This is a genomic window from Polaromonas sp. CG_9.7 (genome assembly GCF_015752205.1).
Lineage (GTDB): Bacteria > Pseudomonadota > Gammaproteobacteria > Burkholderiales > Burkholderiaceae_C > Polaromonas.
This window is the reverse complement of record NZ_JADOVG010000016.1, coordinates 1-55,653: the sequence shown is the minus strand read 5'-3', so window position 1 is coordinate 55,653 and position 55,653 is coordinate 1. Positions and strand designations below refer to the sequence as shown.

Sequence of the window (55,653 nt, the reverse complement as noted above, 5' to 3'; positions counted from 1 at the left end):
CGCCTGCTATATAGGCCGGGCTGGGCAGGACAAGTCCTAACGATGCGAGCTGGTTGAGTTCATCCATCGCCCGCATCGTAAACCCGTTGTACTGCCCCGAGGGGCACCGCGGGAATTTAGCCGCTGGTGGGTTGACGGCGCGTGTCGTCTGGCAACGGCGTTTGCCCAGTCAACCGACCACGACAGCCGACCGAAGCGTTCCATGCAGGACAAATACCTTGGGGGAAAAATAACCCGTTGCCGCTACGCATTCCCCGCAGGCTGGCGGCCCGCCAGGGCTGCGAAAATAAGGCCATGAACTTTCAGAAAATCTTTATTCCTGTCGCCGGCGTGGCGGCGGTCGCGCTGGCTTATCGGCAGTACGGCTGGTTGGGTGTGGTGGCGGTTGCCACCGGCCTGGTGATGTGGATGCTGCTGCATTTCACCCGCATGATGACGGTCCTGCGGCGCGCGGCCGAACGGCCGATGGGTTATGTGGGCAGCGCCGTGATGCTCAACGCCAAGCTCAAGCCCGGCGTGACGCTGATGCATGTCATTGCCATGACGCGTGCCCTGGGCAAGCTGGAGTCTGAAAAGGACGTGCAGCCTGAAATCTTTCGCTGGACCGACGGCTCGGGCTCGCATGTCACCTGCACGTTTGTCGGCGGCAAGCTGGCGCACCACGAGTTGTTCCGGCCTGCCGAAAGCGAGTTGCCGCCTGCGTTGTAAGCATCTTTGGTGGGGTTTGTGATGCCCGGCGAAAATGCATTCATCGGTAGGCCCGGTTTGCGCTGGCTGGCTGGCTGGCTGGCTGGCTGGCGCTGTTGCCTTGGTAAAGCGGCCGCATGGCGTCAGGATGCAGCGCCAAGCGCTAGTTGTAGGTGATGGTCACGACGACAGCGTCGTTGTAAAAGCCGGGCGGCACAAAATTCTGGCCGGCCGGAATGCGGCCATAAACTGTGCTGTTCACGGTCGTCGCGCTCAATAAATTCAGCGTGGCACTGCCGGTTATGCGACTGGTGCCGCTGGTGTTGTCACCCCAGATGGACCCATATGCGGCGGAGATGTAAAGGTCGTAGTTCAGGCGGTAGCTGCCACTGGCCATTTTGCGTGGACTGAAGCTGGTGCTGTTGCTGCCTTTGTCCAGGTCAATGCTGTAATCGATCAGCAAACCCAGCGTGGTGGTGCAGCGCATGGACACGTTGCCAGTGGCCAAGCCGGGCGATCCAGACAACGGGGAATAGGCACCGAAAGCGACTGCGGCAGTGCTGACTGAGCAAGAACAACCACTGCACACAGCCGAAGCGGGCAAAGGCAAGGCCAGCAACAGCCCTGCCAGGACGGGAACGAACAGTGGTTTCATGGTGTGTTTCCTTGGCCGATCAGAGTTCACGGCGCGGGCAAAAGAGGCACCGCCATCGCCAGTGGACACGACATCAAGCAGGCTCATCAGTGATAGGTCAGGGTCGCAATGACCGTATCCGCATAAAGACCGGCCGGTAAAAGCTGCCCGGCGGTAATACGGCCATAAACGGTGTACTGGCGGGCCATGCCATTGCCGACATGCGTGACGAAACGGTCATTGTTGTTGAACTGATTGCCCCAGAGCATGCCACGAGCGCTGTCGGTAAACAGCGCATAGGGCAGGCTGTGACCGGGTTCGGCCGGCTTCATGCGGCGCGTCGCGATATTGCCGGGGACCCGGGGATGGGCGCCGGCATCCAGCGCGATGTCGCAAATTGCCCCTTGCGTGCAGGTGATCATCACCGCGCCGGCGGCCTCTGTCGCTGAGCGGGACGACGGATCGTAGGGGCCAAAATTCACGGGAGTGGTGGTGATCGCGCAGGTCAGGCTGACGCTGGCCGACACGGCCAGGGTGGCGTTTGCCGAGCCCGCTGCGGCGGCGGTGCTGCCAAGCACCAGCAGCGCTGCGGCCAGCCATTGCACTCTAAGCGTGTCCATTTGAATTCCTTTGCTGGCGTGTTGGGAGGGGCGGCACTGCCTGTCAATGGCCGCCTGCGCAAGCCAGCGGTCCAAGATGGGGTTCGCTGGGGCCGGCAGGATCGAGCGCGACGTCGAGTGCACACCCGCCTTCTTTCCAGGTCACCGCCAGGTGGTTGGCATCGCCCAGGTCCATCAGGTAGGCTTCGCCCCGTTTGCCCACCACGAAATCCCCGTTGCCCGGCTGCACGCTCACCCGGGCGCCCGCCGGCACGGGCGCGCCACGGGCCTGGTGCAGCACGACCAGTGCATTGCGTGTGCGCCGCACCGGAAAATCGACCACCACGCCGCTGCGCGCATAGGGCGTGGCCATTTTCAGGGTGCCGCCGATCTCGATGTCGAACGGCAGTTCTGCCGGGTCGATGGTGAGCTGGTTCTGCTGGTACGGCAGCAGGTCGGTGACCAGTGCCAGGCCACGGGCGTTGGTTAGCGCGGCGACCTGGTTGCTGCGGTACACCGGCACGCCCGCCAGGTCGGCAACGCGCACCACGGCAAACGCGCCATGGTCGATGCGCCGGGTGAAAAAGGGCAGGTCCGCGAGCCAGCCCAGCGAACCGTTGGCGCCCAGGCGAATGGCGTTGTTGTCGGTGCCGGTGTTGAAGTCGGCCAGAAACTGCCCGAAATGGGTGTTGAGCGTTGCACCGGCCTGGGCTTGCTGGCGGGCCTGGTCGCTCGCGTTCAGGCGCCACCCCCAGCCCGGCCCGATGGGCGGTGGCTGGCTGGCTTGCACCGTGTTGGTGAAACGGCCTTCGCTGTTGTGGTTGCTGGTGGCAATGACGCTGCGCTGCTTTTCCAGCGGCATGATCAGGCTCAGGCCCGCGTTCCAGCCCTGCTGGGTGCCGAATTGCCTGTTGGCGTAGAGGCTGAGAAACACATTGCCGAACAGCCGGGTGCCGACATTCACGGCCGCCAGGCGGAAATTGTCGCCCTCCCAGGTGGTCTGCCGGGTGTAGCTCATGCCCAGCGACAACTCGCCCAGCGGCATACCCAGGGCGGCCTGCAGGCGGCCTTTGGGTCGGGTTTCCTCGCCCAGGCTGCCAAACTGTTCGAAGCCGGCGTCGAAATGCTCCCATTGCAGCGAACCCGAAGCGCCGGCAGGTGCGCTGCGTTCAATGCCCAGCAGGTAGCGGCCCCCATTGCCGGGAAGCGCGCGGGCATCGCCCTGGCTGCATGACCATGCGGCGGCGGCGCGCGCCGACCCCAGCGATGCGAGCAGTCCTGTGACCTCGACGCCGGCCGCCTGCCGTTCTTTCTGGGTTTCGATCCGGCCTTCACCGGTAAGCGCGGACGTGATGCCGTAACGGTAAGTAGCCGCCGCAAAGCCGGGACCGTAGTCGCTGTCAGGCTGGCCGAAGTTGCGTCGCAGCGCACCGGCCTCGAAAGAAAAGTCGGACAGGCCCGCCGCCAGCAGCAGGGGCGACAGGTAATAACGTTGGGAAATGACCGTTTCCACGCCACGCAGGTCACGCACCACAAGACTCACCTCGCCGCTGCCGGTGACCACTGGCACTTGCGTCAGGTCGAACGGTCCGGCCCCTACGTTCAGGCCGCTGCTGCGCCGCTGGTTGTTGACGATCACATTGACCGCCGAAGGCAGCGCCGCCGACCCCGACAGCGTGGGCAGGGGATAGGAGATGTAGCCAGGCGTGAGGCTGAAATCGCGCGCAAAACGGATGCCGCCATAGCGCACCGGTCGGCTCCAGGCACCGCCGCTGCCCACGGCGTCACCCACCACCAGCGTTTCCCTGCGGCCCGGCAGGTCCTGGCGCCAGTAGGTTTCGGTGCGCACGGTTTCCCGGTTGAACCCGTTGTCGCGCACCACCGCTCCGCTGACGAAAGAGGCCTTGCCGCTGAAGGCCACCCCTTCGAGAAATATACCGCTGTTGTCACGGTTGCCGCCGGTCCGGGTGAGCGTCGCGTCGTAGTTGAGATAGAAGCCGGGGGATGACGGCGTGGGAAACGTTGCGCGGTCTGCGCCAATGGCCAGCGAGGTTTCTAGAAAGGCAGTGGCCGGCGCCTTGACCTGAAGCACCAGACGGCCAAGGTCAAGTTCATGCGTCAGGCCTGTCACGTCCTGAAGTGCATAACCGCGTTGGCCATCGGGCAGTACCAGCGGCTCGCCGGGCGGTGGCCGCAAGCGTGCCGCCGCCCAAGCCTCGACCGGCAGGGCAAGACGGCCATCGGCTAGACGCTCGACGCGGACAATACCGGGCAGGATTTCGCTGTTGACTTCGACTTCGAGCAGCAGGCTTTCCGCTTGACGCATGGCATCTTTCTCTCGGGGCAGTGCCAAAAATACACTGTCGCCGGCGGGTCGCGGCAAGCGCTCGGCTGGCGGGCTATTTTGTGAAGCGCTCCATGCTGGCGGCACCGCGCCTAGGCAAAGCAAGGGCATCAGGGCTTTCTGCAAGGTGCGCAAAAGCAGGCGGTTGGTACGGCCATGGTGATGCAAGTCATTCGTTAAACCGGCACGGGGCATTTGTCAGCATTGATTTGGATGCCAAAACACGTCATGGCGCTACCTCAGGGCGGTGCAACGAGGACTTCTGCGATCAGGGGACCGGCTTCGGATTGGGCGCTGATTTGCCACGGCATGCGCACGTCAGCTGCCTGGTCGAAAGTCCATTGGTGCCAGGCGCCCGCCAGTACCGTGACGCCACCCGCGAGTTCCAGGTGCCAACCCTGGGTTTGGACGTTCAGTGCCGAAAGCCGGATACGCCGGTTGCCGTCGTTGTCCAGCCGGACGCAGCCCTGACCCGCCGTTGCGGCGCACTGGCTCCAGCGCAGTGCAGGCCGCGCGGTGGCCGACGGTGCAGCAAAGAGGGGAAGGTTGAAACGCAGCAGCATGTAAACCATGGCCTGGTGTTTCTGGCGCTCATTTTCATCGGTGATGTCCTCAAGGATCAGGCGATAGGCCTTTTCAGTCTGGGCCGGTGCCGCACCGCGCAACACCACCCGAAACACCTGTGTCTGGCCCGCCCCGATTTGGGCAATCGACGGCGACACCAGCAGGTCGCCACTTTCCGCGTACTGGTCCACTCCTTCGTGCTGGCGCCAGGAAAGTGTTTGTGCCTGAAAGGTCTTGGCCTGTGCTGACGGGTTGGTCAGCGTGACAGAAGCGACACGGGCCTTGGGTGACAACTCCACCAGCACCGGTGAAATGCCCATTGCACCGGCGGCATTTGCCGCAAGCAGGGAGCCAAGCGCCCAGCCGATCAAGCGGCAGCGCCGCTTGGCACCACTCTGCAAATCAAGTGAATCAGCCATCAGGACGACTCCAGGCAGGGGCGATCAGAACTCGACGGTAAGCGCCAGTGCCTGGGTATACGTGCCAACGGGTTTGACCCCCTGAAGTGCGGCGGTCCTTCCATACAGCGTAATCGTCTTCTGGGTCCCATCGGCCGCCACAGTGACACCGCCTGCCAGGGTTGAACTGAGCGCTGTGGTTCGGCCAGCGTCCGTGTACACCTCGTAGGCCACCACATTGGCGCCGCTCGCCATGTTACGGGTCGCCGCGCCGTAGAGTACCGCCGCAACACCTGAATTGGTGCAGGTGATGTTGACTGTCGCCGGGGCAGTCTCATTCTTGCCGTTGGCCAGATCGGTCACCGTCAGCGCGCCAAATGGCAGCGTGGCATTTGTCGCCGCAAACACGCAGTTGGCGGCAATGGTTGCGCTCACGTCCAGGGTTCCCACGGCCGTGGCGGCGCCAGCCGCATTGCCCAGCACCAACGCACCAATCGCCACTGCAAGCCTGTTCATATTTTTCATACAGAACCTCATTGTTGAAAACGTCAAAAATTACAAAAAACGTTAAAAATAACAAAAATGAATTTTGTAAATGGTTTGTAACTCTGAATTATTTTTTTGTATGTTCGTTAACGAACATGGACTTGCAACGGGACGTGTGCGGTGCATGAACCCAAAATTCAAACTGCCCATCCGAGGCAAACTTTTCTTTCCAGATTTCATGCAAGTCGTCGCCAGTCGAATTTGCGTGCCTCAGACTTGGCGCTGTGTCTGGACCGTAAAATCAGCCTTCGGAGTTTTGCACTGCCTGCGCTGGCCGTCTGCAGTGGCAACAATCCGGCCAGAATCGATTCAAGTCAACACTCATTCATTTACAGGATCATCAGCATGTCCCCAGCAGCCCCCTCCATGGAAAATCGCGACGGCAAAATCTGGATGGACGGCCAGATGGTCGAGTGGCGCGAGGCCAAGATCCATGTGCTGACCCACACCCTGCACTACGGCTGTGGCGCTTTTGAAGGCGTTCGTGCCTACAAGCTGGCCGATGGCAGCACCGGGATTTTCCGGCTGGAGGAGCACACCGAGCGTCTGTTCAACAGCGCCAAGATCCTGCGCATGAAAATCCCGTTCACGCCGCAAGAGGTGATGGACGCGCAACTCGCCGTGGTGCGCGAAAACCATCTGGAAAGCGGCTACATTCGCCCATTGACCTGGATTGGTTCCGAAAAACTCGGCGTCAGTCCCAAGGGCAACACGATTCATTTGATGGTCGCTGCCTGGACCTGGGGCGCGTACCTGGGCGAGGAAGGCATGCGGCGTGGCATTCGTGTCAAGACCAGCAGCTTCACGCGCCACCACGTCAACATCACCATGATCCACGCCAAGGCGGTGAGCAACTACACCAACTCGATTTTGGCCAACATGGAAGCCACCGACGAAGGTTACGACGAAGCTCTGCTGCTGGACCCGCAGGGCTTTGCCTCCGAAGGCGCGGGCGAGAACCTGTTCATCGTGCGCAAGGGCGTGGTTTATACGCCTGACTCCAGCGCCGGCGCACTGAACGGCATCACACGCAACACGATTTTTGCCATCTGCGAGGACTTGGGCATCACCATCAAGGAAAAGCCGATCACCCGCGACGAAATCTACATTTCGGACGAGGCGTTCTTCTCGGGCACGGCGGCTGAAGTGACGCCGATCCGCGAACTCGACCGCATCGACATCGGCAGCGGCTCGCGCGGCCCGATCACCGAAAAAATCCAGGCGGCGTTCTTTGACATCGTGAATGGCCGCAACCCCAAATACGCTTCGTGGCTGACCAAGGTCTGAGTGCGTCCGTCAAAAATAGCAACGCAAGCCTGACATCATGAACAAATCATCCTCCATCGAACTGCTGGCCAGCGACCTCAATGACCAGGGCTGCATCACCTGCCCCAGCGCAAAGGCCGACATGAAGCTGTGGAACAACCACCCTCGGGTCTTTCTGGACGTGGCGCGCACCGGCGAGGCCAAGTGTTCCTACTGCGGCACCGTGTACCGATTGAAGGCGGGGGAACATGTCGGTGGCGGGCACTGACAAGCCCCCACGGTCCGCCGCTGCGCGGGTCGCTGCCCCCCGAGGGGGCGCTGCGCCTGCGGTCTGGCGCAGCATACCCGCAGCAAAGCGCGGGGCATATCTCCCTCCAGCAGGGGCCGCAGAACCGGCTTTGCCGGGCTGCAGGCGCAGCGGCCCCATCGGGGGGGCAGCGCAGCACACCAAGCGACAAGCGTGGGGGCAACATCCTCGGCGGCTTGAATCCTGAATGACCAACGCCCTCATCATTGCCCCGCAGTGGATTGGCGACGCGGTCATGACCGAGCCACTGTTGCGTCGGCTGCGCGCGCGCGGCGAGCGCCTGACGGTGGGCGCGCTGCCATGGGTGGCGCCGGTGTACCGCGCCATGCCGCAGGTGGCAGAAGTCATCGAATTCCCGTTTGCCCACGGCGGCCTGCAATTCAAGGCGCGCCGCAGCATTGCCAAACGCCTTTCGGGTCAGTTCGACAAAGCCTATGTGTTGCCTAATTCGCTGAAAAGCGCGTTGTTGCCGTTTTTGGCCAGCATTCCCCAGCGCATTGGCTACCTGGGCGAGGCGCGTGTCGGCCTGCTCACACACCGGCTGAAAAACCCGAAGAACAAGCCCCCCATGGTGGCGTTTTATTCGGCCCTGAGCGGGGAAAGCGGCCTGGAGGGTGACCGGCCCGAAATGCAGATCGATGCGGCGCAGGTCGAGGCCACGTTGTGCGAACTGGGTTTGTCGCGCAGTGCCTATGTGGTGTTTGCGCCGGGTGCCGAATTTGGTCCTGCCAAGCGCTGGCCCGCCCGCCATTTTTCAGAACTGGCCGCGAAGCTGGACGCAACGGTCGTGCTGCTCGGCTCCGGCAAGGAAGCAGCGCTGTGTGACGAGATTGCCGCGCCGGTGAATGCCGTGCAATCGGGCAAATGCCTGAACCTGGCCGGCAAGACCTCGCTGCCTCAGGCCTTGGCGCTGATTGCCGCCAGCCGCAGCACCGTCAGCAACGACTCTGGCCTGATGCATGTCGCGGCTGCGTTGGGCGTGCCGCAGGTGGCCATTTTTGGCTCGTCCAGCCCGTTGCATACACCACCCCTGAGCGACAAGGCCCATGTGCTTTGGCTGAAAGCCGACCCCGCCTACCAGCCGCCACTCGACTGTGCCCCATGCTTTGCCCGCGAGTGTCCGCTGGGGCACACGCGCTGCCTGAATGACATTGGCGCAGAGCGGGTGCTGGTGGCGCTGCAAACAAATTAATGGGTGCGGGGGTAGAACAAGAGCAGCAAGCATGGCCGTACGCAGTGAACGGTCAAAAAAAAGGCCACCTTGCGGTGGCCTTGTAAAAGTCCTCTCAGAAAATCTTGTTCGGTGAAGCGCTGAATCTTTTTTTGATGGCCAGCCTTTTCCGAATTTTTATCAACTTTATCTGGTTTCAAGTGTTGTGACAGCAACACCCTTACTGTGCTTCAGCTTGTTGGTTCTGAACATCCCCAAAAGAGGGGATTTTCACATTTTTAGTTGAAACTTCAAGTTTCGTGAACAAGTTCACGGTCTGGTTTCCCCGATGGGCAACTCGACAATGAATGAAGCACCGCCTCCCGGTCGGGCTTCGCAGCGCACGGTGCCGCCATGGCGCTCGCTGATCGACTTGACCAGTGCCAGCCCCAGGCCCACGCCGCCTTCGCGTTCGCTGGCGCCGGGCAGACGGTAAAACGGCTCGAAGATACGTTCGCGCTGCTCGGCCGGCACACCTGGCCCCCGGTCATGCACCCGAATGATGGCTTTTTGGTGCTTGGCTGCGCCGGTTTGTGCCAGCTCCAGCGTGATGTCGCCATGGGTGTAGCGCCGGGCATTTTCCAGCAGGTTGCGAATCAGCCGGCGCAGCAGTCGGGGCGAACCCTGCAGCGTCAGGCTGTGGTCGGCATCCGGCCCGGTTTGCAACTCGGCCATCAGCTCGGCATTGACGCGTGCGCATTCCTCGGCAGCCAGCCCCGTCAGGTCCAGGGTTTCGAACGGTTCGGCGTCTGCCTGTTTGGTGTCCAGCCGGCTGGCCAGCAGGATTTCATCGATCAGCTGGTCCAGCTCGGTGATGCTTCTCGCTATTTCCATTCGCTGGGGTGACGCCTTGTCAACGCCCATCAATTCCAGACCCATGCGGATGCGCGCCAGCGGCGAGCGCAACTCGTGCGAGGCATTGGCGAGCAGCGATTTGTGCGAGTCCATCAGCGTTTCGATGCGTTCGGCCGCATGGTTGAAGCGCCGCGCCAGAAAAGCCACTTCGTCGCGTCCTTCGGTGTTGATGCGCGCCGACAGGTCGCCCGCGCCCCAGCGCTCGACGCCGCGCTGCAGGGCTTCGAGCCGCAGTGTCAGGCGCCGCATCACCGGATAGGCCCCCACAGCGACAGCCAGCCCGACCAGGCCGAGCATCCAGCCAAAGCTGAAGCCAAACGGCGGCCGGTTCCAGGCACTGCCCGGTGGGCGTTGCGGGCGGGGCAGCAGCAGGTTCAGGGTCTGGCCGTCGGTTGTCACCACGTCGAATTCGATGTCTTCGCCCCGCTGGCGGTCAGGCTTGGTCTGTGCCGTGCCAATGACCTGACCATCGGCGTTGTGCACCAGTACTTCACGGATCGGGAGTTGCGGCGGGTCGGTGCTGAAATGCCACGCTGCGGCAACCAGGAAGGTCAGCACCACCACCGTGGCCACAACGGCCAGCCAGATGCGCACATACAGGTGCGAGGTGAAGCGGGACCAGATTTGCGAGCTCACCCGGCGCTCAGTCTTGCTGCTTGGCAAACACGTAGCCGACGCCGCGCACCGTGAGGATGCGCTTGGGGTCCTTGGCGTCCATCTCGATAGCGCTGCGGATGCGGCCCATGTGCACGTCGATTGAACGGTCGAAGGCTTCGAGTTCGCGGCCGCGCACCGCTTCCATGATCTGGTCGCGGCTGAGCACGCGGCCGGCGCGCTCGCTCAGGGCCACCAGCAGGTCAAACTGGTAAGAGGTCAGCTCGCACAGGTTGCCCGACACCGACACCGAGCGCGCATCGCGGTCAATCTCCAGCGAGCCGAAGCGCATCACCCTGTGGCTGCCCGCCGAAACGCTGTTGCCGCTGTTGTCGCCACCCCGGCGCAGCACGGCGCGGATGCGCGCCAGCAACTCGCGCGGCTCGAAGGGCTTGGGCAGGTAGTCGTCGGCGCCAATCTCTAGGCCGACGATACGGTCCATCGGGTCGCCCTTGGCCGTCAGCATCAGCACGGCGGTGCGCGATGCGTCGCCGCCCTGGCCCTTGATGCGGCGGCACACTTCCAGCCCATCCATGTCGGGCAGCATCAGGTCCAGGATCACCAGGTCGGGCGAACTGGCCTGCAGCGCTTCCAGGCCGCTGGCGCCGGTAGCGGCATGCGAAAAACCATAGCCTGATTGGCGTAAATATTCGCCCACCATGCTGGCCAGGCGGGTGTCGTCTTCGATCATCAAAAGTTGTTGTGTCATGGACCGTCCTCTAATTGGAATGGCGCGTCCTTTTGCAAGAACCGGCGCCACAGGCTTCATGGTGCGCCAGGCGCAACAATTGCACTTTAAGCCACCGTAAAGATACGGTAAACAAAGCGTTCAGTCTGCTATTTAATCAATAGCTATGAAGGAATGATGCTATTGCGCAGGAGCCGTTTTTGAACGTGAAGCCAAGGCAATCAGCAGCAGCACCGGCACGCCGAGCAATGCAGTGGCGGTAAAAAAGTTGCTGTAGCCAAACGCATCCACATACGCACCTGAATACCCCGCCAGCGCCTTGGGCAGCAGCAGCATCATGGAGCTGAACAGCGCGTACTGGGTGGCTGAATAGTTGATGTTGGTCAGGCTCGACAAATAGGCAATGAAGGCCGCCGAGGCAATGCCACTGGACAGGTTGTCGGCTGAAATGACAAAGATCAGCGCCGTCACATCGTGGCCGCGCGTGCCCAGCCAGGCAAACATCAGGTTGCTGCCGGCGCTCAGCACCGCGCCCAGCATCAGCACCTTCATCACGCCAAAACGCATCGCCAGCCCGCCGCCCAGAAAGGCACCGACCAGCGTCATGATGACGCCATAGATCTTGGTGACGGTGGCCACCTCGTCCTTGGTGTAGCCCATGTCGACATAAAAAGGATTGGCCATGATGCCCATCACCACATCGCTGATGCGGTACAGCGCAATCAGGCCCAGAATCAGCAGCGCCTGCTTGCCGTAACGGCGCAGGAAGTCGGCGAACGGCTCGATCAGTGCGCCCTTGAGCCAGTCGGCTGCGTTCTTGCTGGGCGGTAGTTCGCGGCGCTGGGGTTCGGGCGAGCACAGCACCGTGACCACCCCCAGCAGCATCGACGCGGCCATGACCAGGTAAGCTGCCTGCCAGGCACCGTGCTGGTAGCTGGTGACCCCGGCGACTTCGACCCGCGCGGCAATCCACAGCGCGCCTGCGCCCGACCAGATCATCGCCATGCGGTAGCCGGTCTGGTAGCTTGCTGCCAGCGCGGCCTGGCGCTGCGTGTCGGCCGACTCGATGCGGTAGGCATCCAGCGCAATGTCCTGCGTGGCCGAGCCAAAGGCCACGGCCAGCGCGCACCACACCACCGGCATCAATGCCACTTTCGGATCGGTCAGCGCCATGAAGACCAGCGCCACCATGATCGTGACCTGCGACAGCAGCAGCCAGCTGCGACGCCGACCCAGCCAGCGCGTGAGCAGCGGAATCGGCAGGCGGTCCACCAGCGGCGCCCAGGCCCACTTGAAGCCGTAGGCCAGGCCAACCCAGCTCAGATAGCCAATCGTGGTGCGGTCGATGCCGGCTTCGCGCAGCCAGAAGCTCAGCGTGCCAAACACCAGCAGCAGCGGCAGTCCGGCTGAAAAACCGAGCAGAAGCATGCGCAGCGTGGCCGCTTCTGAATAGACGCGCCAAACCTCGCGCCAGCCGGGCTTGGGCGCAGGCGAACTTTGTTCAGGGCCGGTTGCTGCAGAAGATGGCGATGTGGTGAGAGGAGAGGAAAAGGTTTTGTCTGACATAGGGGTTGAAGTTTGTGGCTATTATTCCCGCATGTGCTTTTTATGCGATGTCAAACACTCTGCATGGTCGGGTCGGCGCGGCTTTTTGCTGGCGGCTGCCGGGTCAGCCGCCACGATGGTTTCTGCGCCCCTGCTCGCCCAGGTGGACGTGGGCCGATCGTCAAGCCTGCGCAACCTGGTTCCGGCCGAAGAACTTGAAGCCGCCGCTGTCAAGCAATATGCAAAGCTCCTGGCCGAAGCCAAATCACAAGATGCACTGGCACCCTCAGGCAATGCACAACTGCAGCGCTTGAGCGCCATTTCCCAGCGGCTGATTCCGCATGCCACTCAGTGGAATGACCGTGCACGGCAGTGGCGCTGGGAAGTCAACCTGATCGGCAGCAAACAGATCAACGCGTTTTGCATGCCTGGCGGGAAGATCGCTTTTTATACCGGCATCCTGGAGCAGCTTCGACTCACCGACGACGAAGTCGCCATGATCATGGGCCACGAAATGGCCCATGCCCTGCGCGAGCACGCGCGTGCCCGCATTGCCAAAAGCCAGGGCACCGGCACGCTGCTGTCGCTGGGCGCGCAACTGCTGGGGCTGGGCGAGTTGGGCAATGTGGCCGCGAATGTCGGTACCGAACTGCTCACGCTGCGCTTCAGCCGCGACGACGAAAGTGATGCCGACCTGGTCGGGTTGGAGTTGGCCGCGCGTGGCGGTTACAACCCGCAGGCTGCCGTCAGCCTGTGGCAAAAAATGGCACAGGCCGGTGGTGGCGCCAGTGGGCCGAGTTTCTTGTCAACGCACCCTTCGGGTCCGCAGCGTATTCAGGAACTTCAGTCCAACGTGCCCAAAGTACAGGGTCTATACCAGCGGGCACGCAGTTAGCCAATAGCCAAAAGTGCTTTCTCAGTGCCTGGCTGCTGCTTGCACTGCCAACGCCAAACTGTTGATCGCCAGACGGCGCTTCCCCAGCCACGATATCTTCGCCAAGGTTTACGGCAGGCGAAGCATGCTGCTTTCAGCAAAATTTCCTCGCTGGAAAATTTATAGCTTCAAAGCGCTACTTCGCTTTGGCGCGGGCTTTCCTTTGAGCGCGCAATTTCATTGCGCCGCCCATGGGGCGCCTGGCAAGGCGCTTGTTTCGGTCGTCGCGCTCTTCACGCCATCTGAAACGTAAACCCGAATTCATGGATTTACATGAAGTAACGACTTAGATATATGGCAACATTTATTTTAATGTTGAGCTTTTAAATTTTCCAATCTTCTACCTCCTGTGAAAACCACTTTTCCAAGGCTGGAATTCAAGTAAATGAGTTAACTAGTTTTCATGTACCCAACTGCATGATAAAAAATGTGCAGTTGTACGTTTCCAGTGGCAGAATTTAATCAACAGTTATCTCATATAAAAGCGCTGTAAAAAACGCCTAGACGGGTCCAGAAATAATTGGAAGTTAAAGCATTGAAAATCTGGACAAACAATTTTTCAAAAATCGATCAGTCTGCTTGACGTAGACAGCAAGTTTACTGGTTTGAACCAAAAAAAACAAAGGTAAGGAAGTGAGGGGATGAATATTGCGCTGTTGCGTGTTGGATCGCCAGGGGCTCCTGTTCGATTATTACAGTTAATCGTCAGTTCAAGCCAAACTCCACGCAACCAAATTTCCAAATTCCTTTGAAAATTATGGTGTCTTTGTATAGATCTTCCAGGTGTATCGTCCCAGTATGAGGTGAGGGCCATAACTCTTGAATATGGCGAGGGTTTTTTCTCGGGCTTAACAATGGTTTGACAAGGTGTTTTCCATCTCAGGGCCTTGAGGTGCCTGGGACAGGCGCGCATGCTGTGCTGGAAATGAGAGATCAATTTTTTGCACTGCTGTTGGTTGGTGTTTACAGCGTACTTTGCTATTTTATTGATACTTTTGCATGTTGCCGGGATATTGACCAATCCAAAAATGCAAACAAGATTTTTTGATGCTTTTGCCAAGACGCATTGAAGTTGTGCCAGCAATGGAATTTATAAAGGCTGACAACCTGTTAGGGAAAACCTTAACAAAATACTAAGTATCTGTTCTTTAGACATTTATTCAAACCGCTAATGAAAATATTATGTCCAATAAAGGTATTTCTTTAAAAATAGATCAGAAACCTGTAATTCCCAAACAGACACGAAGTGATCTTGCCGGAATTGCTGAAAGTGCGTTTATCGGATTGGCTCTGGTGTTGTCGCTCTGGCTGCTTGTCTTTCATTTTGAGCATACGCTGAGCCCTGCTTACGTTGTGCTTTCGATACTTATTTTTTCAATGTTTGCTTTGGTTGCACCTCAAAGCAAACCATCGATGGCAGAGAATTTTCTTAATATTGCGATATTTTGGTGCTGTATTTTCATAATTTTCAAGGTGATTGGTTTTTTTGCGTATCACATTCCTTATTTTTCAAAAGAAGTCATCGTTAACTGGTTATGGGTCGCACCGGCTTCCCATATTGGTGTGCTCCTTGTACTTCGGGGTGTTTTTCCTGGATTGTTCCGTGCGCAAATTTCTTCTCGCCGGACAGTCATTGTCGGCATGAACAGACAAGGAATCGCACTGGCACGAAAAATCGAATTTTCGCCCTATGCAGACAAGAAATTTTTAGGATTTTTTGAAGACCGGAGCGTAGATCGGACTGGCGGGAAAAACCAGTACCGGCTGTTGGGAAAAATCGGGAATCTGTCCGACTTTGTAAAGAAACATCACGTTCAGTCAGTATATTTGTCATTGCCCATGACAGCGCAGCCAAGAATACTGGAAATCCTTGACGCCCTCAAAGATACAACCTGCTCTATCTATTTCGTTCCCGATATGTTCATCACGGACCTGATTCAGGGGCGCAGCCAGTCGGTATGCGGGGTCGATGTCATCTCTGTCTGCGACACCCCCTTCAGAGGTTTCAGGGGTTTTCTCAAGCGCGCGAGCGACATTGTTCTTTCATTCGCCATATTGGCCGTTATTTGCCCGCTGCTTCTGCTGATAGCCGCACTCGTCAAGGCCAGCTCGCCAGGTCCTGTGATATTCACCCAGCGGCGCTATGGTCTGGACGGAGAGCAGATTGTGGTCTACAAGTTTCGCTCCATGGCGGTCACCGAAGACGGCAGCACGGTCCGCCAGGCTACCAAGAATGATTCAAGAATCACACGGGTGGGTGCATTTTTGCGCAAGACATCACTCGATGAACTGCCGCAATTTATTAATGTATTACAGGGCCGGATGAGTATCGTGGGACCACGACCCCATGCAGTTGCCCACAATGAGTTGTACCGTACCCTGATCAAGGGTTATATGGTCAGGCACAAGGTACGGCCTGGCATCACCGGCTGGGCACAGGTCAATGGCTTGCGCGGTGAAACTGACAAGCTGGAAAAGATGCAGGCCCGTGTCGATTTTGACCTGGATTATTTGCGTAAGTGGTCGTTGCTGCTCGACATTGTGATTATTCTGAAAACCATCCGGCTGGTTTTTAAAGACAGTACGGCGTATTGAGAAGCAGTCTGTTCGCCCTGCGCTTTGTCAAATGTGCCATCAGCGCTGGTCCTGTAACAGTGAACAGCGAAACAGCCACTATTTCAAGGAAATAATGGCTGCTTCGCTTGACCTGAAAGCGTTTAATGCTATTTTTTCAATAGCAAAAAAGCATTTTCAGCTGACCCGTATCAACTTCTTGTTGACAAATTCCTGGATGCCCGCGCCTGACAGTTCGCGACCATAGCCTGAATTCTTCACGCCGCCAAATGGCAGTTCCGGTGATGACGTGGCCCCCGAATTGATAAACACCATGCCGGTGTCAATGCGCCGCGCGACGCGCTTGCCGCGCTCGATGTCTTGTGTGAACACCGAACCGCCCAGGCCGAACGGTGAATCATTGGCCAGCGCCACGGCGGCATCTTCGTCAGCCACGCGGAAGAACAGCGCCACCGGGCCAAAGAACTCCTGCATGTACGCCGGGTTGCTCTTGTCGATGTCGGCCAGGATGGTGGGCTGCATGAAGTTGCCGTCCAGGCCTTCAATGCGCTTGCCGCCAATCAGCAAGCGTGCGCCGCCAGCCACCGCCTCGTCCACCTGGCCGATCAGGTTCTTCAGCGCGTCAAGCGAGGACAGTGGCGCCAGCGTGGTCTGCTTGTCCATCGGGTCGCCGGGCTTGAAGTTTTCCAGCGCAGACTGGAATTTCTGCAGAAAACCGTCAGCCATCGATTCGACCACGATGAAGCGTTTGGACGCGGTGCAGGCCTGGCCTGAATTGCCCATGCGGCCACTGACGGCATGCTTGACCGCCTTGTCCAGGTCGGCGTCGTCAAGCACGATGAAGGCGTCGCTGCCGCCGAGTTCCATCGTCGTCTTTTTCAGGTTCTGTCCGGCCCGCGCTGCCACGACGGCGCCAGCTGCTTCGCTGCCGGTCAGCGCCACCGCACGAATGCGCACATCGTCAATCACCTGCGTCACCTGGTCCTTGGAGATGAACAGGTTGGTGTAGGCCCCTGCCGGTGCGCCGGCCTCAAACATCAGGCGCTCCCAGGCCAGCGCGCATTGCGGCACGCTGGAAGAATGCTTGACCATGACGACGTTGCCAGCCATCAGGTTGGGCGCGGCAAAGCGGGCGATCTGGTAGTACGGGTAGTTCCAGGGCTCGACGCCGAACAGCACGCCGATGGGACTGCTTTCAACCATTGCCTCACCGCGCGGCGTGGCGATTTTTTCAGGGGCCAGAAAACGCTCGGCATGCTCGGCGTAATAGTCGAGGATAGCGGCGCTCAGCGCAACCTCTCCCATGCTTTGTGGCAACAGCTTGCCCATTTCCAGCGTGATCAGCTCGGCAAACTCCTGCGGGCGTTCGCGCAGGATGGCGGCGGCGCGGGCCAGCACGGCGGAGCGCTCGGCAAAGCTTTTGCCGCGCCATTCGGTTTCATAGCAGCTGGACGCCTGCTGGAGTTTTTCCTCCAGTGCGGCGTCGGTGATTTCGTCGAACGTCTGGAGAACTTTTCCGTTGTAGGGATTGGTACTTTGGTAGGCCATGGTTTCCTTTTTAATGGGTTGACAAATGAACGATTGGACCCGTGGGCGGCTTGCCTGGCCCTCGGCCTTCAAGCTGCGCGCCTATGGGTCAATGCCTGATTTACTCGCCCTTCAGTTGACGTACAACGGCCAATGCGGCTGCTTCTGACGACGCCGGATTCTGGCCGGTGATCAGCTTGCCGTCGGTGACAACATACGACTGCCAGTCAGCCCCTTTGCTGTAATGACCGCCGTTTTTCACCAGCATGTCTTCGACCAGGAAGGGCACGATGTCGGTCAGTTGCACGCCCGCTTCTTCGGTGTTGGTGAAGCCGGTGACTTTTTTGTCCTTGACCAGCGGCGAGCCGTCGGCTGCCTTGACATGGCGCAGCACGCCGGGGGCATGACAAACGGCGGACACCGTCTTGCCGGCAGCGGCCATGGATTCGATCAATTTGATGGAATCGGCATCTTCTGCCAGGTCCCACAGCGGGCCGTGGCCGCCGGGGTAGAACAACGCGTCAAAGCCATCGCCTGAGACTGCCGACAGCTTGCCGGTGTGGGCCAGCGCCTGTTGCGCGGCCGGGTCGGCCTTGAAGCGGCGTGTGGCATCGGTCTGCGCGTCGGCCTCGTCGCTTTTCGGGTCGAGCGGCGGCTGGCCGCCCTGGGGTGAAACCAGTGTCACGTCGGCGCCGGCATCCTTGAACGCGTAGTAGGGTGCGGCAAATTCTTCCAGCCAAAAACCGGTTTTCTTGCCGGTGTTGCCGAGTTGGTCGTGCGAGGTGAGAACCATCAGAATTTTCATATATGTCGTCCTTTGTTTGCCGTTCCTGCCTCATCCGGGGCAGGAGCGGCGGTTTGATACCGTCAAAATGCTTGCTTGGCTGCTCTTTATCAATGAAAAAGTACTTTTGCGCAAGTACCATAAGCACAGGCAGCTATTTATTTGATAGCGCTGTGACGCGTCTGGCCCTTACGCCGGCTGCAAATCCAGTACCGGGTAATCGGTGTAACCATGCGCACCGCCGCCGTAAAAGGTCGTGCGGTCAGGCGTATTGAGCGCGGCGCCCTGACGGAAACGCTCGACCAGGTCAGCGTTGGCAATGAACGCCCGGCCAAAGGCCACGGCGTCTCCCGTGCCTTGGTCAATCAGCGCATCGGCTTCATCTGCCGTGTAGCCGCCGCAGAAAATCAGCACGCCGTTGAACGCCGCACGAATTTGCGCGCGGAAAACAGCGGTCAACTCAGGCCCGCCGATCCAGTCGGGCTCGGCGATGTGCAGATAGGCAATGCCGCGCTCGGTGAAGGCTTTGGCCAGGTACAAAGCGCTGGCTTCGGCTTCGCTGTCGGCAATGTCCATTCCCATAAAGTGCGGCGACAAGCGCACGCCGACCTGTTTGGCGCCGACTTTTTCAATCACCGCATCCAGCACTTCGAGCGTCAGGCGCGCGCGGTTTTCCAGGCTGCCGCCGTAGGCGTCGGTGCGCTGGTTGCTGTTGGTCGACAAAAACTGCTGCAGCAGGTAGCCGTTGGCCGCATGCACTTCCAGAAAGTCAAAGCCGGCCCGCTGGCCGCGCACGGCGGCTTGGCGGTACTGCTCGACGATGCCTGGCAGTTCTTCTGTCGCCAGTGCGCGCGGGGTTTCAGTGGGAACGTTTTCAGCGGTGCCGTCAGGCTGGATCACGAAGCACTGGGCGTCTTTGGCAATCAGGGCCGACGGCGCGACCGGCGCAGCGCCGTTTTCCTGCAGCAGCGAATGCGAGATGCGGCCGACATGCCAGAGTTGCAATGCGATATGGCCGTACTGGGCATGCACGGCCTGCACGACTTTTTTCCAGCCGGCTTCCTGTGCATCGGTGTAGATGCCAGGCGTCAGGGCATAGCCCTGGCCTTGCCGGGACACCTGCGTGGCTTCGGTGACGATCATGCCGGCGCTGGCGCGCTGCGTGTAGTACTCGACATTGAGCGCATTCGGAATGTCGCCCGGCTGGCCGGCCCGCGAGCGGGTCAGCGGCGCCATGATGACGCGGTTGGGCAGGGTGGTGTTGCCCATTTTCAGGGGGGTAAGGAGTTTTTTCAGCATGGGGGTCTTCTAGGTTGAGGGATAAAAATGGGGCTGTTTTTGCCAGTGGTTCTGGTACGACAGCCCGGGACTGCGGACTTCTTGAAGTCCGCAGTGCGGAACGTCCAATGATTTACAGTGCGGCTTCCAGAATGGTCCGGCTGACTTGCGGGCTGATGTCCTGGTGTTCGCCCAAACGGGTCATGCCATTGGCTTCAAGTTGCCTGACCACCGCATCGACCACTTCGCTTCCGAGGTGGTAGCCCGACAGCCGGGTGCTGATACCCAGGCTTTCGAAAAATCCACGGGTACGCTCGATAGCCGCGTCAATCCGCTCGTCGTCAGTGCCGCTGGTGATGTGCCAGACGCGCTCGGCATACTGAAGCAGTTTGGCGCGCTTGGTTTTGCGCTGCACGTTGAGCAGCGGAGGCAGCACGATGGCCAGCGTGCGGGCATGGTCGATGCCATACAGCGCCGTCAGTTCGTGTCCGATCATGTGGGTGGCCCAGTCCTGCGGCACACCGGCGCCGATCAGGCCGTTGAGTGCCAGCGTGGCGGTCCACATCAGGTTGGCGCGGGTGTCGTAGTCTTCCGGCTCGGCCAGCGCCTTGGGGGCGATTTCAATCAGCGTTTGCAGCAAGCCCTCGGCGAAGCGGTCTTGCGCCAGGCCCTGCACCGGGTAGGTCAGGTACTGCTCGACCGTGTGCACAAAGGCATCCGCGATGCCGTTGGCAATCTGCTTGGGCGGCAGGGTGAAGGTCTTGGTAGGGTCCAGCACCGAGAACACCGGAAAGACGTGGAGGCTTTTGAACGCCAGCTTGGTCTGCGTCGCCTTGCGTGTCACGACCGAGCCGTTGTTCATTTCCGAACCGGTGGCGGGCAAGGTCAGCACCGTGCCGAAAGGCAGGGCGCGGGTCACGTTGTTGCCCTGCTTCAGCAGGATGTCCCATGGCTCGCCGTCGAAGCAAGCTGCAGCCGCGACAAACTTGGTGCCGTCAATCACCGAGCCGCCGCCGACGGCCAGCAAAAAGTCGATCTTTTCGCGCTTGACCTGCTCGACCGCCTTCATCAGCGTTTCATAGGTCGGGTTGGGCTCGATACCGCCAAACTCCTGCAGCACGCGCTCGCCCAGCGCCGCCCTGACTTCGGCCAGCGTGCCGGTTTTCTCGGCACTGGCGCCACCGTACAGCAGCAGCACTTTGGCGGTGGCAGGCACCAGATTGGCCAGCTCGGCGACCTTGTCACGTCCGAAAATGATTTGGGTGGGGTTGTGAAACGTAAAACTCTGCATGTTTTCCTTTTGAAATAGACCAGTCGGCTAATGGGTGTGAAAAAAAATGGCTCGCAGGGCATGAACCCTGCGGGCCGGGATGGTTATAAAAAAATGGTCAGGCGGCTGTGAGTTGAGGCAGTTTCAGCAAGCCCAAAGTGGCGGTCATGGCCGCATCCATGGCGCTGCGATCACGCCGGATTTTGGTCAGCAGGGCCGCACCCAGCCAAAGCTCGTACAGTGTCAGCGCTGTCTGACTGGCATTGAAATCGCTGGACAGCGAACCGTCTTCCAAACCTTCCTGAATACACTGGCCCAGCCGTTCGATGATCAGGTTGGTGCCGTGCAGCAAGGCCACTCGCATCGCTTCGGACATGTCGCAGACCTCGCCGCTCAGCTTCACGACCAGACAGTTGCAGTCAGTGACCTGCGTATCGTCCGTGCTGGCCCAGCTTTCCCAGTAACCCATCAGGCGCTCTGCGGCAGGCATTCCGTTGGGCCGCAGTTGCAGGTCAACATGCGTGAGGTAGTCTTTCACGTAGCTGTCCACCAGCGCTTCGCCAAACGCTTCCTTGGATTTGAAGTAGTGGTAGAACGACCCCTTGGGCACGCGGGCAGTGGCCAGAATCTCGTTCAGTCCGACCGCCGAAAAACCCTTGCCCAGAATAATGGTGCGTCCGGTGTCGAGGATGTGCTGCTTGACATCCGTGTGTTCGTTGCTCATGGGCTGGAGTTTACCTTTTAAATTAGACCAGTCGTCTAGTGCGGTCTTTGCGTGCTGTCGGGCTGGCGTTGTTGCCGGGCACAATGGCAGACATGAAAGCACCCCCAAGACTGCAATCCCTCGTTGAAGAGGGCCTGATCGATACCGTCGTCCGCCAGCTCATGAGCGGCAAGGAAGCGATGGTTTATGTGGTTCGCTGCGGCGATGAAACCCGATGCGCCAAGATTTACAAGGAAGCCGACCAGCGCAGCTTTCGCCAGGCGGTCGATTACACCGAGAACCGCAAGGTCAAGAACAGCCGCCAGGCACGCGCCATGGCCAAGGGAACCAAGTTCGGCCGGCAGGCCAGCGAAGCCGCCTGGCAAAGCGCCGAGGTCGATGCCCTGTACAAACTGGCCGACGCCGGCGTGCGCGTGCCCCAGCCGTACAACTTTTGTGACGGCGTGCTGCTGATGGAACTCGTGACCGACGCGAACGGCGACGCCGCGCCGCGCCTGAACGACGTGGACTTCACGCCCGAGCAGGCGCGCCGGCACCATGCCAGCCTGATCGCCGAAGTCATCCGCATGCTGTGCGCGGGCGTCGTCCATGGCGACCTGTCCGAGTTCAACATCCTCCTGGCCGAAGACGGCCCGGTCATCATCGACCTGCCGCAGGCGGTGGATGCCGCCGGCAACAACCACGCCAGCCGCATGCTGCTGCGCGACGTGGCCAACCTGCGCAACTTCTTTGGCCGTTTCGCGCCTGACCTGCTGAAGATCGACTACGGCAACGAGATGTGGGATTTGTACCAGCGCGGCGTGCTGTACCCCGACACCGTGCTGACCGGCCATTTCAAGCGCAAGGCCGGGCCGGTGGACCTGGGTGGCGTGCTGCGCGAAATCGACGATGCCAGCGCCCAGGAAGCCGCCCGGCGGGTGCGCATGGGCCAGTCGTAGGCAACACCAGCGTCGCCGGGCGACCCTGCAGCCCATCGCGTGCATTGCCCGGCAGGCGAAAAGCTGCTCCAGGCGCGTCTTGCAGGGCCCCTGCGCAGGCCCCGGTGGTCTGGTCCCACGCGCAACCAACCTGTAGGTGAAGGCTTACCCAGGCTGGCGCCAACTGCCCAAGCGGTTGCCACACCATGCGGTTTAGGCTCAAGCCCTTGGTGCTCGCTGCTCGCTGGTGAGTTGCAAGCCGGATGCCCATCCACACGCCTATGGAGAAACCACATGAACAACCAAAAAATGAGTGCCGGCGCAGCCTTTCCCCCGATGGGCTGGGATGCTGTCAAGGGTGGTCGCGTCGAGCCGGCACAAGACAGCGGCTGGCGCATGCTGGTGGTGTACCGAGGCAAGCATTGTCCTATTTGCAAAACCTACCTTGATACGCTCCAGGGGATGCTAGACGATTTCAAGGCAGCGCAGGTGGCCGTCTTCACCGTCTCGGCCGACAGCCGCGACAAGGCTGAAACCGAAGTGACCGCATGCGGCTGGACGTTTCCTGTCGGCTACGACCTGTCGGTCGAGCAGATGCACCAGCTGGGGCTGTACGTGTCCGCGCCGCGCTCGGCCGAGGAAACCGACCGGCCGTTCTCCGAGCCAGGCGTGTTCGTGCTCAATCCGCAGGGGCAGGTGCAAGTCGTGGATGTGTCGAACGCGCCCTTTGCCCGCCCGGACCTCAAGGCGCTCCTCAAGGGTGTGCGCTTCGTGATGGACAAGGAGTACCCGATCCGGGGGACGGCCTGAGCTGAACCGGTCGCCGCAGCCCGCGCCCGCGCCGTCGCCGACGGCATTCGTCCCGCAGCCCCAACAAGACATTTCATGCCTGGAAAAGGATGGATCGCAGGCCTGGCCGCCACTGTCGTGCTGTCGGTACTGATGGTGATGAAGACCATGAGGGGCGTGATGCCCGAGCGGGATCTGCCGAAGTTGCTGGCAATGATGATGGGCTCCCCAGACTCGCCGATGGCCGGCTGATGGCTGACACGGCAGCGGACGCTGTGCGCCGCTGCGTACCAAGCCATGGACGGACCGGACACAGCACGCATCTCCATCGGGCTAAACGATGACGGCAACGCGAAAAGGGTATTTCGAGCCCCTCTCCTACGTGGATTCAAACCGCGGCGTCGATGCGCTGAATGCCTGATGGGGAGACCATGGCCTCTTGTTGTTCAAATTTTCCGATTCTGCCTCTCAAGGAGCAAAAACCATGAAGCCCACCAAAACCGGACCCGCCTCCAGTCATGATGATGCGAAGCATCCCAGCCCGCTGGGCAGCCAACAGGCTGTGGCCGAGAAAGCGGCCAACAGCAAGGCCAGCGTCAAGGCACGGGTAGATTCGAAAAACATGCCTGACACGCCTGATTTGCACCACCAGCACACGCCCAACAGTTCAGGCAGGAAATAGGAAGGCCAGGGGGCTGAGCCCTTGAGGGGGATCAGCCTGCATCAACTGGCAAAGCCGGTGGGTTCCTGTGGACTCATGGCCATGCGCAGCGTTCGAGCTTCATGGCTTGATGCGGCTAGGCCGCTTTGCATGCCCGTGGTGCCAAGGCCGATGGGCGATTCTTCTTCCACAGGCTGGTTCGACTTGATCTCGGGCTGGTGGGTGTCTCCGGTCAACTTGGTGTTGTCTTTGGGGCTCGGAATGGCTTGCTCCTGTGTTGAAGTGCTACCAATTTATGACTGCATGCAATGCCCAGGGGAGGGCCGATAAATTTTGACTTTAAAGGCAGGGTGAACGGCAATTTTCAAACCGCCGGCAGCAAAGACACGCCCGCAAGTCCGGAGACGTTCTGACGCAATAACGCGAGGAACCAGGCAAGCTGACCCCATCTGCCGCGCATCGGCTGCGCGATGCGATACGGCATGAATACGCCGCCGATACACACGATCAGGGCTGCGAGGCAATCCACACCCATCCGCATCACGGTGCGGTCGCGCCGCTCGATCGGTTTCATCAGGAACACGCTGGTGAGCGCAATGCCGGGCAGCGCCGCCAGCGTCGAAAAGCGTCCGACCTTGCCCGGAACCGCACCGACAGTGTCAACAAGGTCCGCTGCGGACATCAGGACAAATCGCCACATGCATCGCGACCCCGCCCAAACCCGTTTTCTCGCTGTTTCGCTACGCATGGTGCGCAGCCTGCCATACGAAGCTTGCATGGATTTACCGCAGTGATACCATCAAAATCCGAACCCATAAGCACGTCGTTCGCGTCGTCAACCACCATGAGCAACAATGCAGCGCGCTTTGCGACAGTCCTGATTTTGGCCGCCATCGGCGCAGGCGCCTGGTACTGGTGGCAGCAGCGCCCGCAACCCCTGACGGCGTTTCCCGACACCCCTGTGGTTGCGGCGCCCGCGCCTTCGCTCCCTGCTTCTGTCCCTGCGGCGATTCAATACCCGATCACCTCCGCGCCCGATGAGCCCGCCGCTGGTGCGCCGTTGCCCGCACTGGCCGACTCCGACGCCTGGTTGAGCCAGGCCCTGGTCACGCTGCTGGGGCGCGACAAGGTGCAAACCTTTTTGCACCTTGAGGGTTTCGTCCGCCACGTGGTGGCGACCACCGACAACCTGGCCCGCCAACACGCCCCGCCAATGGTGTGGCCCGTGGTGCCGACACCCGGCCGCTTCACCACCCTGGCCAGCGGCGAAGAGGCCGGCAACACAAGCGCCGGCGTGACCCGCATCAGTCCCGACAACAGCCTGCGTTACACACCCTTTGTGCTGTTTGTCGAGTCGGTGGACACTGCGGCCGCTGTGCGTCTTTACAAACGGCTGTACCCTTTGTTTCAGCAGGCTTATGAAGAGTTGGGATTTACCGGCCGTTATTTCAACGACCGGCTTGTTGCAGTGATTGACCTGCTGCTGTCCACACCGGTGCAGGCCGGACCGCTCGATGTGACGCTGGTCGAGGTCAAGGGCTCCGTTCCCTCGCTCCGGCCCTGGTTGCGTTACGAGTTCACCGACCCTGCGCTCGATGCGCTGTCGGCAGGGCAAAAAATGCTGCTGCGCACCGGCCCGGTGAACCACCGGCGGCTGAACGCCAAACTTCTGGAGGTCAGGCGCCTGGTCAGCAGCGATGCGCCGACACCGGCAGCGCCTGCTTCACGTCCCTGATCCGGCGCATCATCACCTTCAGGGCGGAAAAAGTCCTGGAGCCTATGGCAGAGGTCAGTGGTGCGCGCTGTATGCCATCCGGCACGCCCGCATGGCGTGCAAGGGACCGGGCATGTTTTGCTACTAAATAGATAGCTTGATACGAGCGCCAGATGGGCGGGACAGACTTTTTTGAAGCAGAAAAATCCGTGGCCAATCAGAACGAATGCGCTTCATGCCTCCATTGGCTCCACCATCGCGTGGCGGCTGGGCCGCTCACCAATCTGTTGGCGCCACATGGCGTAGTACAGCCCCTTGGCTTCGAGCAGTTCTGCATGGCTGCCGCTTTCCACGATGCTGCCTTTTTCCAGCACAAAGATGGTGTTGGCATGCATGATGGTTGACAGCCGGTGGGCAATCAGCAGCGTGATGCGGCTGCTGCTGGCCGACAGCTGGCGCACGGTACGGGTGATCTGCTCTTCGGTGATGGAGTCGAGCGCCGATGTGGCCTCGTCAAAAATCAGCAGGCGCGGATGGCGGATCAAGGCCCGGGCAATCGACAGCCGCTGTTTTTCGCCGCCCGAGAGCTTCATGCCCATCTCGCCGATGACCAGGTCCAGCCCCTCGGGCGACTTGGCCAGCAGGTAGGCGCACGCGGCTTTTTCCATGGCGGCGATGATTTCGTCGTCGGTGGCGTCGGGCTTGACGAACTGCAGGTTCTCGCGAAGCGTGCCGGCAAACAGGTGCGTTTCCTGCGTCACAAAGCCGATTTGCCGCCGCACCTCGTTGTAGCGCAGGTCGCGGGTCGAAATGCCGTTGTAGAACACCTGGCCGCTGGCGGGCGAATACAGGCCGACCAGCAGCTTGACCAGGGTGGACTTGCCCGAGCCCGACGGGCCGACAAAGGCCACGGTGTCACCCAGCCCGGCCGAAAACGACAGCGACTCCAGTGCGTTGTCGGCGGCGTCCTTGTGGCGAAAGCTGACATCGGCAAAGTGCACCGAAGTGACCGGCCCGATCTTCACCGGCAACTCGGGCCGACGCTCGACCGGTTTTTTCATCAACGCATCAAAGTTCAGCAGCGACGTTTCGACTTCCCGGTAAGCGACGATCACGTTGCCAAGTTCTTGCAGCGGCGCAAAAATCGCCACCGAGATGAACTGCATGGCGATCAGCTCACCGGTGCTCAGCACGTCGCGAAAGATCAGCCACAGCAGGGCAAACAAGATCGCCAGCTTCAGCAGGCTGAGCGTGCTGCCCTGCAAGAAGGACAGCAGCCGGATGCGCCTGACCTTCTTCATCTCCAGCGCAAAAATTTTCATCGTCTGCGCCTGCAGTCGCCGAATCTCGGGAAAGGTCAGGCCCAAGCTCTTGATCAGCTCAATATTGCGCAGCGACTCGGTGATGAAACCCGAATTGCGGTTGGTCTCGCGCACGATGGAGCGTTGCTGGGTCTTGATTTCGCGGCTCAGCAGCCCGGTCAGCCCGCCCATCAGCAACACGCCGACCAGAAACACCGGCACCAGCAGCCAGTGCCGCGTGACCGAATACCAGCTCAAAAAAGCGATGCCGACGATGGCCGCAAAAAAGGTGTTGATGAAGGCGTTGATGAAGCGCTCGCTGTCGGCGCGCACCTTTTGCAGCAGCGACAGCGTCTCTCCGCTGCGCAAATCCTCGAATTCCTGGTATTTCAGCCGAAGCACCTGGCGCAGCCCGTCGTTGAAAATCTGCGTGCCAAATTTTTGCACCAGCAGCCGGGTCGCATAGTCCTGCAACGTCTTGGCCAGCCGCGACAGTACGGCCACGCCCACCGCCAGCCCGAGCAGCGACAGCACACCCGACACAAGTTCTTCCTCTGTCTTGCCCGCCCGCCCGATGGCATAGTCGTCAATGATCCGGCCGAAGATGATCGGATCGACCAGCGCCAGCACCTGGCTGATGGCCGCCAGCAGCAAGGCAAGTGCGGCGAGCGAGCGGTGCGGCCGCAGATAGGTCCAGAGAATGTGCATGGCTTTATTTTTTCGAGTGGCACATGCGCTGCAGTATCTCCAAAAGCGCAGCAGTTGAGATTGAAAAGAAAATCCTGACGCAGCAGCAACTCGAACAGGGCGTGCCTGTCTCAGGCTGGGGACGGCGGTTCCCTCTGCCAGGGGCGTCTATGGCAATTCTTTTGAGGTGATGCAGCATTGATGGCGTATTAATTGCTTCAATTTGTTTCAAAATAAGGCGTTTTATCCCTTGTTGAGGGGATGTACTGCCAGTGCTATTTACTTAAAAATTACATCATTCCAAAGGCGGGCTTATTTGACGACCTCACGGGTCGTTTTAATTGACTGCTTGCTTGCCAGTCGCAGCGGATCAAAGTCGCCATCGCAAAGGCTCAGGCGCATGCTCAGGCACATAACTATTAAAGACAAGGGTCCCACATGTCCACCCCTAAGTACAAAATCGAAAGCAACGGCACGCTTACCAGTGATTTGTTACTGGCCATCAACTTTGACCACCTCTACGACAACAGTTCGCTGGCCGTGGCCATTGCGGCTAAAAGCATCACCTTGCCAACACAAAAAGAGGTGCGCGTGGTACGGGTGCATGACGGGGAAGTGATTTTCCGCACCAAGGTAGAGGATGCGGCGAACGCAAGCTTTTCCTAGCATCGGTTAGCCCCAATTTTTTTGAGGAGCATACCCCCGTAGAACTTGATGCCTTGAGGCAGTCTGTTGCGCAGCGCCCTGGTACTCAAGTGGCTCAAAGTCTCCAGTCGTAATCGATTGTCAGCGGTGCATGGTCGCTGAAACGTTGCGCCTTGTGGATGGCCGCCGCGCGGGCAGTGGCGCCAAAACCTGGTGTCGCCAAGTGATAGTCGAGCCGCCAGCCAACGTTCTTGGCATAGGCCTGTCCCCGGTTGCTCCACCAGGTGTAAGCGTCGCCGGTGGTTTCAGGATGCAGCCGGCGGTACACATCGACCATGCTGTCCTGGCCCAGCAGCTCCGTCATCCAGGCGCGTTCCTCGGGAAGAAAACCGCTGTTCTTCTTGTTGCCCTTGAAGTTCTTCAGGTCGATTTCCTGGTGCGCGATGTTGATGTCGCCGCACAGCACGAATTCGCGGGGCGTACCGCCGCATTGTTTCAGCGCCGCCAGGTGCGGGTACAGCTCGGCCAGGAAGCGGAACTTGGCCGCCTGACGCTCCTCTCCCGAGGAGCCGCTTGGAAAATAGCAGCTGATGATGGACAGTTTGGGGCTGTGCGCGCGGCCAGGCCGGTCAAAGCGCAGTTCGACATACCGGCCTTCGGCGTCGAACTCGGTCGAGCCATAGCCGACAATCACTTCGCTTGGTTCATGGCGGGTGTAAATGCCGACGCCCGAATAGCCTTTTTTCTCGGCAAACTGAAAGTAGCCCTTGCTTCCGGCGATTTCCTCAAAGCGCCCGCTCAGGTCGGCCGCCTGCGCCTTGAGCTCTTGCACGCAAATACAATCTGGCATCGATTGGGCCATCCATTCCTGAAGGCCCTTGGTGGCAGCGGAACGGATGCCATTGAGGTTGAGGCTGGTTAATTTGAACATGGGACTTTCAATGAATACGACGACAGGGCAGACAGGCAATCAAGGCGAGGCCATGCCACCGCAGGGCGATCTGGCCCAGGAATTCGTGCAGTTTGCGGTCGAATCCGGGGTGTTGCGCTTCGGCCAGTTCAAAACCAAGGCCGGGCGCATGAGCCCCTATTTTTTCAATGCCGGCCTGTTTGATGACGGCGCCAAGCTCGGCCGGCTGGCGCAATTTTATGCGCGCCAGCTGCTGGCCGAGGAGCAGCGCAGCGGCCTGGCGTTCGACATGATCTTCGGTCCCGCCTACAAGGGCATTCCGCTGGCTGCCGCAGTCGCCATCGAGCTGGCACGGCTGGGGCGCAACCTGCCGTTTGCCTACAACCGCAAGGAAGCCAAGGACCACGGCGAGGGCGGCACGCTGGTCGGCGCGCCACTCAAGGGACGCGTTCTGATTGTCGATGACGTGATGTCTGCCGGCACGGCCGTGCGCGAGTCGATTGCGCTGATCCAGGACGCCGGCGCCACGCCGCATGCGGTGGCGATTGCGCTTGACCGCCAGGAAAAGGCCACTGAAAACGGCCTGGACGTCGAACACAGCGCCGTGCAATTTGTCACGCGGCAACTCGGGTTGCAGGTTTGCGCTATTGCGCAGCTGAGCGATTTGTTACATTATTTGGCCTTGCACAGCGACCCTGCAACTGGTGACCAAAACGCCGATGCCATGCAGCTCAAAAACCATTACCAGTCCGTGCTGGCTTACCGAGAACGCTACGGCGTCAACTGAAAAAAGAAATTGCGCCTGTCTTCACTGCTCACATCCGGTCTTGCGGGTCTGGTTTTTCTTCTGGCAGGCGCTGCAGTGGCACAGCAGATCTACTCGTGCGTGGATGCAAAAGGGCGCACCATCACTGCGGACCGACCCATTGCAGAGTGCAGTGACCGCGCCCAGCGCACACTGTCGCCGTCCGGCATTGTCACGCACCAGATTGGACCCTCGCTGACCGCGCATGAACAGGCTGCTCAGGAAGAAAAAAACAGACGGGCTGCTGAGTTGCGTGCGCGCGAAGCCGAAGACCGGCGCCGCGACAAGGCGCTGCTGATGCGTTATCCCACGCCTGAAGTGCATGACCGCGAACGGGTGGCCGCGTTGCTGCAGATCGATGAAATCATCCACACGTTGAGGACGCGGCGGAGCGAGTTGGCCGGCCAGCGCAAGACGCTTGACGGAGAACGGGAGTTTTATGCCAAGGACCTGTCCAGGATGCCGGTTTCGCTCAAACGCAGGCTGGAAGAAAACGCGGGCAACGTTGCTGTCCAGCAACAATTTATTGCCGCTCAGCAGCAGGAAAAAAAACGCGTCAACCAGCGCTTTGATGAGGAACTGGTCAAGCTCAGGCAGTTGTGGGCGTTTGCAAATCCGACAGCTCCCATCGGCACTGGCGATTCCCGTAACGGCAGGAACTGAAAGTTTAAGCCAAATTGCTTTTCTGCGCAATACTGGCTTGCCTTGATAGCTACTGTTTCGATAGCATTTTGATGCAGTGAAAGCGGGGCGTCAAGCCAGTTTTTTCTTCAGCAATTCATTCACCTGCGCCGGATTGGCCTTGCCCTTGGTGGCCTTCATGGCCTGGCCGACCAGCGCGTTGAAGGCCTTGCTGTTGCCGGCGCGCACTTCCTCGACGTTCTTGGCGTTGGCCGCCAGCACGCCGTCGATGATGGTTTCCAGTTCGCCGGTGTCGCTCATCTGCTTGAGGCCCTTGGCCTCGATCAGCGTGTCAACGTCCTGGTCTTCACCGGCCCACAAGGCGTCAAACACCTGACGTGCCGCATTGTTGGAAATCGTGCTGTCGGCAATCCGGCCGATCAGGGCCCCCAACTGGCTGGCGCTGACGCTGGACGCTTCAATCGACTTGTCCTCGGCATTCAAGCGGCGTGACACCTCGCCCATCACCCAGTTGCTGGCCAGCTTGGCCTGCTTGCTGGCATGTGCCACCGCTTCAAAATAGGCCGCCGTCGCCTTGCTTTGCGTCAACTGGCCGGCGTCGTAGTCGCTCAGGCCATAGTCGGCCACGAAGCGTGCGGCCATCACGCGCGGCAGTTCCGACATCTCTGAGCGCGTCTTTTCCACCCAGTCGCGGCCAATGACCAGCGGCGGCAAATCCGGGTCGGGGAAATAGCGGTAGTCGGCGGCGTCTTCCTTGCTGCGCATCGAGCGCGTCTCGCCGGTGTCCGGGTCGAACAGCACGGTCGCCTGCTGAATGGCGTGGCCGTCCTCGATCTGCTCGATCTGCCAGCGCACTTCGTAGTCCATCGCCTGCTGCATGAACTTGAAGCTGTTCAGGTTCTTGATCTCGCGGCGCGTGCCCAGTTCGGCGCCGGGCTTCCTGACCGACACGTTGGCATCGCAGCGAAAGCTGCCTTCCTGCATGTTGCCGTCGCAAATGCCGATCCAGGTGACGATCTTGTGCAGTTCCTTGGCATAGGCCACGGCCTCGGCAGTCGAGCGCATGTCGGGTTCGGTGACAATTTCCAGCAGCGGCGTGCCCGCGCGGTTCAGGTCGATGCCGCTCTGGCCGATGAAGTCCTCGTGCAGCGATTTGCCGGCGTCTTCTTCGAGGTGGGCACGCACCAGGCGCACGGATTTCTTTTCGCCGTCCAGGAAAAACTCGACCACGCCGCCTTGCACCACCGGGATCTCGAACTGGCTGATCTGGTAGCCCTTGGGCAGGTCGGGGTAGAAATAGTTCTTGCGCGCGAACACGCTGCTTTCGGCAATGTGCGCGTTCACCGCCAGGCCGAACTCGATGGCGCGCTGCACCGCGCCCTTGTTCATCACCGGCAGCGCGCCGGGCAGGGCAAAGTCCACGGCGGACGCCTGGGTGTTGGCCTCGGCGCCAAACGCGGTCGAGGCGCGGCTGAAAATCTTTGACTGCGTGGTCAGCTGGGTATGGGTTTCAAAGCCGATGACAACTTCGTAACCTTGCACCAGCAGGGATTTTTTATCTTGGCTCATGCTGAAATTCCCGGTACTTTCTGGTGCCAGTCGGTCGCCAGCTGAAACTGGTGGGCTGCGCCCAGCAACTGCGCTTCCTTGAAATAGTTGCCGATCAGCTGCAGGCCGACGGGCATGCCGGCCGCGCCGAAACCGGCCGGCACGCTCATGCCGGGCAGTCCCGCCAGGCTGGACGACAGCGTGTAGATGTCAGCCAGATAGTTCGCCACCGGGTCGGCGGACTTTTCGCCAATTTTCCAGGCCACCGTGGGCGACACCGGACCGGCAATCACGTCGCATTGCGTAAAAGCAGTCTGGAAATCCTGCGCGATCAGGCGGCGGATTTTTTGCGCCTTCAAATAGTAGGCGTCGTAATAGCCGTGGCTCAGCACATAGGTGCCGATCATGATGCGGCGCGTGGCCTCGTCGCCAAAGCCTTCGCTGCGCGACTTCTTGTACATGTCGGTCAGGTCGGTGTAGTGCGCCGCGCGGTGGCCGTAGCGCACGCCGTCAAAGCGGCTCAGGTTGCTGCTGGCTTCGGCCGGGGCGATCACGTAATAGACCGGAATCGACAGTTCGGTCAGCGGCAGGCTGACATCGACCAGCGTCGCGCCCAGTTTTTCAAATTCGGCCAGCGCGCCGCGCACGGCCGCCACCACGTCGGGCGCGCAACCGGCGCCGAAAAACTGCGTCGGCAGGCCGATTCTCAAGCCTTTTAGGGGCTTTGCGCTAGTTCCGTCTGCATGAGTAGCTATTAAATCAGTAGCATAGTCAACAGCGGGCAGGTCCAGCGAGGTCGAGTCGCGGTCCGGGTCCGGGCCGGCCATGGCGGACAGCAGCAGGGCGCAGTCGAGTGCGCTGCGCGCCATCGGGCCGGCCTGGTCCAGGCTGGAGGCAAATGCCACCATGCCGTAGCGCGAGCAACGGCCATAGGTTGGCTTGATGCCGGTGATGCCGGTCAATGACGCCGGCTGGCGGATCGAGCCGCCAGTGTCGGTGCCGGTGGCGGCAGGCACGAGGCGCGCAGCGACGGCGGCCGCCGAGCCGCCCGACGAACCGCCGGGCACGCGGCTCACGTCCCAGGGGTTCTGCACTTTTTGATAGGCGCTGTTTTCGTTGCCCGAGCCCATGGCGAACTCGTCGCAGTTGAGCTTGCCCAGCGTCACCATGCCGGCGCCGCCAATGCCAACGCCCAGCCTGTTGACGACTGTGGCATCAAACGGGCTGCGGTAATGCGCCAGCATCTTCGAGCCGGCAGTGGTGGGAAAGTCGCGGGTGACAAACACGTCCTTGTGCGCCAGCGGCACGCCCAACAAGGGCGTGCGTTCCCCTGCGGCCAGTCGGGTGTCGGCGGCCCGGGCCTGCGCCAGTGACGCGTCGGCGTCAAGTGCCAGAAACGCGCCCAGGCTGGCATGCTGGTCGATACGTTTCAGAAAATGCTGCGCGACTTCTACGCTGGAAACCTCACCTGCTGCCAGTTTGGCAGCGAGTTGCGCCACGCCGAGGTCGTGCAGGTCAAGGTTCAGGGGGCTGGAGGAGGGGCTGCTCATTCGATCACTTTCGGCACAAGAAACAGGCCGCGCTCGACGGCTGGCGCGCTGGCCTGGCTGGCTTCGCGCTGGTTGGGTTCGCTGGCGATGTCGTCGCGCAGCCGCAGGGCGACGTCGCCGAGCAGCGCCGCCGGATGCGCCAGCGGCTCAATGCCGTCGGTATTCACCGCCTCCATCTGCGCGACCAAGGCAAAAAAACCGTTGAGCTGGCTCAGTGTGCGCTCGGTTTCGTCGGGCCGGAGTTCCAGCCGTGCCAGATTGGCCACGCGTTCAATGTCTTTAAATGTCAATGCCATAAATGCCAATAAGCGCTTGTGAAGTGATGCAGAAGAAAAAACGCCTTGCACAGGGCGCGATAATGCAACTAAAACCAGATGTAAACCAAAAAAAACGGGCATTGTGCCACGCTGAATCAGAGTGGATGCGTTATTATCCCGCCTTTGGCGTGAATTCAAGGCCTGATCCACCCTTTAGGCGCTTTTTAGACGCTTCAAACAGGTTTTGCAACCTAGCCTTGTACGTCCTCTCTTTCCTCTGCTGATTAAATAATAAAGGCGATGCGGCAGCGAAGTTTGCCCATGCCGCAACCGGATTTTTGAACATGTTTGAAGCATTCCGTCGGTACTTTTCCACCGACCTGGCGATCGATCTGGGCACTGCCAACACCCTGATCTTTGCGCGCGACAAGGGTATTGTGCTGGATGAGCCGTCGGTGGTTGCGATTCGCCACGAAGGCGGTCCCCATGGCAAAAAGGTCATCCAGGCCGTCGGCCGCGAAGCCAAGGCCATGCTGGGCAAGGTGCCTGGCAACATCGAGGCGATCCGCCCGATGAAGGACGGCGTGATTGCCGACTTCGTCATCACCGAGCAGATGATCAAGCAGTTCATCAAGATGGTGCATCCGCGCCGCCTGCTCACGCCCAGCCCGCGCATCATCATTTGCGTGCCCTGCGGCTCGACCCAGGTCGAGCGCCGCGCCATCAAGGACGCCGCCGAGGCGGCCGGCGCTGCCGCTGTGTATCTGATTGAAGAGCCCATGGCTGCCGCGCTGGGCGCCGGCCTGCCGGTGTCCGAGGCCAGTGGCTCGATGGTCGTCGACATTGGCGGCGGCACTACCGAAGTCGGCGTGATCTCGCTCGGCGGCATGGTCTACAAGGGCAGTGTGCGCGTCGGCGGCGACCGTTTTGACGACGCCATCATCAACTACATCCGCCGCAACTACGGCATGCTGATTGGCGAGCCGACGGCTGAAGTGATTAAAAAGACCATCGGTTCGGCCTTTCCCGGCTCCGAAGTCCGTGAAATGGAAGTCAAGGGCCGCAACCTGTCCGAAGGCGTGCCGCGCAGCTTCACCATTTCAAGCAACGAAATCCTTGAAGCCCTGACCGACCCGCTCAACCAGATCGTCTCGGCCGTCAAGAACGCGCTGGAGCAGACGCCGCCCGAACTCGGCGCCGACATTTCCGACCGCGGCATGATGCTGACCGGCGGCGGCGCGCTGCTGCGCGACCTGGACCGCCTGCTGGCCGAGGAAACCGGCCTGCCGGTGCTGGTCGCCGAGGACCCGCTGACCTGCGTGGTGCGCGGTTGCGGCATCGCGCTGGAGCGCATGGACCGCATGGGCTCGATCTTCACCACGGAATAGGCTTTTTTCACCACGCCATCCTCAAGCCCGTCCCATGCAGCGCGGCTGCAGCACCATACCGGACCGGCTTGACCACGCACCATGGCTTTAGGAACCCTCGACCGATCCCTGCCGCCCTTTTTCAACCAGGGGCCGTCGGTATTTTCCAAGCTGGTTTTCTTTGGTGCGCTGTCGGTGTTTTTGATGGTGGCCGATGCGCGTTTCAACGTCACCCAGCCGATCCGCGCCGCCCTTGCCACGGCCCTGTACCCTGTGCAGTGGGTGGCCCTGCAGCCGGTTCATGCCGTGCAGGGCGTCAGCGGCTACTTCACCGACCTGGACCAGGCGCAGCTTGAAACCGCCCAGGCCCGTGAAAAGCTGGCGCTGCAGTCCCTGCGCGCCGGCCAGGTCGAGTTGCTGATGCAGGAAAACAACCGCCTGCGCAAGCTGCTTGACCTCAAGGCGCAACTCGCCACGCCGGTCTTCGCGGCCGAGGTGGTGTACGACGCCGCCGATTCCTATACCCGCAAGGTCATCATCGACAAGGGGCAAGTGCATAAAGTCGCCCTGGGCTCGCCCGTGCTTGACGAATCGGGCGTGCTGGGACAGGTGACGCGGGTGTATCCGCTGGTCAGCGAAGTCACGCTGGTGGTCGACCCCGATCTGGCGATTCCGGTGCTCAATGTGCGAACGGGCGCGCGCAGCGTAGCCTATGGCGACCCGACGGTGGGCGGCACCGGCATGGAACTGCGCTTCATGGGCAGCAACGCCGATGTTCAGGAAGGCGACCTGCTGACCACCAGCGGCGTCGATGGCGTGTACCCGCCCGGCCTGTCGGTGGCGCGCGTCAGCCGGATCGAGCGCCGGGCCGAATCGGCATTTTCCAAGATCTATTGCGTGCCGCAGGCGCTGACCACGGGCGCACGGCATGTCATCGTCGTCCAGCCGGTCACGACCGATCTGGCGCTGCCGCCTTCAAGCATCGCGCCGGTTGCGCCTGCCCGAAAGGGGTACGCCAAATGATCATGCGCTCCGGCCAGCAACTGCTGCTGCCTGCCAGTCCGGTGTTCATCTGGAGCACCCTGGCAGCCGCTTTGCTGCTCAACATGCTGCCACTGGGCCGGGTGCCGTGGATGCCTGATTTGCTGGCGTTGGTGCTGGTCTTCTGGAACGTGCACCAGCCGCTGAGGGTCGGCATCGGCATCGCCTTCATGTTCGGCCTGGCGATGGATGTTCATCAAACGTCGCTGCTCGGGCAGCATGCCTTTTCCTATGTCGCGCTGAGCTTTTTTGCGTCCATGATCCAGCGTCGGCTGTTGTGGTTCACGGTGCCGCTGCAGGCCTTGCAGGTGTTGCCGCTGTTTGCAGCGGCACATGCCGCCGAAATAATCCTGCGGCTGCTCGGCGGCGGCGTTTTTCCCGGCTGGATCGTGCTGGTCGCGCCATTGGCCGAGGCATTGCTCTGGCCGCTGGCGAGCGTGCTTCTGCTGGTGCCGCAACTGCGCACGCCTGACCGGGATGAAAATCGGCCTCTTTGAGAGCTTGCCGGACAGACCGCAGAGCTTGCCGCCAGCCCAAGGCCAGCGGCAAGCTCTGTCCCCAACTGATCAAATGACATCCAACCCCGGCCTCAACCGACCCCGTGCCTTGTCCGGCCTCACACTGATGAAATGCATTCCTCCCGGGCACTTTTTGATGCACCCTGAATCCGATCACCATGACTGAACTCAGAAACGTTGAAGCCGAGCTGTCGCGTTTTCGCATTCGTGTGGTGGTGGCCGGGCTGGTGGTGCTTCTCTGCTTTTCCCTGGTGGCGGCCCGGCTGTCCTTCCTGCAGGTGCATCGCTACGAAGACCTGCGCGCGCAGGCCGAAAGCAATCGCACGGCGATTGTCCCCATCGTGCCGAGTCGCGGCCTGATCCTGGACCGCAACGGCATCGTGCTGGCGTCCAACTATTCGGCCTTCACGCTGGAAGTCACACCGTCCAAGGTGGAAAACATGGACGAAACCATTGCCGCGCTGGAAAAGCTGGTTGACATCACGCCCCGGGACAAGCGCCGCTTCAAGCGCCTGCGCGAAGAATCGAAGAGCTTTGAATCGATTCCGCTGCGCACCCGTCTGAGTGACGAAGAAGTGGCGCGCTTCGCCGCCCGGCGCTTCAGTTTTCCCGGCGTGGACATCAAGGCCCGGCTGTTTCGCAACTATCCCTATGGTGAATTGGGCAGCCATGTGGTGGGCTACATCGGCCGCATCAACCAGGCGGAGAAGGACGCGATCGAGGATCGCGAGGAAGAAGGCAACTACCGCGGCACCGACTACATCGGCAAGCTGGGCGTCGAGCAGAGTTTCGAGCAGCAGCTGCATGGCCAGACCGGCGTCGAGCAGATGGAAACATCGGCCGGCGGGCGGGCGCTGCGAAAACTGGCGACCAGTCCGGCCACGCCGGGCAACAACGTCATGCTTTCGCTGGACATCGGCCTGCAAAAACTGGTCGAGGACATGTTCGGCACGCGACGCGGCGCCCTGGTGGCGCTGGACCCCCGAAGCGGCGAGGTGCTGGCTTTTGTCAGCAAGCCGACCTTCGATCCCAACCTGTTCGTCGAGGGCATTGACCATGAAAGCTGGCAGGCGCTCAACGAGTCGATCGACAAGCCGCTGCTCAACCGCGCGCTGCGCGGCACCTATCCGCCGGGCTCGACCTACAAGCCCTTCATGGCCATGGCCGCGCTGCAAACCGGCAAACGTTCGCCCACCGCGATCATCAACGACCCGGGCTTCTTCATGTTTGGCGGCCATCGTTTTGGCAGCCCGGAAAACGAGCGTGGTGGCGCCATGGACATGAACCGCGCGATTGTCGAGTCGAGCAATGTGTATTTCTACACGCTGGCCAACGAGTTGGGGGTGGAAGCCATTCACGACTTCATGGCGCCACTGGGCTTTGGCCAGGCCACCGGCATCGACATCAATGGCGAGGTGCGCGGCGTGTTGCCCAACCAGGAATGGAAACGCAACTATTTCAAGCGGGTGGCGCAGCAGAAGTGGTTTGCCGGCGAAACCATTTCACTGGGCATTGGCCAGGGCTACAACAGCTTCACCATGCTGCAGCTGGCGCAGGCCACGGCCACCCTGGCCAACAACGGCATCAAGCACAAGCCCCGGCTGGTGATGGGCACGCAGGACGCGATGACACGCGCGCTGCATCCGCTGCAGGCCGACCCGCCGGTTGACCTGCACTACAAGCCTGAAAACGTTGCCATCATCCGCAAGGCCCTGGTCGGCGTGACGCAGGGCGGTACATCGACCCGGGTGTTTGCCGGCGCGCAATACCTCTCCGGTGGCAAGACCGGCACGGCGCAGGCGGTCAGCATGGGCCGCAATGACCGCTACAACAAGGCGAGCATGGAAGAGCACCAGCGCGACCATGCGGTGTACATGGCGTTTGCCCCGGCCGACAACCCGCGGATCGCGCTGGCCGTGATTGTGGAAAATGCCGGTTGGGGCGGCGGCGTGGCGGCGCCGATTGCCCGCAGGGTGTTCGACTATGTGCTGCTGGGTCAGTACCCGAGCGAGGAAGACATGCTTGCGGTGCAGGCAGGCAAGGCTGTGGCGCCCACAGGCAAGCCGCGCCTGGCCGCCGACATGGTTGCGCTGCTGGTGGGCGACACGCCCGGTGCCATGGTGTCGGCCGCCGGCGCCAGACCTGTCACCGTTCAGAAAGCCGAGCCAGCGGCCGCTCTCGTCAAAGCCGTCGAGGTGGAAAAACCGGCCAATGCGGCAATGACGGCAAAGGCGGCCAAGCCTGTCAAGGCCACGCCCGCCCGAAAGCCGGTTCCGCCGGCATCTGCAATCATTCCTGTAGAAAGCAGCGCACCTTAGCCCTGCGCATGGCTGCCGGGCGCGTGGCCATGGCTATTTCAGGAACGCGTCAAAACCGGTTTTCAGGATCAGCGCGCTGACCACGCCAATAAACACCAGCCGTACAAAACCCGCTCCGTGCTTGAGCGCCAGGCGCGTGCCCAGCAGACTGCCCGCGACGTTCGCCACCGCCATGGTCAGCGCGAAATGCCACCAGACATGGCCTTTCCAGGCAAACAGTCCCAGCGCCGCCAGGTTGGTCGCGGTATTGAGCAGTTTGGCCGAAGCCGACGCGTTCAAGAAATCGTAGCCCAGCCAGCGCACGAACAGGAAGACAAAAAAGCTGCCCGTTCCGGGACCGAAAAACCCGTCGTAAAACCCCAGAACCAGGCCGATGCAGCAGGCCACCAGGGTTTCGGCATGCCCGGTGAAACGCGGCGTGTGGTGGCGGCCAAGGTCTTTTTTTGCCAGCGTGTAGGCCAGCACGGCCAGCAGCACGAAAGGCAGGACTTTGCGCAGGAAGCCCGGATCGATCATGGTGACCAGCCATGCACCCGCCAGCGAGCCGCAAAACCCGGCTCCCGCCGCCGGCAGCAGCGCCGACCAGCGCATCTGGACGCGCCGCGCGTACTGGGTCGTGGCGACTGCCGTTCCCCAGACCGATGCCCCCTTGTTGATGCCAAACAAGGTTGCCGGATGCGTGGTGGGAAAGACGGCAAACAGCGCCGGCACCAGAATCAGTCCGCCGCCGCCAACGATGGCGTCCACAAAACCGGCAAACAACGAAGCAACAGAGACAAGCAGCAATTCCATGGCGGCAATTGTCGCACCCGCCGGGTCGGGCTTTTACTCATTTATTAATAGCAATGAATGCTTCTGCGTTGTGCGCAAAAGCCATTTTTAACACTTGAATATCAGGGTGCGGACGAAAAAAAGCGCTGGGGTTGCCAGCGCTTTTGGTCAAACCAGCATTTTTTGCAACGCTGTGTCTTCTATTTATAAATGTCTCCTCGACTCCCCGCATTGCGAGCAGCAAGGCCCGATAGCAAGTTCTCCAATGTAGCGGGTGCACTGAGAAAGCGCATCAGGGATTTCCCGCAAATGAAACGCTCACAAACCACGGTAGCGAGCCTTTTGCGCACTGCAACCTTGGCCTGACAATTGCCGGCTGACGGCCCGCCATTTTCGCTGGCCGCTCAGATGCCAGCCTGTATCCACTGCGCTGCTTTCTCGGCAATCATCAGGGTCGGCGAGTTGGTGTTGCCGCTGGTGATGAGCGGCATCACGCCGGCATCGACCACGCGAAGTCCGCGAACGCCGCGCACCCGCAGGTGCGAATCGACCACCGCCATCGGGTCGTCGGAGCGGCCCATTTTTGTTGTCCCGACCGGGTGAAAAATCGTCGTGGCGATGTCGCCGGCCAGCCGCGCCAAATCCTCGTCGGTCTGGAACTGCACGCCCGGCTTGAATTCCTCCGGCTGGTATCTGGCCAGTGCGCCCTGGCTGACGATCTTGCGCGTGATGCGCAGCGAATCGGCCGCCACTTGCCGGTCCTCGGCTGTGCTCAGGTAGTTGGGCGAAATGGCCGGTGCGTCGGCAAAGGCGCCGGTCTTCAGGCGAACGCTGCCCCGGCTGGTCGGGTTCAGGTTGCAGACGCTGGCGGTGAAGGCGTTGAAGTTGTGCAGCGGTTCGCCGAAGGCGTCGAGCGACAGCGGCTGGACGTGGTACTGGATGTTCGGCCAGGGCTGGTCGGGCGAACTGCGCGTGAAGGCCCCCAGTTGCGACGGCGCCATGCTCATCGGCCCGGTGCGGCGCAGCGCGTATTCCATGCCGATGCGCGCCTTGCCCCAGAGCGAATTGGCCATGGTGTTGAGCGACAGGCCCCAGCGCTTGCTGTCTTTGTCGCCCCGGACCTTGTACACCGAGCGGATCTGCAGGTGGTCCTGCAGGTTGGCGCCGACGCCTGGCAGGTCCTGCACCACCGGGATGCCGTGCTGCTGGAGCAGCCCGGCCGGACCAATGCCGGAAAGCTGCAGGATGTGCGGCGAGCCGATACTGCCGGCGCACAGCAGCACCTCGCCCATGTGGCCCGAGTCGCGCGTTGCCAGCGCCGTGACCCGCTCCTGGCCGGTCCAGACCTCGACTCCGGTGCAGCGCTGGCTGCCGTCGGCCTGCAGCTCGATCACCAGCTTGCTCACCTGGGCGTTCGTCCAGAGTTCGAAGTTGGGCCGGCCCAGGCAGGTTGGCCGCAGGAAAGCCTTGGCCGTGTTCCAGCGCCAGCCGTTTTTCTGGTTGACTTCAAAATAGCCCACACCTTCGTTGCTGCCCCGGTTGAAGTCCGGGGTCTGGGGAATGCCGGCCTGGGAGGCCGCCTCGGCGAACGCATCAAGGATGTCCCAGCGCAGGCGCTGCTTTTCCACGCGCCATTCGCCGCCGGCATTGCGGTGGCGCAGGATTTTTTGGTAGGGCTGGAGCTTGTCCTCCATCAAGGCCGGCGCCACGCCACGCGCGCCGTGCAGCGGGTCAGCGCCCTTGTAGTGGTCTTCATGCAGCTTGAAGCAGGGCAGGGCGTTGTCCCAGGTCCAGGCGCTGTCGCCGGTCAGCTCCGCCCATTTGTCGTAATCCCGCGCCTGGCCGCGCATGTAGATCATGCCGTTGATGCTGGAGCAGCCGCCCAGCGTCTTGCCGCGCGGGTAGCGCAGCGCGCGGCCGTTCAGCCCCGCGTCGGGCTCGGTGTTGAACAGCCAGTCGGTGCGCGGGTTGCCGATGCAGTACAGGTAGCCGACCGGAATGTGAATCCAGTGGTAGTCGTCCTTGCGGCCGGCCTCGATCAGCAGCACGCGCTTGGACGCATCGGCGCTGAGCCGGTTGGCCAGCAGGCAGCCGGCCGTGCCCGCGCCGATGATGATGTAGTCGAAAGTCAGGTTCTGGTCGTGCATGAAATAGGGCTTTGGTGGACTCACCTTGCATTGTGGCAAAACTCGGTCATGCCCGTGAAGGAGATTACCCCTTTGCCCGCCGCGCTTTCACAGCTGGCGAGCCTGGCCGGCAGGCACCAAGCCCTGTAGGACCATGGCGGAACCAGACGGAACGCCTGCTTTCTTCATTTTCTGCAGTTACCATGACCGCTTTGCGTTCAAATCCGCCTGGTCCATCGGTGGCTGTTCCACACCATTGCCCGCATGCCTCTTGACGACTCACCGCCGCGCCTTGACATTCAGGATTCCCCTGAAGGCCCGCTCGTGCGCCTGCAGGGAAGCTGGACCGCCGCACAGCTGACGCTGGCACCCGCCTGGGCCGCGCTGGGCGAACAGCTCGACAGCCTGAGCAGCGCCCGGCCGCCTGCTGCGTCCAATTCCGCCCGGTGGAGCCTGGAAGACATTGAACAGCTCGACTACCTGGGCGCGCAGGTGCTGTGGACGGCATGGCGCCAGCGCTGGCCGGACGATGTGCAACTGGCGCCTGAACAGCGCGAAATGCTGGAAACGGTGGAGAAATTCACCGTCGCTCTGGCGCCGCCGCGCCGCTCGCCGTGGTCGGAACCGCTGGTGGTGTTTGGCGAGCGGCTGCTCGGCCTGATCGACCATCTCAAGGGCATGCTGCGCCTGCTGGGGCAGCTGCTGCTTGACCTGTTGCGGCTGTTTCGCCATCCCCGGCAAGGGCCGTGGCGTGACCTGTCGGGCCATCTTTACCATTTTGGCGCGACGGCGCTGCCGATCACGGCGCTGGTCGGATTCCTGATCGGCGTGGTGCTGGCCTACCTGATCTCGCAGCAGCTGCGCCAGTTCGGCGCCGATGCCTTCATTGTCAACATCCTGGGTATTTCGCTGATCCGCGAACTTGGTCCGGTGCTCGCCGCCATTTTGATCGCCGGGCGCAGCGGCTCGGCCATCACCGCGCAGATCGGCGTGATGCGGGTGACCGAAGAGATTGACGCGATGCGCGTCATGGGCATTGCCCGGGGCTTCCGGCTGGTGATGCCGCGCGCCATCGCGCTGGCGGTGGTGATGCCGCTGATCAGCGTCTGGACCACGATAGCCGCGCTGCTCGGCGGCATGCTGGCGGCCGATGTCTCGATGGGCGTGACGCCGTCGTACTTTCTCAACTCGCTGCCCGCCGCTGTCAGCGTGTCCAACCTGACGCTGGCAACCTCCAAGTCGGTCGTCTTTGGCCTGCTGATCGCGCTGGTCGGCTGCCACTACGGCCTGCGCGTCAAGCCCAACACCGAAAGCCTGGGCAAAGGCACGACGGCGTCGGTGGTCACCTCCATCACCGTGGTCATTTTGGTGGATGCGCTGTTTGCAATCTTGTTCAGAAGCGTGGGCATTTAAGTGATGAAGACCCCCACGCTCCCCACTTCCGTGTGGTTCGCTGCCCCCGAGGGGGCCGTCCCGCCTGCGGCCTGGCAAAGCCATGGATGTCGCCCCCACGGTCGCTCACTGCGTGTAGCTTCCTGCCCCCCGAGGGAGCTGCTGCGCCTGCGGCCCGGCAAAGCCGGTTCCGCGGCCCCTGCTGGTAGGGTGCATCACCTGCAGGGTTGTCGTTTCGCTTACCGCGCAGAGGTCATGGTTTTTGGAAACCGGGTGAGAAATGACTGAACCCGTCGTTCAAATCAGCAAGCTCTGGACGGTGTTCCAGAACGGCGACAAAAAGTCGGTGGTGCACAAAGACCTCGATCTGACGGTGGAGCGCGGCGAAATCATGTCACTGGTCGGCGGTTCGGGCACCGGCAAGACGGTGCTGCTGCGCCAGATGCTGGGGCTGGAAACGCCAACACAGGGCGACATCACGGTGCTTGGCAAGCCCGCCGCCGAACTGGGCAAGCGCGGTGCGGCCAGCCGGGTCGGCATGCTGTTCCAGCAAGGCGCGCTGTTTTCAGCCTTCACTGTGCTGGAGAACATCGCTTTTCCGCTGCGCGAACTCAACACGCTGCCGGGCGCGCTGATGCGCGAGGCGGCGCTGGTCAAGCTGCAGATGGTCGGCCTGCCGGCTGAGGCCGCCGACAAGATGCCCAGCGATTTGTCGGGCGGCATGATCAAGCGGGTGGCGCTGGCGCGCGCGCTGATCATGGACCCGCCGCTGCTGCTGCTGGACGAACCGACCGCCGGACTGGACCCCGAAAGCGCCGACAGCTTTTGTGATTTGCTGCGCTCGCTGCACCAGGGCATGGGATTGACGGTGGTGATGGTCACGCACGACCTGGACACCATCTTCGAGCTGAGCACGCGCATTGCCGTGCTGGCATCGCAAAAAGTCATCATCAACGACGTGCCGCAAAAGGTGGTGGCGTTCGAGCATCCCTTTATTCACGACTTTTTTCTTGGCGAACGGGGGAAACGGGCGATGACGCTGCTGAACCACCCCGCCGCCCCTTGATCTAGAAAGGTTTTCATCATGGAAAACAAGGCCCATGCGCTGATTGCCGGCGCGTTCGTGGTGCTCATCACCGCCCTGCTGGCCGTGCTGGCCATCTGGCTCACGCGTGACAACACCGAGCGCAACCTGTACGAAATGAGCACTTCCGAGACCGTTTCCGGCCTGCAACCGCAAGCCACGGTGCGCTACCGGGGCGTGGCCGTCGGCAAGGTCGAGCGCATCGGGTTTGACCAGAAGGTCAAAGGCAATGTGCTGATCCGCGTGTCCATCGACCAGGCCGCGCCGGTGACGCGCTCTACCTTTGCCACCGTGGCGTCCCAGGGCGTCACCGGTTTGGGTTTCATCCAGCTCGACGACGACGGCAGTTCCAGCCAGCGGCTCACGCCCAACGACGACGATCCGCCGCGCATTCCGCTCAAGCAGGGCGGTATCGACAAGCTGATCAAGCAAAGCGGAGTGATCTTCGACCAGGCCGAGCAGGCAACCACGCGCATCAACCAGTTGCTGTCGGCGCAGAACGAAGCGGCCATCAACACCGCCGTCACGCAACTCGCCGAGGCCGCCGGCAGCATCAACCGCGTCGCCAAGGCGCTGGAGCCGGCCGTGTCCACGCTGCCCGCATTGTCCAGGGATGCGCAGGCGGCCCTGCGTTCGGTCAAGGGCGCGACCGATGAAGTCGCCCTCACCGCCCAGCGCCTGAATGAAAAAGGCGGCGCGCTTGACCGGCTCAAGGAGGGCGGTGAGGCGCTGGCCGCCGGTGTGGAAACCTTCAGCGCGGCCACGCTGCCCAAGCTGGGCGAGGTGGCCGACGAAACGGCGCGCACCATGCGCCAGTTGCGCCGTACCGTGAGTGGGGTTGATGACAACCCGCAATCGCTTATTTTTGGCAATGGCCCAGCCGTGCCCGGCCCCGGCGAAACCGGCTTTTCCGCCAACGGAGACCCACAATGATGACCTTTGAGCCACTTTTCAATGCTATTAATTCAGTAGCTTTAAACGCAGGCCAATATTGCGCAAAACGGGTTTTGTGTGTGATAAGTGTGTTGGCCCTTGCCACCGGGTGCTCGGTGATTGACAAGCCGACCCGCGCCACCATGTACGACTTCGGACCGGGCGAGATGACCACTCAGCTTGCGACAATGCCCCCGGCCCTCATGGCTGCGTCTGTCCTGTCGCCGCTGGCGATTGCCGACATTGCCACCTCCGGCGGCGCGCTGGAGAATCAGGCCGTGCTCTACCGATTGGGCTATGTTGACGACCAGCAGCTGCGCCCCTATTCACAGGCGCGCTGGACCATGCCGCCGGCGCAATTGGTGCGCCAGCGCATGCGCGAGCGCCTGAGCCAGCAGCGCGTGGTGCTCAATGCCCGAGAGGGCGTGGCGCTGAACCGAAGCCAGAACACCAATTTGCCCATGCTTCGGCTGGAGCTTGAAGAGTTCAGCCAGCTGTTCACTGCGCCTGATGCCAGCATCGGCCTGATTCGGCTGCATGCCACGCTGGTCGAGATCACGCCCTCTGGTGAACGGTTGTTGGCGCAACGCAACCTGTCGGTGCAGCGACCTGCCACCAGTGCCGATGCCGCCGGCGGCGTGCGTGCCCTGACCGCCGCGACCAACGCCGCCATCGACGAGCTGGACCAGTGGGTGCGGCAAATAAAATAGGTCTCTTACCGTATTTCACCTGTCCCGGTCAGCTGTGCGCAGCGCATGGGCTCCTGCAGCCTTTTGTCGCAGTGCCAGGCGTTATGCGCGAACCCAGACAGGTCCCGGTACAAAATAACTTCGGCTGGAGACTCTCAGCATGGGATTGGCTTCTTAAGCACAGTAGCGACCAGCCAGCCTTCCATCGAATTGACAGGCGCCTCGTGGAAAACCGCTCCGGGTGGTTACGGAAAAACGGCAAAAAACCCGGTTTGCGCAATATTAACGGGCATTGCCAGCTATATTTTAAGTAGCAATTTATACCGATTTCCTCTCGCTGCAAACCCTGAGCGGGGCCAGCGGTGTCGCGCGTGAAACAGGGGCCCGGGTCGCAGCCGTTGTAGGCTGTCGAGCTCCACCACGCATATTTCAAGAGGCATCCCATGAACATTCCTTCCCTGCAAGGCGCAGTCAGCGCCGAAGAATGGCAGCTGCGCTGCGACCTGGCGGCCTGCTACCGGCTGGTTGCGCTGTACGGCTGGAGCGACCTGGTGTTCACCCACATCAGCGCCAAACTGCCCGAGTCGGTTGCCGGCGCCGGCGCGCACCATTTCCTGATCAACCCCTACGGCCTGATGTTTGACGAGATCACCGCCTCCAGCCTGGTCAAGGTGGACGAGCAGTGCAACAAGGTCATCGACTCGCCGTTCCCGGTCAATCCCGCCGGCTTCGTCATCCACAGCGCCGTGCACGCGGCCCGGCCAGACGCGGTTTGCGTGCTGCACACCCACACCCGGGCCGGCGTGGGTGTCAGCGCGCAGGCTGGCGGCATCCTGCCGATCAGCCAGCAATCGACCTTCGTGCTGGCGTCGCTGGCTTACCACGACTATGAAGGCGTGGCCTTCAAGGATGCGGAAAAGCCGCGCCTGCAAGCCGACCTGGGCCGCGCCAATTTTCTGGTGCTGCGCAACCACGGCCTGCTGGTCGTCGGCAAGTCGATTGCCGATGCGTTCCTGAGCATGTACACCTTTGAGGCCACCTGCCGCATCCAGATTGATGCGCAGGCCGGCGGTGGCGCGCTCACGCAGGTCAACCCGCTGATCGTGCAGGGCGTGTCCGAAGCGATGCGGGTGCAGACCGGCGGCCTGGGCGGTGCCTTTGTCTGGCCCTCGCTGATCCGCAAGCTGGAGCGTCTTGACACGCCTTACCGGACCTGACAGGCGCCCATCTGGCCCGGGGAGAACCGGGCGGCGGGCGGGTGTTTAAAAACTCGGCAAGCCCGGCGAGGCTGCGACGGCCGGCTCAGTAGCATGTCCCTCGTCCTCGGCAGGCATTTCGCCCTCATCGACGGTGATGTCCTTGCGCAGCATCTTCACATCGCCAAAAATCGTCGCAAAGGCCACATCCTTGGCATCCCGGCCGGTGCCGATGCGCACCAGCCGGTCGATGGGCGCCATGCGCGTGGCATCGAACAACACCCAACGACCGTCGAGCCAGGCCTCGAATACGGCGTGAAAGTCCTGCGGCGCTTCGGCGAAATTCACATAGCCGACCACCAGCCGCGCCGGAATGTTCAACGCCCGGCACAGCGTGATGCCCAGGTGCGCAAAGTCGCGGCACACGCCCACACGCTGCACAAACACGTCTTGCGCCGTGGTGGTTGGCTGGGTGACGCCAGTCTGGTAATCGATTGATTCGTGAATCCAGCTTTCCACCGCGCGCACCCGGCCCATGCCGGGCGGCAGGTGGCCGAACAGTTGCTGCGCCACGCGGCGCAGCGAATCCGATTCGCAATAACGGCTGGGCATCAGGTAGTGCAGCACGTCGTCAGGCAGGGCGCTGACGGGTGTCTCGTCCAGATGCAGCGGCTGCGCCACCGGATGCAACTGCACGCGGGCATGGTAGTTGACCGACAGGATGCCCTTGGGTGCGTCCAGGCGAATGAAGCGGTTGCCGCTGCGTTCGTCGGAAAAATGCCGCACCTTCATGCTCGGCGTGATGGTCAGCCGCTCCTCCACGACTTCATGGCCGGGATAAAATGCAGCGCCGATGTTAAGCAAAAAATGCGCCGGGCTGCTGACTTCGTATTCGATCAGGCAGTCAACCAGTGAGGTGTGCATGAAGGGTGGCTCCTGTAAGGCGAATCAAAAAAAGCCGGTGGCGCAACAAGCCAGACGGCTAGTCACGCCTGCGCGGCCGGGGTGCGGGTGAATCGGTGCCGGAAAACCAGTTCTTGCAGGTCACAAACACGACGCGGACAGCGCGCTCCAGAATATCGGTGGACAACGTGGAAGGGCGACGCGCCCTGAGCCTGAACACCAGCAGGAACTCGGCAATACGCGCAGGAAACCCGACCTGCCGCTGGGGCGCGATGGCCGGCACCGTGTGGCTTGTCGGGCCGTCAGGTTCCTCCCGCGACGACCACCCCTGAAAAATGCGGTTCTTTAACCGTGAAACTGCTGTGCGGGGCGGCTGGCTGTCGTCAGGCTCCATTACTTCATCATTTTCTTGGCAGCGCCTACACCCAGCGCCGCCAGCACGATGAAAATCAGCGCCAGAATCAGGAACAGGCCGAACAGAACCTTGGCAATCCCCGCCGCGCCTGCAGCGACGCCGGTAAATCCCAAGGCGCCAGCAATCAGTGAAATGATCGCAAAAATAATTGCATATTTGACCATTTTTATCTTTCTTCATTCCTTGATTACAACCCAAGGCACTTATCGTCCATCAGCCACAACCCTCCATTGGAGGGTTGACTTCTATCGTAAAAAAGCATGCCAGTTTTCAGCATAAGCATGGTCCTTTGCGCTTTGTAGGACATTGCCTTGGCCGTTGTGCCCGAAGCATCTTTTGGCTTGCCAGAATGTCCTATCGTGACATGCTTCCATGACCGGGGAATGACGCACGTTCCATGCCATTATGGACCGATGGTCAAACCGGTCATCCCGGCCAAAAGCGGGCTGCTTTGAGCAGAATGAAAAAAGCTCCGGCTGGATTGCGCCGCACGCCCAGGTTCATAATTGACAGCTGCTTTTCTCAAGGCTTACTGTGTACCAGGCGGCCCGGAGAAGCCGATCCTGTGCAGCACGCCTGTGGTCCAGTTCTGGCCGGCGGCCTGCCTTTTCACACCAGAACCAGGAAATCCAATGCCCACTTTATTCGACACTGTCCAGGCTGGCGATCTTCTGCTGGCAAACCGCATCATCATGGCGCCGCTGACGCGCAACCGCGCGCCCGATGCCATTCCCACGCCGCTGATGGCCGAGTACTACACCCAGCGCGCCACGGCAGGCCTGCTCATCACCGAAGCCACGGCCATTAGCCACCAAGCCCAGGGGTATGCCGATGTGCCCGGCCTCTACGGCACCGAGCAGCTCGACGGCTGGAAGCACGTGACCCAGGCAGTGCATGACGAGGGCGGCAAGATCGTGGTGCAGCTATGGCACGTCGGCCGCGTTTCGCACAGCGACCTGCAGCCGGATGGCGGCCAGCCGGTCGCGCCCTCGGCCATCACCGCCAAGACCAAGACGGTGCTGATCAAGGGCGGCGTGCCGACCTTCGTCGCCACGTCCGAGCCACGCGCGCTCGATGCCGGTGAACTGCCCGAGATCGTCCACACCTACCGGGCGGCGGCGCTCAATGCGGTGGACACGGCCGGCTTCGACGGCGTGGAAATCCATGGCGCCAACGGCTACCTGCTCGACCAGTTCCTGAAGAACGGCTCCAACCAGCGCACCGACGACTACGGCGGCCCCATCCGCAACCGCGCCCGCCTGATGCTGGAAGTGACACGCGCCATCGTGGACGCGATTGGCGGCGGCCGCACCGGCATCCGGCTGTCGCCTGTGACACCGGCCAACGACGCCTTCGACAGCGACCCGCAGCCGCTGTTCGAGTACGTCGTCAAGCAGCTGGCCAAGCTGAACCTGGCGTATGTCCACATCATCGTCGGCGCCACCGGCGGCCCGCGCGAATTGTCCGAGCGTCCGTTCGACTACCCGGCGCTAAAAGCGGCTTACCGCGCGGCCGGCGGAAAAGGTGCCTGGATGGTCAATAACGGCTACGACAAGGCCACGGCCGAACAGGCGCTGGAAAACGGCGCCGACCTGGTCGCCTTCGGCAAGCCTTACATAGCCAACCCGGATCTGGTGCGGCGGCTCCGGACCGATGCACCACTGAATGAGCCCGACAAAGCCACCTTCTACGGCGGCGGCGCCGAAGGCTACACGGACTATCCGGCGCTATCGCATAAATAGCTAGAAACGAAAGCGCTACCTGCGCAATAAGAGATTTTTACTTGATTAAGCCATGTTCGGAAAGTCAACGGAGCCATTTCACGGTGCCGGCCATGTTCAGACAGCCCGCAAACTTGACGCCGCGCTTGTCACGGCCAGTGGCCACGCAGCGAAAGACATTGCTGCCTTGACTTTGTGCCGCTTGGACAATTTTGTCCGGGTCGTCTGCTTTGTCAGCCAAAGCGCCTTGGCCTGTAGTCGGCACAAAATGCAATGGGTTGCCCGAAGCGCCGCAGACAGTGAGGATTTCGGCCTTCAAGGCCCCGCGTGTCAGGCCGATGGCTTGCGGATGACCACTCTTGCGTGCTCCTGCCAAGGATTGACACGCCCCAAAAAAGTGCTTGAAGTGCCCTTTTTACACTACTGCGAATGGCGCGGCCGCACCTGCATTCCATAGGCCCCGCCGCTCGGGGCGAGCCCGACCTCGCTCTCGCGCTTGCACAGCTTCAGCACATCAAACTTTCCGGACGCAGACTGGTGCTGGCTGCACAAGTGCACTGCGTTAGAAACAACCCTTCAATTAATTGCGAATGATTCTCATTTGAATATATAATTCATTTTGAAACAACTGTCGCCAGATGTGGATGCGCCGGCCTATTGCCTGCGCATCTGCCCTTGAAAACGGAAACTTGAACGCTACAAATAACCGCACACGCCAGCCATCGCCAGCCAGTGCTTCGACATGAAGGACTTCGTCATGCTGGCACATCAACCCTGGCCCATCGCGCTGGCGATCGCGGCGGCTTATGCGACTTTTCCTGCGACGGGCATTGCCCGGGATGGCCGCGACACATCCACCTCGTCGGCCGCACTTGCCGATGTGACGATTTACGGCCAGCGCGATGCTCAGAAACTACGCAAAGACGCATCGGTCGCCAAGCTGGTCATTGGTGAGCAGGAGGTGGAGCGCTACGGCGACGCCACCGTGGGCGATGTACTGCGCAGACTGCCTGGGATGGGCTTTTCGGGGCCGGCGGGGGTGGTCAAGGACATCCGCTTCAGGGGTCTTGACAAAGGCTACACGCAATTCCTCATCAATGGTGAGCCGGTTCCCACCGCCACCAAGGACCGGCAAATCCAGGTGGACCGGCTGCCGGCCGACATGATCGAGCGCATCGAGGTGATTCGCAGCCCCAGCGCCACGATGGAATCGGACGGTATTGGCGGCACTGTCAACATTGTGCTGAAAAAGACCGCCGACAACTTCACCCGCCTGCGCGCGGCCTACGGCAAAAATGGCTCGCTTGACGTGGGCGACATGGTGGCGCAATGGAGCCGTCAACTGGGCGACGTGGATGTGGTCCTGGCCCTGTCGCACACCGTGGGCGCGGAGGACGTTGTCGAGGAAAAAGATACGCTCAGTGCCAGTGGCGCTGTCACGCAGCGGGAGCTCAAGCCCAAACCGGCCAAGAAAACTGAAACCCTGCTGTCGCCCCGCATCACCTGGCGCAACGGCCAGGACCGGCTGACGCTGGACGCTTTCGTGACGCAAGGCACCGAGGACAAAACGGAGAGTTCATCGCTTTTCAATGCCGCCGGGGTTTACACCAAAGGAGTGGAGAAAACAGAAAACAAGGACGACATGATCGGTCGCCTGGGGACCCGCTACGACGGGCGGGCAGCCTGGGGTAGCTGGTTTGCCAAGGCCGGCATCCAGCGCGCCACGGTCGTCAAGGACGCGCTCAGCCTTGAAAACAATGCCGTCCGCGTCCTCACGAAACGGGCCACGGAACGCGAGCAGATCGTGGACCGTGACCACTACGCCGGCATTGGTGCATCGTTCGAGGCAGCCAGACGGCACACGGTGTCCACTGGCCTGGAGTGGCGCAGCGCGGAGTTCGACAACCAGAAAACCAAGATGGAAAACGGCGTTGACAAAAGCGCACTGGCCGACCGTTACAACGTGGTCGAGCGCAAGCTCACGGCTTATGCCCAGGATGAGTGGCAGATTGCCGACAGGCAATGGCTGACCGCCGGTGTCCGGCAGGAAAAAACCAGCCGCAACGCGACCGATGGCAAGGGCATCGAAAAAGACGGCGAATACAGTTTTACCAGCCCTTCCCTGCACTACCGCTGGGAAGTTGCCAAGAACACCAACGTTCGGGCAAGCTGGAGCAACACCTCCAAACTGCCCAAGTTTGACCAGATCAATCCGCTGGTCACGACCAAATCGGGGAGCCTGGCCAACCCGGACACAGCGGGCAACCCCAACCTGCGGCCCGAGCGTGCCCGGGGCCTTGAGCTCGGCATTGAGAAATTTTTTCAGGGCAGCCGCGGGGTGTTAGGCGCGAACTTGTACCAGCGCAATGTCACCGATTTCATCCAGAAGACCACCACGCTGGAGGGCGCACGTTATGTGCAGCGTGCAAGCAATGCGGCCCAGGCCAAATTCTGGGGCCTTGAGTTCGATGGACGACTGCCCCTGCTGCACAAGGGTGCGCATGCGCTGAATTTGACCGGCAGCCATGCCGAGCTGCGCGGACGGGTCCTCAATGCCGTCAATGGCACTCATGGGGGCGTGCAAGACATGCCGCCACGCATCACCTCGGTGGGCGTGGAATGGACTCACCAGCCGACCCGCTGGTCCGTGGGCACCCACGTCAGCTATCAGCCTGGCTTCACCACCGATGGACTGAACGATAACAGCGAGCGCGAGCGCAAAAGCCGCAACGCGTCGTCGCTGCTGGATGTGTACGCCACCAAGATCATCAGCCCGCTCGCTGAAATAAGGCTGGTGGCCAAGAACCTCCTGTCGGTCAAAAAGCAGGAAACGACCACCAAGTACAGCGCTGGCGGAATCTTCGCTAGCAGCGAGTCCAAGACCGAAAGCTCCCGGCCGACGATTTACCTGACCTATGAGGCGCGCTTCTAGCACTGAGGAGTTAAGGCAATGCACACCAACATTCCCCTTATGGTCCCGATGGCTGGACCGAGCCACGAAGCGCCTTCCGACCGCGACCTGCCGGGTGTAACGCCGGTCAAAACCTTGCTGAAGGAAATGACTCGCATGATGCTGGCGCACCCTTGGTTGCTGGCGTTGACGATTTTCCCCAACATCATCTCACCGGCCCTGGCGCCACTGCAAGCGTGGCTGGCCAATGAAGTGCTGGCCGAAGTCGCCAAGGGCGGCCGGGCTTTTGCATTGCAGGAGTTGCTCACCTATGTGCCTTATGCGCTGGCCGTTTTCATGGGGTTGGCGCTGCTGCAGATTTTTGAGAAAGTCAGCAACCGCATGTATGACGACCGGCTGCTGATCGACGTGCAGCGGCGCTGGTTTGAAATTCGCGGCGTCGGTTGCGCTGGCCAGCAGGTGGCCAAGGCCACCAATGACGCCAAAAACGTGGTCAAGATTTTCGATCTGGCCCAAAAAGAAATCTGGGTCGTGCTGATTGGTGTTCCGGCCGTGCTGCTGTGGCAGATCAAGCTGTCGCCAGAGTTGCTGCCAGCGCTGGTGGTAACGGCTTTCATCCCCTTCCTGGCGTCTTTGGTGTTCGGCCAGATCATTGCGCGGCTGAGCCTGCGCGGCGTGGTGCTGGTCGGCAACGTCAGCTCGGCCGTTGCACAGGGTGACAAGCGGCGCCTGCACACCGAGCAGGAAAAGCTCTACCGCAACCGGATCAAGTTTGAAGTCACCAAGCAGCTGAGCGAAGTGACCTCCGAGTTTGCCTTCTGGCTGTCGCTGGTGCTGGTGCTGACGCTGTCGCTGGGCGGGGTTTGGGCGCTGCTGCCGGAGCAGCTCACGGCCGCGCAGATTGGCGTCTTTCTGGTGAACCTGAAGCTGCTGACCAAGCCGCTCAATGCGGTGACCAAGATGCACAACAAGGTGCGTGAAAGCTGGCCCTCGGTTCGCCGGGTGCTGCGGCCCCAGGAGGCGGCAGCGTGAGCGAGCGAACTTCCTGCACCTGTCATGCGATCGACATCGAGACGTTTCGCGCCGCCTGCGCCAGCGGGGCGCACAACGTCAAAACCTGCTTCAAGGCCATCGGGTGCCTGCCCAAATGCAACGACTGCATCCCGATGGTCAGAAGTGTGCTGGCGGAGTTTTCTGAAAAAACACTGCCAGCGCAGTCCGTGGCGCTTACCGCGCCCATTTCCAACGCCTTGATTGAAAAGAGATCCCTATGAACCAACCCTACAAAACCAAATTGGCGCACATGCTGGACAACGGCGACAAGCTGGAATTCGAGTCCTTCGTCGAAGCCAGCAGCCACGACGACGCCGTGGCCCAGGCCAAGGTTCGCCTGCATGCGGTAATTGCCGCACTGGCCACGGCTGAAACCATTGACATCGACAAGACCAAGGTGGAAATGGGCGCGCACCAGCACTGAGTGGCAGCACCCGGTGCCCAGCCTTCAGGCGCCGAGATAAGCGCTTGATCCGGCTTCGCCGGCAACAGCGCTGTTTGTCCCAGTCTCAGGGCTGGTGCCGCGGCAAGTTGGTCCGGGTCACCGGCACAAAACCCATGGCCCAGGCCAGCGAGCGCGCAGCCTTACCTTCGTAAGCGCTGTCCATGAGCAGCACCACGTCGCCCGCATCCTGTGGGCCACGGCCTTGATCTGGCTTGGTTTTGCGTTGGCGTACAACGCAAGTAACCCAATCGGACGTACGGTACTCTCGCCAAATGCGTGTCGATTTGGCAGATGACGGAGTTGAGCCTTTTCCAATGTCAGGCTCGCCACAAAAAACTAACCTGACCCGAAAACTTCGGTGCCGAAAAGCAGCCTCTTTTAGTTTGAGGTCAGGGCATCAAAACCATGTGAAAACGCATCTTTTGATGCGTTCCAGTGGCTTTCAGCAGCACCGGTGAGGTCATTCATGCCCTGGTAACCGGTTACCAGGGTTTCTTCAGCGTCACCTGCGCTGCTTCGTTGAAGGCGTCTCCCCTAACGCTGTTCTCGCACCGTGACATACGTCCGCATGCCGTAGCTTGAAGCGCCATGGCCGCTCGCTGGCGTATCGTGACATCCGGTTCGGGTGTGCTTCAGCTGGACACTGCGAACCCACCCATAAAAAAGAAAGAAAATTTGATTTTAAAAACAACCAGGCTGTTCGTTATGACGGCGCTTGCCGAAATCGTGGGATTCTTTTTGCACTATCTATCGCTCCGTAAAAGCGGGTCCGTGTGGGGCTGCTAGAGCGCCTCCGCGCTGAATAGAGTGATTTTCCATGACTTCAAAAATCACCATCATTCCAGCGCAGGCGGGAATGACGACCTATTGATCCGGCCCGATGAAGTATCAAGCGGCATAGCGAACACGCCGATCCTGGAAATAGGCGATAACTCGCTCAGGCGTGCGTTCGAGCA

At 61.0% G+C, this 55,653-nt stretch carries 56 protein-coding genes (1 of these 56 only partly in view); 30 read left to right on the top strand and 26 right to left on the bottom strand.

The features are described 5' to 3' along the window. Positions 1-67, bottom strand: partial view of a hypothetical protein gene (locus IWX87_RS15295; RefSeq protein WP_196864393.1) — the 5' end (the start) only. Its footprint begins 179 nt before the window's first position; 67 of the gene's 246 nt are visible here — the first part of the coding sequence; the start codon lies at positions 65-67; the stop codon falls past the left edge of the window. Positions 68-294: 227 nt separating this feature from the next. On the opposite strand from IWX87_RS15295, the gene IWX87_RS15290 reads away from it, so the two are divergent. After that, entirely contained in the window at positions 295-708 is a 414-nt protein-coding gene (locus tag IWX87_RS15290) for a glycerate kinase (protein WP_196864392.1), read from the top strand. A gap of 142 nt (positions 709-850) precedes the next feature. On the opposite strand, the gene IWX87_RS15285 is transcribed toward IWX87_RS15290, so the two are convergent. From IWX87_RS15285 to IWX87_RS15265, 5 genes are all read right to left on the bottom strand, one after another. Beyond that, positions 851-1,342 carry a spore coat U domain-containing protein gene (locus IWX87_RS15285; protein WP_196864391.1) on the bottom strand — a complete coding sequence of 164 codons (492 nt, stop codon included), beginning with the start codon at positions 1,340-1,342 and terminating at the stop codon, positions 851-853. An 86-nt stretch (positions 1,343-1,428) separates the two neighbouring features. After that, entirely contained in the window at positions 1,429-1,941 is a 513-nt protein-coding gene (locus IWX87_RS15280; RefSeq protein WP_196864390.1) for a spore coat U domain-containing protein, read from the bottom strand. 43 nt (positions 1,942-1,984) lie between these two features. Next, positions 1,985-4,246, bottom strand: a complete 2,262-nt coding sequence (locus IWX87_RS15275; protein WP_196864389.1) for a fimbria/pilus outer membrane usher protein — start codon at positions 4,244-4,246, stop codon at positions 1,985-1,987. A 257-nt stretch (positions 4,247-4,503) separates the two neighbouring features. Continuing rightward, positions 4,504-5,247, bottom strand: coding sequence for a molecular chaperone (locus IWX87_RS15270; protein ID WP_196864388.1), 744 nt, complete (start codon positions 5,245-5,247; stop codon positions 4,504-4,506). Positions 5,248-5,271: 24 nt separating this feature from the next. Further along, entirely contained in the window at positions 5,272-5,742 is a 471-nt protein-coding gene (locus IWX87_RS15265; protein ID WP_231376554.1) for a spore coat protein U domain-containing protein, read from the bottom strand. A gap of 375 nt (positions 5,743-6,117) precedes the next feature. Between IWX87_RS15265 and IWX87_RS15260 the strand changes: the two genes are divergently transcribed. The 3 genes from IWX87_RS15260 (at position 6,118) to waaF (ending at position 8,537) form a co-directional block, all read left to right on the top strand. Then, complete coding sequence (locus IWX87_RS15260; protein WP_196864386.1) at positions 6,118-7,059, top strand: branched-chain amino acid transaminase; 942 nt, start codon at positions 6,118-6,120, stop codon at positions 7,057-7,059. A 37-nt stretch (positions 7,060-7,096) separates the two neighbouring features. Then, positions 7,097-7,306, top strand: coding sequence for a zinc-finger domain-containing protein (locus IWX87_RS15255; RefSeq protein ID WP_196864385.1), 210 nt, complete (start codon positions 7,097-7,099; stop codon positions 7,304-7,306). 226 nt (positions 7,307-7,532) lie between these two features. Then, entirely contained in the window at positions 7,533-8,537 is a 1,005-nt protein-coding gene (gene waaF / locus IWX87_RS15250) for a lipopolysaccharide heptosyltransferase II (RefSeq protein WP_196864384.1), read from the top strand. A gap of 288 nt (positions 8,538-8,825) precedes the next feature. Here the strand turns inward: waaF and IWX87_RS15245 are convergent, their stop codons facing one another. From IWX87_RS15245 to IWX87_RS15235, 3 genes are all read right to left on the bottom strand, one after another. Beyond that, entirely contained in the window at positions 8,826-10,046 is a 1,221-nt protein-coding gene (locus IWX87_RS15245) for an ATP-binding protein (RefSeq protein ID WP_280757247.1), read from the bottom strand. A 7-nt stretch (positions 10,047-10,053) separates the two neighbouring features. Continuing rightward, positions 10,054-10,773, bottom strand: coding sequence for a response regulator transcription factor (locus tag IWX87_RS15240; protein ID WP_196864383.1), 720 nt, complete (start codon positions 10,771-10,773; stop codon positions 10,054-10,056). A gap of 159 nt (positions 10,774-10,932) precedes the next feature. Further along, positions 10,933-12,318 (bottom strand): MFS transporter, encoded by a 1,386-nt coding sequence (locus tag IWX87_RS15235; RefSeq protein ID WP_196864382.1) that lies wholly within the window; start codon positions 12,316-12,318, stop codon positions 10,933-10,935. 31 nt (positions 12,319-12,349) lie between these two features. Here IWX87_RS15235 and IWX87_RS15230 point away from each other — a divergent pair, with 31 nt between their 5' ends. The 3 genes from IWX87_RS15230 (at position 12,350) to IWX87_RS15220 (ending at position 15,826) form a co-directional block, all read left to right on the top strand. After that, complete coding sequence (locus IWX87_RS15230) at positions 12,350-13,192, top strand: M48 family metallopeptidase (protein ID WP_196864417.1); 843 nt, start codon at positions 12,350-12,352, stop codon at positions 13,190-13,192. A 124-nt stretch (positions 13,193-13,316) separates the two neighbouring features. Then, complete coding sequence (locus tag IWX87_RS15225) at positions 13,317-13,484, top strand: hypothetical protein (RefSeq protein ID WP_196864381.1); 168 nt, start codon at positions 13,317-13,319, stop codon at positions 13,482-13,484. Between the two features lie 929 nt (positions 13,485-14,413). Then, complete coding sequence (locus IWX87_RS15220) at positions 14,414-15,826, top strand: undecaprenyl-phosphate glucose phosphotransferase (protein ID WP_196864380.1); 1,413 nt, start codon at positions 14,414-14,416, stop codon at positions 15,824-15,826. Between the two features lie 156 nt (positions 15,827-15,982). Here IWX87_RS15220 and IWX87_RS15215 read toward each other — a convergent pair whose 3' ends face one another. The 5 genes from IWX87_RS15215 to IWX87_RS15195 form a co-directional block, all read right to left on the bottom strand. Continuing rightward, the gene (locus IWX87_RS15215; protein ID WP_196864379.1) at positions 15,983-17,353 is read right to left on the bottom strand and encodes an NAD-dependent succinate-semialdehyde dehydrogenase; all 1,371 of its coding nucleotides are present in this window, start codon (positions 17,351-17,353) and stop codon (positions 15,983-15,985) included. Between the two features lie 100 nt (positions 17,354-17,453). Further along, positions 17,454-18,137 (bottom strand): type 1 glutamine amidotransferase domain-containing protein, encoded by a 684-nt coding sequence (locus IWX87_RS15210; protein ID WP_196864378.1) that lies wholly within the window; start codon positions 18,135-18,137, stop codon positions 17,454-17,456. 168 nt (positions 18,138-18,305) lie between these two features. Next, positions 18,306-19,415: an alkene reductase gene (locus IWX87_RS15205; protein WP_196864377.1), complete on the bottom strand. Its 1,110-nt coding sequence runs from the start codon at positions 19,413-19,415 to the stop codon at positions 18,306-18,308. A gap of 112 nt (positions 19,416-19,527) precedes the next feature. Next, positions 19,528-20,685 (bottom strand): iron-containing alcohol dehydrogenase, encoded by a 1,158-nt coding sequence (locus IWX87_RS15200; protein WP_196864376.1) that lies wholly within the window; start codon positions 20,683-20,685, stop codon positions 19,528-19,530. Between the two features lie 97 nt (positions 20,686-20,782). Next, entirely contained in the window at positions 20,783-21,388 is a 606-nt protein-coding gene (locus IWX87_RS15195; RefSeq protein WP_196864375.1) for a TetR/AcrR family transcriptional regulator, read from the bottom strand. A gap of 92 nt (positions 21,389-21,480) precedes the next feature. Between IWX87_RS15195 and IWX87_RS15190 the strand changes: the two genes are divergently transcribed. The 4 genes from IWX87_RS15190 to IWX87_RS15175 all read left to right on the top strand — a co-directional run bounded on the left by IWX87_RS15190 (position 21,481) and on the right by IWX87_RS15175 (position 23,776). After that, on the top strand, positions 21,481-22,326 hold the full coding sequence (locus tag IWX87_RS15190; RefSeq protein WP_196864374.1) for a PA4780 family RIO1-like protein kinase: 846 nt from the start codon (positions 21,481-21,483) through the stop codon (positions 22,324-22,326). A gap of 273 nt (positions 22,327-22,599) precedes the next feature. Beyond that, positions 22,600-23,115 (top strand): redoxin domain-containing protein, encoded by a 516-nt coding sequence (locus IWX87_RS15185; protein WP_231374833.1) that lies wholly within the window; start codon positions 22,600-22,602, stop codon positions 23,113-23,115. A gap of 75 nt (positions 23,116-23,190) precedes the next feature. Beyond that, complete coding sequence (locus tag IWX87_RS15180; RefSeq protein WP_196864373.1) at positions 23,191-23,346, top strand: DUF6789 family protein; 156 nt, start codon at positions 23,191-23,193, stop codon at positions 23,344-23,346. Between the two features lie 232 nt (positions 23,347-23,578). Next, entirely contained in the window at positions 23,579-23,776 is a 198-nt protein-coding gene (locus tag IWX87_RS15175; RefSeq protein WP_196864372.1) for a hypothetical protein, read from the top strand. Between the two features lie 41 nt (positions 23,777-23,817). Here the strand turns inward: IWX87_RS15175 and IWX87_RS15170 are convergent, their stop codons facing one another. Then, a complete protein-coding gene (locus tag IWX87_RS15170; protein WP_196864371.1) occupies positions 23,818-23,991 on the bottom strand; it encodes a hypothetical protein in 174 nt (57 codons plus the stop codon). 128 nt (positions 23,992-24,119) lie between these two features. Then, a complete protein-coding gene (locus tag IWX87_RS15165) occupies positions 24,120-24,455 on the bottom strand; it encodes a hypothetical protein (RefSeq protein ID WP_196864370.1) in 336 nt (111 codons plus the stop codon). Between the two features lie 144 nt (positions 24,456-24,599). Between IWX87_RS15165 and IWX87_RS15160 the strand changes: the two genes are divergently transcribed. After that, complete coding sequence (locus IWX87_RS15160; protein WP_196864369.1) at positions 24,600-25,490, top strand: DUF3014 domain-containing protein; 891 nt, start codon at positions 24,600-24,602, stop codon at positions 25,488-25,490. A 212-nt stretch (positions 25,491-25,702) separates the two neighbouring features. Here the strand turns inward: IWX87_RS15160 and IWX87_RS15155 are convergent, their stop codons facing one another. Further along, the gene (locus IWX87_RS15155; protein ID WP_196864368.1) at positions 25,703-27,478 is read right to left on the bottom strand and encodes an ABC transporter ATP-binding protein; all 1,776 of its coding nucleotides are present in this window, start codon (positions 27,476-27,478) and stop codon (positions 25,703-25,705) included. 417 nt (positions 27,479-27,895) lie between these two features. On the opposite strand from IWX87_RS15155, the gene IWX87_RS15150 reads away from it, so the two are divergent. Beyond that, positions 27,896-28,123 carry a hypothetical protein gene (locus IWX87_RS15150; RefSeq protein WP_196864367.1) on the top strand — a complete coding sequence of 76 codons (228 nt, stop codon included), beginning with the start codon at positions 27,896-27,898 and terminating at the stop codon, positions 28,121-28,123. A gap of 94 nt (positions 28,124-28,217) precedes the next feature. Here IWX87_RS15150 and IWX87_RS15145 read toward each other — a convergent pair whose 3' ends face one another. Continuing rightward, the gene (locus tag IWX87_RS15145; protein ID WP_196864366.1) at positions 28,218-29,033 is read right to left on the bottom strand and encodes an exodeoxyribonuclease III; all 816 of its coding nucleotides are present in this window, start codon (positions 29,031-29,033) and stop codon (positions 28,218-28,220) included. A 10-nt stretch (positions 29,034-29,043) separates the two neighbouring features. Here IWX87_RS15145 and pyrE point away from each other — a divergent pair, with 10 nt between their 5' ends. Further along, positions 29,044-29,799 carry an orotate phosphoribosyltransferase gene (gene pyrE, locus IWX87_RS15140; protein ID WP_370583922.1) on the top strand — a complete coding sequence of 252 codons (756 nt, stop codon included), beginning with the start codon at positions 29,044-29,046 and terminating at the stop codon, positions 29,797-29,799. A 9-nt stretch (positions 29,800-29,808) separates the two neighbouring features. Further along, the gene (locus IWX87_RS15135) at positions 29,809-30,480 is read left to right on the top strand and encodes a DUF4124 domain-containing protein (RefSeq protein ID WP_196864365.1); all 672 of its coding nucleotides are present in this window, start codon (positions 29,809-29,811) and stop codon (positions 30,478-30,480) included. 90 nt (positions 30,481-30,570) lie between these two features. Here IWX87_RS15135 and gatB read toward each other — a convergent pair whose 3' ends face one another. From gatB to gatC, 3 genes are read right to left on the bottom strand one after another with little or no spacing between them, the layout of a single operon-like run. Next, a complete protein-coding gene (gene gatB / locus IWX87_RS15130) occupies positions 30,571-32,028 on the bottom strand; it encodes an Asp-tRNA(Asn)/Glu-tRNA(Gln) amidotransferase subunit GatB (protein WP_196864364.1) in 1,458 nt (485 codons plus the stop codon). After that, the gene (gene gatA / locus IWX87_RS15125) at positions 32,025-33,557 is read right to left on the bottom strand and encodes an Asp-tRNA(Asn)/Glu-tRNA(Gln) amidotransferase subunit GatA (RefSeq protein WP_196864363.1); all 1,533 of its coding nucleotides are present in this window, start codon (positions 33,555-33,557) and stop codon (positions 32,025-32,027) included. The genes gatB and gatA overlap by 4 nt, the downstream gene beginning before the upstream one ends. Further along, positions 33,554-33,853, bottom strand: coding sequence for an Asp-tRNA(Asn)/Glu-tRNA(Gln) amidotransferase subunit GatC (gene gatC / locus IWX87_RS15120; protein ID WP_196864362.1), 300 nt, complete (start codon positions 33,851-33,853; stop codon positions 33,554-33,556). The genes gatA and gatC overlap by 4 nt, the downstream gene beginning before the upstream one ends. Positions 33,854-34,158: 305 nt before the next feature. Here gatC and IWX87_RS15115 point away from each other — a divergent pair, with 305 nt between their 5' ends. The 4 genes from IWX87_RS15115 to mrdA all read left to right on the top strand — a co-directional run bounded on the left by IWX87_RS15115 (position 34,159) and on the right by mrdA (position 39,058). After that, positions 34,159-35,202, top strand: a complete 1,044-nt coding sequence (locus IWX87_RS15115; RefSeq protein ID WP_036807110.1) for a rod shape-determining protein — start codon at positions 34,159-34,161, stop codon at positions 35,200-35,202. Between the two features lie 81 nt (positions 35,203-35,283). Continuing rightward, complete coding sequence (mreC, locus tag IWX87_RS15110) at positions 35,284-36,204, top strand: rod shape-determining protein MreC (RefSeq protein WP_196864361.1); 921 nt, start codon at positions 35,284-35,286, stop codon at positions 36,202-36,204. Continuing rightward, positions 36,201-36,719: a rod shape-determining protein MreD gene (gene mreD, locus IWX87_RS15105; RefSeq protein WP_196864360.1), complete on the top strand. Its 519-nt coding sequence runs from the start codon at positions 36,201-36,203 to the stop codon at positions 36,717-36,719. Before mreC ends, mreD begins: the two co-directional genes overlap by 4 nt. Positions 36,720-36,898: 179 nt before the next feature. After that, positions 36,899-39,058: a penicillin-binding protein 2 gene (mrdA, locus tag IWX87_RS15100; RefSeq protein ID WP_196864359.1), complete on the top strand. Its 2,160-nt coding sequence runs from the start codon at positions 36,899-36,901 to the stop codon at positions 39,056-39,058. 33 nt (positions 39,059-39,091) lie between these two features. Here the strand turns inward: mrdA and IWX87_RS15095 are convergent, their stop codons facing one another. Both IWX87_RS15095 and IWX87_RS15090 read right to left on the bottom strand, forming a co-directional pair. After that, a complete protein-coding gene (locus tag IWX87_RS15095) occupies positions 39,092-39,850 on the bottom strand; it encodes a TSUP family transporter (protein WP_196864358.1) in 759 nt (252 codons plus the stop codon). Between the two features lie 383 nt (positions 39,851-40,233). Next, positions 40,234-41,976, bottom strand: a complete 1,743-nt coding sequence (locus tag IWX87_RS15090) for a GMC family oxidoreductase (RefSeq protein WP_196864357.1) — start codon at positions 41,974-41,976, stop codon at positions 40,234-40,236. Between the two features lie 243 nt (positions 41,977-42,219). On the opposite strand from IWX87_RS15090, the gene IWX87_RS15085 reads away from it, so the two are divergent. The 5 genes from IWX87_RS15085 (at position 42,220) to IWX87_RS15065 (ending at position 47,270) form a co-directional block, all read left to right on the top strand. Further along, a complete protein-coding gene (locus tag IWX87_RS15085) occupies positions 42,220-43,368 on the top strand; it encodes an ABC transporter permease (protein WP_196864356.1) in 1,149 nt (382 codons plus the stop codon). A gap of 259 nt (positions 43,369-43,627) precedes the next feature. After that, complete coding sequence (locus IWX87_RS15080; protein ID WP_196864355.1) at positions 43,628-44,413, top strand: ABC transporter ATP-binding protein; 786 nt, start codon at positions 43,628-43,630, stop codon at positions 44,411-44,413. Positions 44,414-44,431: 18 nt separating this feature from the next. Further along, positions 44,432-45,364, top strand: coding sequence for an MlaD family protein (locus tag IWX87_RS15075; RefSeq protein ID WP_196864354.1), 933 nt, complete (start codon positions 44,432-44,434; stop codon positions 45,362-45,364). A gap of 89 nt (positions 45,365-45,453) precedes the next feature. Beyond that, positions 45,454-46,074 (top strand): ABC-type transport auxiliary lipoprotein family protein, encoded by a 621-nt coding sequence (locus tag IWX87_RS15070; RefSeq protein ID WP_348535212.1) that lies wholly within the window; start codon positions 45,454-45,456, stop codon positions 46,072-46,074. Between the two features lie 422 nt (positions 46,075-46,496). Continuing rightward, complete coding sequence (locus IWX87_RS15065) at positions 46,497-47,270, top strand: class II aldolase/adducin family protein (protein WP_196864352.1); 774 nt, start codon at positions 46,497-46,499, stop codon at positions 47,268-47,270. 45 nt (positions 47,271-47,315) lie between these two features. Here the strand turns inward: IWX87_RS15065 and IWX87_RS15060 are convergent, their stop codons facing one another. The 3 genes from IWX87_RS15060 to IWX87_RS15050 are packed head-to-tail and all read right to left on the bottom strand — an operon-like array spanning position 47,316 to position 48,731. Beyond that, positions 47,316-48,173, bottom strand: coding sequence for a transglutaminase family protein (locus tag IWX87_RS15060; RefSeq protein ID WP_196864351.1), 858 nt, complete (start codon positions 48,171-48,173; stop codon positions 47,316-47,318). 58 nt (positions 48,174-48,231) lie between these two features. Continuing rightward, positions 48,232-48,546 carry a hypothetical protein gene (locus tag IWX87_RS15055; RefSeq protein ID WP_196864350.1) on the bottom strand — a complete coding sequence of 105 codons (315 nt, stop codon included), beginning with the start codon at positions 48,544-48,546 and terminating at the stop codon, positions 48,232-48,234. Continuing rightward, positions 48,546-48,731, bottom strand: a complete 186-nt coding sequence (locus tag IWX87_RS15050; RefSeq protein WP_196864349.1) for a DUF1328 domain-containing protein — start codon at positions 48,729-48,731, stop codon at positions 48,546-48,548. The genes IWX87_RS15055 and IWX87_RS15050 overlap by 1 nt, the downstream gene beginning before the upstream one ends. A gap of 468 nt (positions 48,732-49,199) precedes the next feature. On the opposite strand from IWX87_RS15050, the gene IWX87_RS15045 reads away from it, so the two are divergent. The 6 genes from IWX87_RS15045 (at position 49,200) to IWX87_RS19905 (ending at position 55,483) form a co-directional block, all read left to right on the top strand. Continuing rightward, positions 49,200-50,309, top strand: coding sequence for an alkene reductase (locus IWX87_RS15045; RefSeq protein ID WP_196864348.1), 1,110 nt, complete (start codon positions 49,200-49,202; stop codon positions 50,307-50,309). Between the two features lie 736 nt (positions 50,310-51,045). Next, positions 51,046-53,220 (top strand): TonB-dependent siderophore receptor, encoded by a 2,175-nt coding sequence (locus IWX87_RS15040; protein WP_196864347.1) that lies wholly within the window; start codon positions 51,046-51,048, stop codon positions 53,218-53,220. Between the two features lie 18 nt (positions 53,221-53,238). After that, positions 53,239-54,231 carry an ABC transporter ATP-binding protein gene (locus tag IWX87_RS15035; RefSeq protein WP_196864346.1) on the top strand — a complete coding sequence of 331 codons (993 nt, stop codon included), beginning with the start codon at positions 53,239-53,241 and terminating at the stop codon, positions 54,229-54,231. Next, positions 54,228-54,473, top strand: a complete 246-nt coding sequence (locus tag IWX87_RS15030; protein WP_196864345.1) for a bacterioferritin-associated ferredoxin — start codon at positions 54,228-54,230, stop codon at positions 54,471-54,473. Before IWX87_RS15035 ends, IWX87_RS15030 begins: the two co-directional genes overlap by 4 nt. Then, positions 54,470-54,676, top strand: a complete 207-nt coding sequence (locus IWX87_RS15025) for a hypothetical protein (RefSeq protein WP_196864344.1) — start codon at positions 54,470-54,472, stop codon at positions 54,674-54,676. Before IWX87_RS15030 ends, IWX87_RS15025 begins: the two co-directional genes overlap by 4 nt. A gap of 609 nt (positions 54,677-55,285) precedes the next feature. Next, positions 55,286-55,483 carry a hypothetical protein gene (locus tag IWX87_RS19905; protein WP_196864343.1) on the top strand — a complete coding sequence of 66 codons (198 nt, stop codon included), beginning with the start codon at positions 55,286-55,288 and terminating at the stop codon, positions 55,481-55,483. Positions 55,484-55,653: the final 170 nt, after the last annotated feature.

Bases quoted from the DNA above. Each gene is read 5' to 3' on its own strand.
- IWX87_RS15290 (WP_196864392.1), top strand. From the start codon at position 295: ATGAACTTTCAGAAAATCTTTATTCCTGTCGCCGGCGTGGCGGCGGTC.
- IWX87_RS15285 (WP_196864391.1), bottom strand. From the start codon at position 1,342: ATGAAACCACTGTTCGTTCCCGTCCTGGCAGGGCTGTTGCTGGCCTTG.
- IWX87_RS15280 (WP_196864390.1), bottom strand. From the start codon at position 1,941: ATGGACACGCTTAGAGTGCAATGGCTGGCCGCAGCGCTGCTGGTGCTT.
- IWX87_RS15275 (WP_196864389.1), bottom strand. From the start codon at position 4,246: ATGCGTCAAGCGGAAAGCCTGCTGCTCGAAGTCGAAGTCAACAGCGAA.
- IWX87_RS15270 (WP_196864388.1), bottom strand. From the start codon at position 5,247: ATGGCTGATTCACTTGATTTGCAGAGTGGTGCCAAGCGGCGCTGCCGC.
- IWX87_RS15265 (WP_231376554.1), bottom strand. From the start codon at position 5,742: ATGAACAGGCTTGCAGTGGCGATTGGTGCGTTGGTGCTGGGCAATGCG.
- IWX87_RS15260 (WP_196864386.1), top strand. From the start codon at position 6,118: ATGTCCCCAGCAGCCCCCTCCATGGAAAATCGCGACGGCAAAATCTGG.
- IWX87_RS15255 (WP_196864385.1), top strand. From the start codon at position 7,097: ATGAACAAATCATCCTCCATCGAACTGCTGGCCAGCGACCTCAATGAC.
- waaF (WP_196864384.1), top strand. From the start codon at position 7,533: ATGACCAACGCCCTCATCATTGCCCCGCAGTGGATTGGCGACGCGGTC.
- IWX87_RS15240 (WP_196864383.1), bottom strand. From the start codon at position 10,773: ATGACACAACAACTTTTGATGATCGAAGACGACACCCGCCTGGCCAGC.
- IWX87_RS15235 (WP_196864382.1), bottom strand. From the start codon at position 12,318: ATGTCAGACAAAACCTTTTCCTCTCCTCTCACCACATCGCCATCTTCT.
- IWX87_RS15230 (WP_196864417.1), top strand. From the start codon at position 12,350: ATGTGCTTTTTATGCGATGTCAAACACTCTGCATGGTCGGGTCGGCGC.
- IWX87_RS15225 (WP_196864381.1), top strand. From the start codon at position 13,317: ATGCTGCTTTCAGCAAAATTTCCTCGCTGGAAAATTTATAGCTTCAAA.
- IWX87_RS15220 (WP_196864380.1), top strand. From the start codon at position 14,414: ATGTCCAATAAAGGTATTTCTTTAAAAATAGATCAGAAACCTGTAATT.
- IWX87_RS15215 (WP_196864379.1), bottom strand. From the start codon at position 17,353: ATGGCCTACCAAAGTACCAATCCCTACAACGGAAAAGTTCTCCAGACG.
- IWX87_RS15210 (WP_196864378.1), bottom strand. From the start codon at position 18,137: ATGAAAATTCTGATGGTTCTCACCTCGCACGACCAACTCGGCAACACC.
- IWX87_RS15205 (WP_196864377.1), bottom strand. From the start codon at position 19,415: ATGCTGAAAAAACTCCTTACCCCCCTGAAAATGGGCAACACCACCCTG.
- IWX87_RS15200 (WP_196864376.1), bottom strand. From the start codon at position 20,685: ATGCAGAGTTTTACGTTTCACAACCCCACCCAAATCATTTTCGGACGT.
- IWX87_RS15195 (WP_196864375.1), bottom strand. From the start codon at position 21,388: ATGAGCAACGAACACACGGATGTCAAGCAGCACATCCTCGACACCGGA.
- IWX87_RS15190 (WP_196864374.1), top strand. From the start codon at position 21,481: ATGAAAGCACCCCCAAGACTGCAATCCCTCGTTGAAGAGGGCCTGATC.
- IWX87_RS15185 (WP_231374833.1), top strand. From the start codon at position 22,600: ATGAACAACCAAAAAATGAGTGCCGGCGCAGCCTTTCCCCCGATGGGC.
- IWX87_RS15180 (WP_196864373.1), top strand. From the start codon at position 23,191: ATGCCTGGAAAAGGATGGATCGCAGGCCTGGCCGCCACTGTCGTGCTG.
- IWX87_RS15175 (WP_196864372.1), top strand. From the start codon at position 23,579: ATGAAGCCCACCAAAACCGGACCCGCCTCCAGTCATGATGATGCGAAG.
- IWX87_RS15165 (WP_196864370.1), bottom strand. From the start codon at position 24,455: ATGTGGCGATTTGTCCTGATGTCCGCAGCGGACCTTGTTGACACTGTC.
- IWX87_RS15160 (WP_196864369.1), top strand. From the start codon at position 24,600: ATGAGCAACAATGCAGCGCGCTTTGCGACAGTCCTGATTTTGGCCGCC.
- IWX87_RS15155 (WP_196864368.1), bottom strand. From the start codon at position 27,478: ATGCACATTCTCTGGACCTATCTGCGGCCGCACCGCTCGCTCGCCGCA.
- IWX87_RS15150 (WP_196864367.1), top strand. From the start codon at position 27,896: ATGTCCACCCCTAAGTACAAAATCGAAAGCAACGGCACGCTTACCAGT.
- IWX87_RS15145 (WP_196864366.1), bottom strand. From the start codon at position 29,033: ATGTTCAAATTAACCAGCCTCAACCTCAATGGCATCCGTTCCGCTGCC.
- pyrE (WP_370583922.1), top strand. From the start codon at position 29,044: ATGAATACGACGACAGGGCAGACAGGCAATCAAGGCGAGGCCATGCCA.
- gatB (WP_196864364.1), bottom strand. From the start codon at position 32,028: ATGAGCCAAGATAAAAAATCCCTGCTGGTGCAAGGTTACGAAGTTGTC.
- gatA (WP_196864363.1), bottom strand. From the start codon at position 33,557: ATGAGCAGCCCCTCCTCCAGCCCCCTGAACCTTGACCTGCACGACCTC.
- gatC (WP_196864362.1), bottom strand. From the start codon at position 33,853: ATGGCATTGACATTTAAAGACATTGAACGCGTGGCCAATCTGGCACGG.
- IWX87_RS15115 (WP_036807110.1), top strand. From the start codon at position 34,159: ATGTTTGAAGCATTCCGTCGGTACTTTTCCACCGACCTGGCGATCGAT.
- mreC (WP_196864361.1), top strand. From the start codon at position 35,284: ATGGCTTTAGGAACCCTCGACCGATCCCTGCCGCCCTTTTTCAACCAG.
- mreD (WP_196864360.1), top strand. From the start codon at position 36,201: ATGATCATGCGCTCCGGCCAGCAACTGCTGCTGCCTGCCAGTCCGGTG.
- mrdA (WP_196864359.1), top strand. From the start codon at position 36,899: ATGACTGAACTCAGAAACGTTGAAGCCGAGCTGTCGCGTTTTCGCATT.
- IWX87_RS15095 (WP_196864358.1), bottom strand. From the start codon at position 39,850: ATGGAATTGCTGCTTGTCTCTGTTGCTTCGTTGTTTGCCGGTTTTGTG.
- IWX87_RS15090 (WP_196864357.1), bottom strand. From the start codon at position 41,976: ATGCACGACCAGAACCTGACTTTCGACTACATCATCATCGGCGCGGGC.
- IWX87_RS15085 (WP_196864356.1), top strand. From the start codon at position 42,220: ATGCCTCTTGACGACTCACCGCCGCGCCTTGACATTCAGGATTCCCCT.
- IWX87_RS15080 (WP_196864355.1), top strand. From the start codon at position 43,628: ATGACTGAACCCGTCGTTCAAATCAGCAAGCTCTGGACGGTGTTCCAG.
- IWX87_RS15075 (WP_196864354.1), top strand. From the start codon at position 44,432: ATGGAAAACAAGGCCCATGCGCTGATTGCCGGCGCGTTCGTGGTGCTC.
- IWX87_RS15065 (WP_196864352.1), top strand. From the start codon at position 46,497: ATGAACATTCCTTCCCTGCAAGGCGCAGTCAGCGCCGAAGAATGGCAG.
- IWX87_RS15060 (WP_196864351.1), bottom strand. From the start codon at position 48,173: ATGCACACCTCACTGGTTGACTGCCTGATCGAATACGAAGTCAGCAGC.
- IWX87_RS15055 (WP_196864350.1), bottom strand. From the start codon at position 48,546: ATGGAGCCTGACGACAGCCAGCCGCCCCGCACAGCAGTTTCACGGTTA.
- IWX87_RS15050 (WP_196864349.1), bottom strand. From the start codon at position 48,731: ATGGTCAAATATGCAATTATTTTTGCGATCATTTCACTGATTGCTGGC.
- IWX87_RS15045 (WP_196864348.1), top strand. From the start codon at position 49,200: ATGCCCACTTTATTCGACACTGTCCAGGCTGGCGATCTTCTGCTGGCA.
- IWX87_RS15040 (WP_196864347.1), top strand. From the start codon at position 51,046: ATGCTGGCACATCAACCCTGGCCCATCGCGCTGGCGATCGCGGCGGCT.
- IWX87_RS15035 (WP_196864346.1), top strand. From the start codon at position 53,239: ATGCACACCAACATTCCCCTTATGGTCCCGATGGCTGGACCGAGCCAC.
- IWX87_RS15025 (WP_196864344.1), top strand. From the start codon at position 54,470: ATGAACCAACCCTACAAAACCAAATTGGCGCACATGCTGGACAACGGC.
- IWX87_RS19905 (WP_196864343.1), top strand. From the start codon at position 55,286: ATGGCCGCTCGCTGGCGTATCGTGACATCCGGTTCGGGTGTGCTTCAG.